The sequence below is a fragment of the Levilactobacillus lindianensis genome, assembly GCF_003946095.1.
In the GTDB taxonomy this organism is placed as follows: Bacteria; Bacillota; Bacilli; order Lactobacillales; family Lactobacillaceae; genus Levilactobacillus; species Levilactobacillus lindianensis.
Genome location: NZ_RHOD01000017.1, coordinates 1 through 57,671 on the forward strand (window position 1 = coordinate 1; position 57,671 = coordinate 57,671).

The 57,671-nt window shown below is 48.4% G+C and carries 52 protein-coding genes and 2 pseudogenes (1 of these 54 running past the window's edge); 19 read left to right on the top strand and 35 right to left on the bottom strand.

Annotated features, from left to right (window positions below; all coding sequences use genetic code 11):
* Positions 1-124: 124 nt before the first annotated feature.
* The 4 genes from EKM70_RS07730 to map all read right to left on the bottom strand — a co-directional run bounded on the left by EKM70_RS07730 (position 125) and on the right by map (position 4,450).
* On the bottom strand, positions 125-1,405 hold the full coding sequence (locus EKM70_RS07730; RefSeq protein WP_125546748.1) for a MucBP domain-containing protein: 1,281 nt from the start codon (positions 1,403-1,405) through the stop codon (positions 125-127).
* 9 nt (positions 1,406-1,414) lie between these two features.
* Positions 1,415-2,311, bottom strand: a complete 897-nt coding sequence (locus tag EKM70_RS07735) for a KxYKxGKxW signal peptide domain-containing protein (protein ID WP_125546750.1) — start codon at positions 2,309-2,311, stop codon at positions 1,415-1,417.
* Positions 2,312-2,763: 452 nt separating this feature from the next.
* Positions 2,764-3,633: a hypothetical protein gene (locus EKM70_RS07740; protein ID WP_125546751.1), complete on the bottom strand. Its 870-nt coding sequence runs from the start codon at positions 3,631-3,633 to the stop codon at positions 2,764-2,766.
* Positions 3,634-3,661: 28 nt separating this feature from the next.
* Positions 3,662-4,450: a type I methionyl aminopeptidase gene (gene map / locus EKM70_RS07745; protein WP_125546753.1), complete on the bottom strand. Its 789-nt coding sequence runs from the start codon at positions 4,448-4,450 to the stop codon at positions 3,662-3,664.
* 449 nt (positions 4,451-4,899) lie between these two features.
* On the opposite strand from map, the gene EKM70_RS07750 reads away from it, so the two are divergent.
* The 4 genes from EKM70_RS07750 (at position 4,900) to asnA (ending at position 10,092) form a co-directional block, all read left to right on the top strand.
* Positions 4,900-5,232 carry a nuclear transport factor 2 family protein gene (locus tag EKM70_RS07750; protein ID WP_125546755.1) on the top strand — a complete coding sequence of 111 codons (333 nt, stop codon included), beginning with the start codon at positions 4,900-4,902 and terminating at the stop codon, positions 5,230-5,232.
* A 374-nt stretch (positions 5,233-5,606) separates the two neighbouring features.
* Entirely contained in the window at positions 5,607-8,240 is a 2,634-nt protein-coding gene (locus EKM70_RS11410) for a KxYKxGKxW signal peptide domain-containing protein (protein ID WP_164506357.1), read from the top strand.
* Between the two features lie 97 nt (positions 8,241-8,337).
* Positions 8,338-8,568 (top strand): hypothetical protein, encoded by a 231-nt coding sequence (locus EKM70_RS07760; RefSeq protein WP_125546758.1) that lies wholly within the window; start codon positions 8,338-8,340, stop codon positions 8,566-8,568.
* A gap of 516 nt (positions 8,569-9,084) precedes the next feature.
* The gene (asnA, locus tag EKM70_RS07765) at positions 9,085-10,092 is read left to right on the top strand and encodes an aspartate--ammonia ligase (RefSeq protein ID WP_125546760.1); all 1,008 of its coding nucleotides are present in this window, start codon (positions 9,085-9,087) and stop codon (positions 10,090-10,092) included.
* A gap of 136 nt (positions 10,093-10,228) precedes the next feature.
* Here asnA and EKM70_RS07770 read toward each other — a convergent pair.
* The 5 genes and pseudogenes from EKM70_RS07770 to EKM70_RS07790 form a co-directional block, all read right to left on the bottom strand.
* Positions 10,229-11,566 (bottom strand): annotated as a pseudogene (locus EKM70_RS07770) (IS4 family transposase).
* A gap of 138 nt (positions 11,567-11,704) precedes the next feature.
* On the bottom strand, positions 11,705-12,841 hold the full coding sequence (locus EKM70_RS07775; protein ID WP_125546762.1) for an NADH-dependent flavin oxidoreductase: 1,137 nt from the start codon (positions 12,839-12,841) through the stop codon (positions 11,705-11,707).
* Between the two features lie 48 nt (positions 12,842-12,889).
* Entirely contained in the window at positions 12,890-13,321 is a 432-nt protein-coding gene (locus EKM70_RS07780; protein WP_125546826.1) for a MerR family transcriptional regulator, read from the bottom strand.
* 156 nt (positions 13,322-13,477) lie between these two features.
* Positions 13,478-13,630 (bottom strand): type II toxin-antitoxin system mRNA interferase toxin, RelE/StbE family, encoded by a 153-nt coding sequence (locus EKM70_RS11650; RefSeq protein ID WP_404819867.1) that lies wholly within the window; start codon positions 13,628-13,630, stop codon positions 13,478-13,480.
* 151 nt (positions 13,631-13,781) lie between these two features.
* Positions 13,782-14,003: pseudogene (locus EKM70_RS07790) on the bottom strand (type II toxin-antitoxin system RelB/DinJ family antitoxin); the annotation flags it as partial.
* A 183-nt stretch (positions 14,004-14,186) separates the two neighbouring features.
* Here EKM70_RS07790 and EKM70_RS07795 point away from each other — a divergent pair.
* From EKM70_RS07795 to EKM70_RS07805, 3 genes are all read left to right on the top strand, one after another.
* Complete coding sequence (locus EKM70_RS07795) at positions 14,187-15,014, top strand: undecaprenyl-diphosphate phosphatase (RefSeq protein WP_125546764.1); 828 nt, start codon at positions 14,187-14,189, stop codon at positions 15,012-15,014.
* A 270-nt stretch (positions 15,015-15,284) separates the two neighbouring features.
* The gene (locus EKM70_RS07800) at positions 15,285-15,686 is read left to right on the top strand and encodes an aggregation-promoting factor C-terminal-like domain-containing protein (protein WP_057877676.1); all 402 of its coding nucleotides are present in this window, start codon (positions 15,285-15,287) and stop codon (positions 15,684-15,686) included.
* Between the two features lie 180 nt (positions 15,687-15,866).
* Entirely contained in the window at positions 15,867-16,391 is a 525-nt protein-coding gene (locus tag EKM70_RS07805) for a hypothetical protein (protein WP_125546766.1), read from the top strand.
* 47 nt (positions 16,392-16,438) lie between these two features.
* Here the strand turns inward: EKM70_RS07805 and EKM70_RS07810 are convergent, their stop codons facing one another.
* A complete protein-coding gene (locus EKM70_RS07810; protein ID WP_125546767.1) occupies positions 16,439-16,846 on the bottom strand; it encodes an SRPBCC family protein in 408 nt (135 codons plus the stop codon).
* Between the two features lie 74 nt (positions 16,847-16,920).
* Positions 16,921-17,736, bottom strand: coding sequence for a helix-turn-helix domain-containing protein (locus EKM70_RS07815; protein WP_125546769.1), 816 nt, complete (start codon positions 17,734-17,736; stop codon positions 16,921-16,923).
* A gap of 218 nt (positions 17,737-17,954) precedes the next feature.
* Between EKM70_RS07815 and EKM70_RS07820 the strand changes: the two genes are divergently transcribed.
* Positions 17,955-18,749 carry a chitosanase gene (locus tag EKM70_RS07820; protein WP_225416406.1) on the top strand — a complete coding sequence of 265 codons (795 nt, stop codon included), beginning with the start codon at positions 17,955-17,957 and terminating at the stop codon, positions 18,747-18,749.
* Between the two features lie 72 nt (positions 18,750-18,821).
* Here the strand turns inward: EKM70_RS07820 and EKM70_RS07825 are convergent, their stop codons facing one another.
* The 4 genes from EKM70_RS07825 to EKM70_RS07840 all read right to left on the bottom strand — a co-directional run bounded on the left by EKM70_RS07825 (position 18,822) and on the right by EKM70_RS07840 (position 22,577).
* Positions 18,822-19,223 (bottom strand): WxL domain-containing protein, encoded by a 402-nt coding sequence (locus tag EKM70_RS07825; protein WP_125546772.1) that lies wholly within the window; start codon positions 19,221-19,223, stop codon positions 18,822-18,824.
* Positions 19,224-19,464: 241 nt separating this feature from the next.
* Entirely contained in the window at positions 19,465-20,640 is a 1,176-nt protein-coding gene (locus tag EKM70_RS07830) for a DUF998 domain-containing protein (RefSeq protein WP_125546774.1), read from the bottom strand.
* Positions 20,641-20,835: 195 nt separating this feature from the next.
* Positions 20,836-21,699, bottom strand: coding sequence for an aldo/keto reductase (locus EKM70_RS07835; RefSeq protein WP_125546776.1), 864 nt, complete (start codon positions 21,697-21,699; stop codon positions 20,836-20,838).
* Positions 21,699-22,577 (bottom strand): aldo/keto reductase, encoded by an 879-nt coding sequence (locus EKM70_RS07840; RefSeq protein ID WP_125546778.1) that lies wholly within the window; start codon positions 22,575-22,577, stop codon positions 21,699-21,701. The genes EKM70_RS07835 and EKM70_RS07840 overlap by 1 nt, the downstream gene beginning before the upstream one ends.
* A 115-nt stretch (positions 22,578-22,692) precedes the next feature.
* Between EKM70_RS07840 and EKM70_RS07845 the strand changes: the two genes are divergently transcribed.
* Both EKM70_RS07845 and EKM70_RS07850 read left to right on the top strand, forming a co-directional pair.
* A complete protein-coding gene (locus EKM70_RS07845; RefSeq protein ID WP_125546780.1) occupies positions 22,693-23,574 on the top strand; it encodes a LysR family transcriptional regulator in 882 nt (293 codons plus the stop codon).
* A gap of 90 nt (positions 23,575-23,664) precedes the next feature.
* The gene (locus tag EKM70_RS07850; RefSeq protein ID WP_125546782.1) at positions 23,665-24,705 is read left to right on the top strand and encodes a zinc-binding dehydrogenase; all 1,041 of its coding nucleotides are present in this window, start codon (positions 23,665-23,667) and stop codon (positions 24,703-24,705) included.
* 107 nt (positions 24,706-24,812) lie between these two features.
* Here EKM70_RS07850 and EKM70_RS07855 read toward each other — a convergent pair whose 3' ends face one another.
* Entirely contained in the window at positions 24,813-26,033 is a 1,221-nt protein-coding gene (locus EKM70_RS07855; protein ID WP_125546784.1) for a hypothetical protein, read from the bottom strand.
* A 248-nt stretch (positions 26,034-26,281) separates the two neighbouring features.
* The gene (locus EKM70_RS07860) at positions 26,282-26,857 is read right to left on the bottom strand and encodes an NADPH-dependent F420 reductase (protein WP_125546786.1); all 576 of its coding nucleotides are present in this window, start codon (positions 26,855-26,857) and stop codon (positions 26,282-26,284) included.
* Between the two features lie 359 nt (positions 26,858-27,216).
* On the opposite strand from EKM70_RS07860, the gene EKM70_RS07865 reads away from it, so the two are divergent.
* From EKM70_RS07865 to EKM70_RS07885, 5 genes are all read left to right on the top strand, one after another.
* Positions 27,217-27,645 carry an Rrf2 family transcriptional regulator gene (locus EKM70_RS07865; protein WP_125546788.1) on the top strand — a complete coding sequence of 143 codons (429 nt, stop codon included), beginning with the start codon at positions 27,217-27,219 and terminating at the stop codon, positions 27,643-27,645.
* Between the two features lie 588 nt (positions 27,646-28,233).
* Complete coding sequence (locus EKM70_RS07870; RefSeq protein WP_125546790.1) at positions 28,234-28,959, top strand: WxL domain-containing protein; 726 nt, start codon at positions 28,234-28,236, stop codon at positions 28,957-28,959.
* A gap of 37 nt (positions 28,960-28,996) precedes the next feature.
* Positions 28,997-30,028, top strand: a complete 1,032-nt coding sequence (locus EKM70_RS07875; RefSeq protein WP_125546791.1) for a DUF916 and DUF3324 domain-containing protein — start codon at positions 28,997-28,999, stop codon at positions 30,026-30,028.
* A 19-nt stretch (positions 30,029-30,047) separates the two neighbouring features.
* Positions 30,048-31,508: an Ig-like domain-containing protein gene (locus tag EKM70_RS07880; RefSeq protein WP_125546793.1), complete on the top strand. Its 1,461-nt coding sequence runs from the start codon at positions 30,048-30,050 to the stop codon at positions 31,506-31,508.
* A gap of 176 nt (positions 31,509-31,684) precedes the next feature.
* Complete coding sequence (locus tag EKM70_RS07885; RefSeq protein WP_125546795.1) at positions 31,685-32,551, top strand: alpha/beta hydrolase; 867 nt, start codon at positions 31,685-31,687, stop codon at positions 32,549-32,551.
* Between the two features lie 61 nt (positions 32,552-32,612).
* Here the strand turns inward: EKM70_RS07885 and EKM70_RS07890 are convergent, their stop codons facing one another.
* From EKM70_RS07890 to EKM70_RS07910, 7 genes are all read right to left on the bottom strand, one after another.
* The gene (locus EKM70_RS07890; RefSeq protein ID WP_125546797.1) at positions 32,613-33,743 is read right to left on the bottom strand and encodes a GGDEF domain-containing protein; all 1,131 of its coding nucleotides are present in this window, start codon (positions 33,741-33,743) and stop codon (positions 32,613-32,615) included.
* 207 nt (positions 33,744-33,950) lie between these two features.
* A complete protein-coding gene (locus EKM70_RS11415) occupies positions 33,951-34,112 on the bottom strand; it encodes a hypothetical protein (RefSeq protein WP_164506358.1) in 162 nt (53 codons plus the stop codon).
* A 153-nt stretch (positions 34,113-34,265) separates the two neighbouring features.
* On the bottom strand, positions 34,266-34,394 hold the full coding sequence (locus tag EKM70_RS11655) for a hypothetical protein (protein WP_404819866.1): 129 nt from the start codon (positions 34,392-34,394) through the stop codon (positions 34,266-34,268).
* Positions 34,395-34,411: 17 nt separating this feature from the next.
* Positions 34,412-35,272, bottom strand: coding sequence for an NADP-dependent oxidoreductase (locus tag EKM70_RS07895; protein WP_318531968.1), 861 nt, complete (start codon positions 35,270-35,272; stop codon positions 34,412-34,414).
* Positions 35,273-35,612: 340 nt separating this feature from the next.
* Positions 35,613-38,072 (bottom strand): phosphoketolase family protein, encoded by a 2,460-nt coding sequence (locus EKM70_RS07900; protein ID WP_125546799.1) that lies wholly within the window; start codon positions 38,070-38,072, stop codon positions 35,613-35,615.
* Between the two features lie 538 nt (positions 38,073-38,610).
* Complete coding sequence (locus EKM70_RS07905) at positions 38,611-38,928, bottom strand: type II toxin-antitoxin system YafQ family toxin (protein WP_125546801.1); 318 nt, start codon at positions 38,926-38,928, stop codon at positions 38,611-38,613.
* Positions 38,928-39,230: a type II toxin-antitoxin system RelB/DinJ family antitoxin gene (locus EKM70_RS07910; RefSeq protein ID WP_164506359.1), complete on the bottom strand. Its 303-nt coding sequence runs from the start codon at positions 39,228-39,230 to the stop codon at positions 38,928-38,930. Before EKM70_RS07910 ends, EKM70_RS07905 begins: the two co-directional genes overlap by 1 nt.
* Positions 39,231-39,546: 316 nt before the next feature.
* On the opposite strand from EKM70_RS07910, the gene EKM70_RS07915 reads away from it, so the two are divergent.
* Positions 39,547-40,191: a glutathione binding-like protein gene (locus EKM70_RS07915; RefSeq protein ID WP_125546805.1), complete on the top strand. Its 645-nt coding sequence runs from the start codon at positions 39,547-39,549 to the stop codon at positions 40,189-40,191.
* 49 nt (positions 40,192-40,240) lie between these two features.
* Here the strand turns inward: EKM70_RS07915 and EKM70_RS07920 are convergent, their stop codons facing one another.
* The 4 genes from EKM70_RS07920 to EKM70_RS07935 all read right to left on the bottom strand — a co-directional run bounded on the left by EKM70_RS07920 (position 40,241) and on the right by EKM70_RS07935 (position 41,993).
* Positions 40,241-40,504: a Txe/YoeB family addiction module toxin gene (locus EKM70_RS07920; protein WP_125546807.1), complete on the bottom strand. Its 264-nt coding sequence runs from the start codon at positions 40,502-40,504 to the stop codon at positions 40,241-40,243.
* Complete coding sequence (locus EKM70_RS07925) at positions 40,501-40,767, bottom strand: type II toxin-antitoxin system Phd/YefM family antitoxin (RefSeq protein WP_125546809.1); 267 nt, start codon at positions 40,765-40,767, stop codon at positions 40,501-40,503. The genes EKM70_RS07920 and EKM70_RS07925 overlap by 4 nt, the downstream gene beginning before the upstream one ends.
* 135 nt (positions 40,768-40,902) lie before the next feature.
* Positions 40,903-41,487, bottom strand: a complete 585-nt coding sequence (locus EKM70_RS07930) for a DJ-1/PfpI family protein (protein WP_225416407.1) — start codon at positions 41,485-41,487, stop codon at positions 40,903-40,905.
* A gap of 41 nt (positions 41,488-41,528) precedes the next feature.
* Positions 41,529-41,993, bottom strand: coding sequence for a VOC family protein (locus EKM70_RS07935; RefSeq protein ID WP_125546810.1), 465 nt, complete (start codon positions 41,991-41,993; stop codon positions 41,529-41,531).
* 222 nt (positions 41,994-42,215) lie between these two features.
* On the opposite strand from EKM70_RS07935, the gene EKM70_RS07940 reads away from it, so the two are divergent.
* Positions 42,216-43,145, top strand: a complete 930-nt coding sequence (locus EKM70_RS07940; protein ID WP_125546812.1) for a tyrosine-protein phosphatase — start codon at positions 42,216-42,218, stop codon at positions 43,143-43,145.
* Positions 43,146-43,249: 104 nt separating this feature from the next.
* Here EKM70_RS07940 and EKM70_RS07945 read toward each other — a convergent pair whose 3' ends face one another.
* On the bottom strand, positions 43,250-50,536 hold the full coding sequence (locus tag EKM70_RS07945; protein WP_125546814.1) for an MBG domain-containing protein: 7,287 nt from the start codon (positions 50,534-50,536) through the stop codon (positions 43,250-43,252).
* A 1,232-nt stretch (positions 50,537-51,768) separates the two neighbouring features.
* Between EKM70_RS07945 and EKM70_RS07950 the strand changes: the two genes are divergently transcribed.
* Positions 51,769-52,125 (top strand): hypothetical protein, encoded by a 357-nt coding sequence (locus tag EKM70_RS07950; RefSeq protein WP_125546816.1) that lies wholly within the window; start codon positions 51,769-51,771, stop codon positions 52,123-52,125.
* Positions 52,126-52,186: 61 nt separating this feature from the next.
* Here EKM70_RS07950 and EKM70_RS07955 read toward each other — a convergent pair whose 3' ends face one another.
* Together EKM70_RS07955 and EKM70_RS07960 are read right to left on the bottom strand one after the other, a co-directional pair.
* A complete protein-coding gene (locus EKM70_RS07955) occupies positions 52,187-52,960 on the bottom strand; it encodes an ABC transporter permease (RefSeq protein ID WP_125546818.1) in 774 nt (257 codons plus the stop codon).
* Between the two features lie 17 nt (positions 52,961-52,977).
* Positions 52,978-53,913, bottom strand: coding sequence for an ATP-binding cassette domain-containing protein (locus EKM70_RS07960; RefSeq protein WP_125546820.1), 936 nt, complete (start codon positions 53,911-53,913; stop codon positions 52,978-52,980).
* Between the two features lie 148 nt (positions 53,914-54,061).
* Here EKM70_RS07960 and EKM70_RS07965 point away from each other — a divergent pair, with 148 nt between their 5' ends.
* Positions 54,062-54,580, top strand: coding sequence for a MarR family winged helix-turn-helix transcriptional regulator (locus tag EKM70_RS07965; RefSeq protein WP_125546822.1), 519 nt, complete (start codon positions 54,062-54,064; stop codon positions 54,578-54,580).
* A 75-nt stretch (positions 54,581-54,655) separates the two neighbouring features.
* Here the strand turns inward: EKM70_RS07965 and EKM70_RS07970 are convergent, their stop codons facing one another.
* The 4 genes from EKM70_RS07970 to EKM70_RS07985 all read right to left on the bottom strand — a co-directional run.
* Positions 54,656-55,219 (bottom strand): hypothetical protein, encoded by a 564-nt coding sequence (locus EKM70_RS07970; RefSeq protein WP_057877442.1) that lies wholly within the window; start codon positions 55,217-55,219, stop codon positions 54,656-54,658.
* Between the two features lie 30 nt (positions 55,220-55,249).
* A complete protein-coding gene (locus EKM70_RS07975) occupies positions 55,250-55,807 on the bottom strand; it encodes a hypothetical protein (protein WP_057877441.1) in 558 nt (185 codons plus the stop codon).
* A gap of 239 nt (positions 55,808-56,046) precedes the next feature.
* On the bottom strand, positions 56,047-57,159 hold the full coding sequence (locus tag EKM70_RS07980) for a PrsW family glutamic-type intramembrane protease (protein WP_125546824.1): 1,113 nt from the start codon (positions 57,157-57,159) through the stop codon (positions 56,047-56,049).
* 12 nt (positions 57,160-57,171) lie between these two features.
* Positions 57,172-57,671, bottom strand: partial view of a serine hydrolase gene (locus EKM70_RS07985; RefSeq protein ID WP_057877439.1) — the 3' portion only. Its footprint extends 859 nt past the window's final position; 500 of the gene's 1,359 nt are visible here — the last part of the coding sequence; its start codon lies beyond the right edge, outside the window; it ends in the stop codon at positions 57,172-57,174.

Sequence of the window (57,671 nt, forward strand, 5' to 3'; positions counted from 1 at the left end):
TACCAAAAAGCTGGTCGGGAGAAATCCGAAGATTCCTCTCAACCAGCTTTCATTTTGGAGACTTATGTCACAGCCTCTTAACGTCTATTTCTTTTCAATTCTGCCTAGCGGTGATTTTTCTCGCCTAATGCCGCCGCTTGCTTCGAAAACCAGCTAGCCCTAAGGTGGCAACCAAGACTGCCATCCCCGCAACCAACCAACTCGTAGAGGAAGCCTCATCAGTTTGCGGCAAAGTCGTCTGGGTAGCTCGTTGGATAGCTGCTGAATTCTCATGACTGGCTAAAGTCATGACACGACCAGTGCTTGTCTTCACTGCTTGTCCCCTCTTGTTGACAACCTTATCGCCTGCTCCCCCGTTAGTTAGCGCGTTCTGCTTCGTTTGGGGTCTTGCGACTGGCTCTCCAATCGCCGCATTATCGCCATCTTGGCCTGATGTTTTGTACGTAAAGGTCACGGTCGAGCCCGCTGTCGTGTAAGTCCCAGTCACTGAACTTGGACTCGTTAACTCGTAACCATCCAATTCGGGTGCGGTAACCGTGTAACTATCCCCGACCGTCCCAGTCTCGACGTGTTGGCTGATGACATGGCCATTCTCGTCAACGTTAACCACCGTCACCGTTCCGGTAGTGATCCCAGGCGTTGGATCCACTGGAGCGACAGGATACACTGGGTCTTCGCCATTAACGATGTCAAACGTCACGTAACCCAGATAAGTGTGCCCCGCACCATACTTAGAACTGTAAACATAAATGCTGTAAGTGCCATCTGGGACATCCCCATTAGCTGTCATCATGAAACCTAAGGGATTGTCCGGGTCGGCACTGACCGTGAACAGTGATGACGCATCTTGCTGGGTCTGTGCCCAAGCATCGAAGGTTGAGCCCTTCACATCAGCCGTTGGCGTTCCGGAAACGACCGTCCAACGATTACCAAAGCGTGATAACCCCAAGGTATTGTCCGGATCAATCTGACCAGTGGCATCCTGAACCCCATTGACAACATCCGTGATGGGGTCAAAACTCCTCTGAGTTGGCGTCAGCGTGTAAGTCTTACCACTAATTGTCTGGTAGTAAGCCGATTGGGTGCTGTAGGTCCCTGTACTGAAGTGGTTATCATCCGCCCAGAAATCCCCGGTGAACCCGGTAAAGTCTGGCAAATCGCCACTCAGTTGATTACCTTGGACATCGTACTGTACCAAATTAGGCCAGTTTGCCGGTGCTGGTAACTTACCCGTTAATTGATTACCATCCACAAGCAATTGGGCCAAATTAGGTAATTGCGTCAGTGGGGAAAGATCTCCGGTCAGTTGATTGTTAGAAAGTCGCAACTGTGTCAGATTCTGGTAAGCCGCCAAGCCGGCCACAGAACCAGTCAATCCGGTATCAGTTAAGTCTAATTGCGTCAACTTGGTGTTTTAACCCAGATACGTGTTGACGAAGGTCTCGGGACTCATTTGCATATTAATCTTCACAGCACCCGTATAATCGGCTCCCAACAGCATGTAAGTCTTGAGGTCTGGAGCAAAACTCATATCGATCAGACCATTCGTGGGAACGTTGTAGGCCCATTCAAAGGCGGTCGTCTTAGTAAAATACTGAAGCCCCGTCAGATCATGGATTTCACCAAAAGTGTTAACGTTGGTCTTTTGATAACTCAAGAACAGTGGTGCACTGATATATTGATAGAGGTTGGAGGCGTCGATTGTTAGAAATTGATTGCGTTCCGCCTGTTTAACCGCGGCGATCACCCAGCCCTGAGTCGCCTTGTCTGGCATCCACTCATCAGCGTTCTGACCAACGATGGATGGCGCCTCTTTAACCAATGTGTTTGGACTCATCATCCGCGAACTTCCTAGCTCATGCGAGGTCGGTTGCTCGTCGTGGGTCACATTGTCTGGTACCTTAACATTCGAAGCGACCTTATCTTTTTCCAAAGATTGATTGGACGCTTGGCCCGGCTGTTTATCCGGGTTCCCGTCCTGCACAGACCCCGGCGTCTCGGCTGGTTGCTGCAACTTGTCTGCATCATCTAGCTTGTCTGCATCGTCTAGCTTGTCTGCATCATCTAGCTTGTCTGCTTGGTCGTCACCCTCTGTGACATCCGCTTCAACCTCATCCTTAACTTCAGGTTGAGCCTTAGCAACCTCCGTCGTGGTCGGTTCGTTAGTCGGTGCGACTTCCGCCTGCGCCGTCGTGATTCCTGTCAGGCCTAACCCCAACGCAATAACGGTAATACTGGCGTAAACCCAGCGCTTGCCGGCCTTGTAACTCTTGTAGTGTTCCTTGGCTTGTCCCATCATTGGTGTCCTCATGATTGCTTCCTCCTCGTGAAGTAAAACCTGCCCTAGTCAGTTTGTTTCTGTATGCGCTTACAATTTAATTTAAACAGTCAAGCGGCATGCATGGTTAAATTTATTTGTTCACCACATATTTCAAAATGTGGATAGTCGTCTCTACACCTGTATTATAACTGAACTGAAAGGTATTTCAAGGATTAATCGTTAATTGAGTTGACTAGTATTTAAGTTAAACGTTTTATCACCAACGAAGTCTGCCAACATGGCCATCACACGATCCTTTCAAACCCGATTCAGGCCATGATTTTAGCTGACTTGACCGATTAGGCTAATTCACCACCAACGTCATAGTTATCTCGATTTACTTTCTAGAGGCTATATATTTGAACCGGGTATGAACGAGATCTTGCTTCTACTCACAAAAAAAGGACGACACCCGCAGACATCGTCCCTAAAACAATTTTCAATTAAGGTCGCTGATCGACAAGCTCACTGCCAGTAACCCGATAAGCCAGCTGGTCGTCGATGGCCTGAACCAGCGGATCAATCATCTCAGCCCACAGCGGATTGGTTGTACCATCCGCTAAGACCCGTTCAGTTCGTCGGAAGTAGACGCGGGCCCCCTTGGCCGGTTGAAGTGCCACTAACTCTGGCAGATCCAGAACGGCCGCCCGGTTACGTTTGTTGATCTGGATATAGTTTATCAGGGCCTTGGCCAGATCCCCCTGGATATCCACAATGTGCTTGTCCGCACCTAGTGGCAGGAAGGAGTTCTCCGGATCACCCACTAGCGTCACGTAGCTCTGCCAGTCATTGTGCACCGGCCAATCGTGCCCGGGATTCTTGCTCAACAGTCGACGTGTCGGCGTATCGATATAGGGCAGGTGATTCTCAATGGCTTGTCCGTCACCCAAATAAGCCGGCGCCTCCTGAAACTGTTGCTGGAGGGCCGCCAACGTTAATGGTGGGTTATCCAACTGCCATTTCACCTGCGCCTGTACCGTCATGACGGTATCAATCTGCACGTGCGTGGCGTTCTTCCATGACGGGCGCCCCTTCTCTGGGGCTGGTAAAGCCAGGAAGATGATCACTGACCCCACCGGAACATCCTCCAGTAGCGACCCTTGGTAGCGATTGCCATGGGCGTGACAGAACGTGTAGAGAAAGTTTGGCGCCCAGACATAAGGATCTTCATTGTCACCACCGACGGCATCCACCCCAATGGTTAGATCGGTCTCGGCCACGTGCACCGGGACCTCTTGACGAACATTGTGAGGAACTAAGAACACCCGAGGGGCATTCGTCAGCAGTTCCGTTAAAGTCTTCTGTTGTTTCATCTTTTCTAACCCAACTTTCTTGACTGACCTATGGTAACAAATATTTAGCGTCGCGTTCGTGGTCGAATGACGTCAAAATCTTGGGGCCGTCTTCGGTCACAACTAAGGTGTGCTCGTACTGACAGCTCAGGCTACCATCGACTGTGTGAATCGTCCAGCCATCGTCATCTGGGCCGGAACATTCGTAGGAGCCCACGTTAATCATGGGTTCAATGGTGATGGTCATTCCCGCCTTGAGGCGTTTGCCGTGACCGGGCTTACCGTAATGGGGCACGTCGGGACTCTCGTGCATCGTCGGCCCAATGCCATGACCAATGTAATCACGAACCACGCCGTAATCCAATTGGTTTTCCGCGTAATCTTGAATGGCAAAGCCAATATCCCCAATCCGGTTACCCACGACTGCCTGGTCAATCCCCAGATAAAGGGCCTTGCGCGTCACGTCCATCAACTTCTGAACCTCAGGAGACGCCTTACCCACCACGATGGCGTGGCACGCGTCGCTCAGGTAACCCTTGTAGTCGATCACCGTGTCGAGCTTGATGAGATCGCCATTCTTAACGATGATGTCCTTGCTGGGACAACCATGACAGATGACGTCGTTGACACTGATACACGTCGAGTACTTGTACCCTTCGAAGTTCAGTTCACCGGGCGTTGCGCCGTGATCCACGATGTATTTGTAGGAAAAGTGGTCGATGTCCCAGGTGCTCATCCCTGGCTGAATGTAGTCTTCTAATTTGTGAAACAAGCCCGCTAAAATGTCGCCAGCGGCCTGCATCCCCGCAATTTCGCGGTCTGATTTTAAAGTAATCATGTGTCCTCCTGTGAAATAAAAATGATTACCTCCCAGTATACGCTTGCGATCGCCTGGCGCCAAAGGAAAAATGGACTGGATAACTACTGAAAAGTTTTGATAAACGTTTTACACTATACCGATACCATTACTAGTTTCAACATAAGCGATGAGGCGTTAGACATCCTATTTAGTCGAAGGGGGCCAGGGATGGAACCAGCCGTGAAGATGTTGTTAGACCGAGCGTTGCTTCTCGGCCTTACAACACGGGTGAATTTGAAGACGCCGACCCTGGCGGCTTCAAATCGAGCGAGAAGCCCACAGGGCTGAAGCGTCCCCACAGCAAATGGAATCCCTGGCAGCCGCAGACGACCAATTTAGGCGGCCCATAGTTAACGCCTCAATCCGTTGACTTTTCAAAGGTGAGATGGTTTGATAGGACTATCTTGAACCACTAAGGAGTCTTACTGATGGATGATTTAACGTTACCCGCTGCGATTACGGCCTTCATCAACACCACGAATGCCAGCGACTCTGCCGGGTTTGTCGCCTTATTTACCCCAGATGCCGTGCTAAATGACTGGGGCACCGAATACCATGGCACAGACGGAATTGCCTCCTGGAACCAGACCGACAACATTGGCAAACAATCGCACTTCGAACTCGCTGACTTTCGTCAGACTGATCCACAGACCTGGATCGTTGATATAGTGGTCACCGGAAATGGCTTCAACGGCACGAGTCCCTTCCAGTTCACCGTTAGCCAAGACCACCTTCAAGAAGTTAAGATTCTACCAGACTAATCCTGAAACTTAGGCGAGCAATCGATGCTCGTCTTTTTATTTGTCGGTAACAACCTTCAAAAATTGTGATATGCAGAAATTACAAACTTTTAGTCAGTAAATAACGCCACATAGGCACGATGTTTTTAACCCGTTGCAACCGTTTCTCCCCGCGGTATGAAGGCCCTAATCGTTTAATCCAATTGTCGCCAAATATTTGACAGTTTGACTATCACCACGCCTGTAAACCACGGGATTATTTTTACGGTTTAATCAATGTGTAAATAAATAGTTTTGTGGTAACATTACCTCTATAAGAAACCATTCGACCGCGGCGTTCTCCTCGGGTTATTTGTCGTTAGCTGCTCGGCCAAAATGAGTGAGGAGAAATGACAATGAATATCCGCAAAATTGAGGACCATTCACAAACTACTAAGCTTCATTTCAAACTTTATAAAGCAGGAAAATTATGGCTAGTGGGCGCAATTGCCTCTGGCGTTCTCGTTGCGGGATTAGGTGTCTCAACCACTGCCAACGCCGCTACGAATGAGGACGATGACAATCTTGCTGAAGTGGCGGATTCCGGGACAGTTCCCCCGAAATCTGTAAAGCTAGCAACATCAACCGCTGATCCAGCTTCGTCTACTGCTGATCTGGTACACTCTGTTGCTAGTCCAGCTTCATCAACCGCTGATCCGGTACACTCTGTTGCTAGTCCAGCTTCATCAACCGCTGATCCGGTACACTCTGTTGCTAGTCCGGCTTCGTCTACTGCTGATCCGGCACATTCTGTTGCTAGTCCAGCTTCATCAACCGCTGATCCAGCACATTCTGGCGCTAATTCGACTCTGTCTGCCGCTGATCCAGCTTCCGATCTTCACACTAATTCATTGCCTAGGATGCTGGCTCCTGTCGCCGAAGATACTCCCGTTGTCAAAACTGGTAAGGATATCAATGGCACACCGGTAACCGGGACCCTTGTCACAAAGCAACCCGCTTTAGCGAATTTTTACGTGAGTCTTGGTGGTAGCAAATATGTTCCCTACAATTCGATGGCCCTAGTTGGATTGGTTCCGTATGACACCGAAAACTTTGCTGATGATGATTTCCCCGAAAGTGTCTACGGCTTTTACGTTATCCTCCCTGTGTCAATCTCAGCGACGTTAAAACATGTTCAAGATGGTGCCGACGCTTACGTCAAAAAGCTTCAGGCCGATGTTAATCCCACAAACGGCGTTCCGTACGTCAATGTCTCAACTCTCACCGTCTCTCAGCTCAGCAACACCAGCGACGACCGTCAGGTGTTCTACTTCAAACCAAACGCCGAAGCCCAATTCACCGGTAAGGACGGCATACGGGGATTTTCTAGCCAAATTCACATGGAGACCCTAGTTTCCACGGCACCTTCAACTAATCCTCAAACATACACTTCTTTAACAGTTAATAACCCCAGTGGAACGCCAATTGAGTTGGCAACTACCGACGTACTTTACATGGGAATTGGTGATCAAACCTATGCCAACACCAATAGCGGCTATATGAGTCTCAATGCAGTCAACCTTTTTGGACCTAATGCGGCTGACTGGCCGGATACTAACTTAGTTGGTATTTGGAAAAATAACGGGGCCGACGTAAACGCCAACTACGGAAAACTCGATTACGTCGCGATTCAAGTAAAGAGTAACTATCAGGTTAGCTTGGTCGCTAACCCCTCAAAAACGATATATAGCGGTACCCTCTATACCGGCGCCCCTGGAACCCAGATTAACCCTGCCGAATTGATGAGTACCACGGTCGATAAAAAATACACAAGTCGTTACTGGCGGCCGCAATACATGGGAACCGATCCCAACAATCCCGTCGCTCAGGCACGCCCGACCACGGCCCTGTTAGAGCCGACCAAAATTGACTTGACATCCGTCAGCGATACGACACCCGTTCCCGGTCAAACTTACTATTTCTACACAAATTATATTCAAACTAAGCTTGATTCTAGTGACAAAACCTTTTATGCCGGAAATAAAAACAGCTGGGATCCTGCCGATACTTTAAAGGGACTTGCCCCTGATGGTAGCCCGTTAACGGTAGATCAGGCTATCGCCGGTAACACACCTGACTTGGGAAAAATCATCATGACGATTAAAGATAGTGCTGGTAAGGTTATCACGCAAGCCGATCTACAAAAAGCTATACAGAAGCCTGGAACCTATACTGTGACCTACGAGTATGACGACGCGCAAGGCAATAACAACCATTATGTTTCAGGATCTCAAATAATTTCGACGATTGCCACATCGACAATCACTGTCAAGCCAGCCGCCAGCACCTTAACCGTAGCGGACCAATCTATCACGGCCGGAACCAAGTGGACGCCAACCGACGCCATCACTGGCCAAACAGCTGTCGACGGGACTCGCATTGCCACACCAACTATAGGCACCGCAGCCGATGGTTCCAAGATTGCGGTTACTATCATGGACAGTGACAATAACACGCTCGACCCAGCAACCTTTGATGCTAGCACGCCCGGGACTTATACCCTGACCTACACGTACACAGATGCCAACGGTAATGTCGTGACCCCCGATCAGGTTACACTGACCGTCAACGCGCCGACAATTCCCGATAGCGGTAGCAATACCTCGACGGGAAACACTAATACAAACAATCCAACGACCGATCCCGGGTCGACGGGTACTGGTACGACAACGCCGGATAAGCCGACGACGCCTTCTAAACCAACGACACCAGCCAAGCCAATATTGAAGACCGTTCACGCCCCTCAGGTTACGCCTGTACCCAAACACCCCGGTGAACACCAACACCCAACGTCTATGGGTACTGCACCCGCAAAGGGCGTTCAAACGACCGGTGGACATGCGATGACGACCTCAGCGAATGCTGAGCAATCGGCCAACAGTGCTACTCTGCCACAAACTAGCGAACAGAACACACCGTGGCTAGCCGAATTGGGACTCGTTTTGTTATCCTTAAGCCAAACTCTCGTGATTCGCCGGAAACAAGATTAACTGAACAGAATTCCTAACGCGTTGCGGTCATCAGGCTGTGACGCGTTTTTCTTGTAAGATTACTGCAATCACCTTACATTGGTGCAAGCGGTGCCCCATGAAGTCCATAAAAAAGCAAATTTTAAATGGCGAAACTATTCTGCCAATTCCTAGAGAAATTGAAGCTAGCGTTGACTACTACGATGTCTATTCGGGTCGAAACGAAGCCATTGTTTATTTACCTAGAATTCCAAATCCCTTTAACAACGCTGAATTTATTAAAAACCATCAACATGCCTTGCTTCAAGACGATCTACTTAACGCCTATTTACGACATGACGGCTTCTAACTGCTATCGAAGAGCGCTCCCCCTACTAGTACTAACGAAATCCGCCGCCAGTTTTTCGCAGGTTTTTCAAAAACTTTTTTCAAACTGTGAAAACTCTTAGAACAACGGGGGTTTGGTCACGATTTCATAAGAAAATTACTCATTTCTTTTTAATTTTCCTGTTTACAAATCAAAAAAAGATGCTAGTATAGGTTTCACAAGATAAAAAACGGAGGAAAGACAAGTACGATTCGTCAACCTGCCAGTGAGTTGGGAGCTAGTGAAAACCCAATCAGCGTTGACCTATCCGAATAACACTTTCTTAGTTGCTGACCGAACCAACCTTGGTTGAAGTAAGTTAAGCCGTGACCGATACGTTACCATCGGTGGAGTATGATTGTACTCCAATTGAGCTGGTCTATTTGAGATAGACAACTTGGGTGGTACCGCGAAAGTAGCCTTTCGTCCCTTGATTTTCTGAGGGGACGGAAGGCTTTTTCTTTTGTCTTAATCCAACACGTAAAGGAGAAATGGACCATGCATTTAATTATTCCAGAATCATACGAACCAAAGCTGTCGGTTAAAGAAACGCAAAAGGCTATCCGGTACATCCGTGAAACCTTCCAAGACGAATTCGGTGACCAATTAAATCTGTCACGGCTGTCCGCACCCATGTTTGTCGACAAGGCCACTGGGCTGAACGATAACTTGAACGGGGTTGAAAAACCAGTCTCCTTTACCATGGCTGACATGGGCGACGCGCAGATTGAAATCGTCCACTCCTTAGCTAAGTGGAAACGGGTCGCCTTGAAGCGTTACGGCTTTGACCTGCACGAAGGTCTCTACACCAACATGAATGCCATTCGTAAGGACGAAGACCTGGACAACTACCACTCCGCTTACGTTGACCAATGGGACTGGGAAAAGGTTATCACCAAGGAAGAACGGACGCTCGACACGTTGAAGCAGACCGTTCGGACCATCTTCAAGGTGATTAAGCACATGGAACACGAAGTTTGGTATAAGTTCCCCCAAGCTGTTCACCACTTACCCGATGAAATTCACTTCATCACAACGCAAGAATTGGAAGACCGTTACCCTAAGTTCACGCCTAAAGAACGGGAGAACGCCATTACCAAAGAACTTGGCTGTGTCTTCTTAATGAAGATCGGTGGCGAATTAAAGAGCGGCAAACGTCATGATGGCCGGGCCCCTGACTACGATGACTGGGAATTAAACGGCGACATTCTCTTCTGGTACGAACCCCTGAACAAGGCAATGGAAATCTCCAGCATGGGGATTCGGGTCGACGCCGACTCACTGCGTAAACAACTCAAGTTGGCTGACGCCGAGGACCGTTTGACCCTGCCTTATCACCAAATGGTCTTAAACGAAGAAGTCCCATTCACCATCGGTGGTGGAATTGGCCAATCCCGTCTATGCATGTTGTTACTGGGTAAAGCCCACGTGGGTGAGGTGCAAGCTTCCCTCTGGCCACAAGAAATGATCGACAAATGCGAAGCTGCTAACATTCATTTACTGTAAACAAATAGCCACGACTCGCCCTTTACTTGGCGGATCGTGGCTTTTATTTAGAAAAGATCTAAGGGTTGAAAGCACTCAAATAGACTACAGCCCTTGGGATACTTGAACTGAAGCTGGTTAAAATAAACTTTATACTTCATTGAGCCTTACCAAGCAACCTGACCAGGTTGCTTGGTAAGGCTTTCATAAATTCGTCGAAAATCATGTTCAATAGCGTTTCACTCATGTCAATTTTTTTAGCTATACCAGTTAGGATCTTCATCAACCAATCCAAGGCATTAGTGAACGAAATTTCTGGTAGGGGTCGGGAATATTCGAAAAATATCCCGCCAAAGGTTCGATCATCTTGATTCTCTCGTTGTGCTAAGGCCAAAATATCATAGCCCATTAGGGTCAGAGCCATGTGGCCACAAAACCCGTCGTAGCTTTGAATCTGGGTTTTATCGAATTGAAGATATTGTTTAGCAACTTTGAAATAACCCTCAATCTGCCAGCGACGAGCATACATTTGAATAATCTCTTGCGGGTGAAGGTCAGTTTTCGTGGTTCCCAAGACCAGATAATCATTAGGATGCCCACATTTTATGACGAAGACTAATTTGACAGGCATTAAATGCCCCTCGACGTCAAAGGTAACGATGGGACTATACAAGTAGTGGGCCTTGGTCGGCCACTTACTACGTTGAAGCTGGTTATATAGCGTTTTTACATCCATTTGGCGGCCCCGGTACCGGAAGTAAACCTTCTTAGATTTTTTCAACATGCCAATGCCATAACGTCCACGCTTCAGTAGCTCAGCGAACATATGTGGAGATGCAAACCAACTATCAAAGAGCACGTAGCGGGCCTTAATACCAGCCCCCACCGCGGCATCCACCAGTTCCAAAGCAACGTCATTCATCTTTCATTGTGCTTGCGCACGACGGCGAGCCGCCAAAGTCCGGCAATCAAATTTTTTAAAGATGCCAATTTGGTTTTTAGGATGACTGGAGGACATTAAAGCGAAGCGGATGGGAAGAAAGGTATTACCATCGCTCCATCCCAAAGTTAGGGTGCGAAATCCCTTGAAGTACACTTGTTTATCGTGGTCGAAGACCCAAGCTAGTAGCTCAGTTTTCTTAGAAAACTCGCGCTTAAATAAGGAATCATCGAGGATGAGTGCTTGGCGGCGTCTTGAATCTGTAAAATGATGGACGTATTGAATAAGCCGGACTGCCAGGAGTGTAACCAGGCGTTGCCAGTTGGTTCGTGGATCATTCAAGCAATTTCGAGCAGTCTTTTTTGAAAAATCCGTTGCGGTCGCCCGAAAGATTGAGTAACGGTGAAAAATTATACCTAAAAGCCATTCAAGTAGGATTGGGACAGGTGTCCCCTTGGTTTTAAGGATGTTAGCACGACGAAGTGCGACGGGTAACTGGACCAATTTAGAAAAATGTTTAAAAGAGTAGTGAAAATCAGAGGTTGAATGATGTATAAGACATGGGCATAGATTCTCCTTGTATATTGGTTTTAGACGACTCAATTATACAAGCATGGAGTAATCCATGTCTATTTTTGTACAGTAAAGCCCCGGCTCGCTGGGGCTTTACTGTACATTATTGACTTTCAACGGTTAGTTAACGATATCAAACCAGTCACCTGAATTTTGTATTATCCCCCAAAGTTTATCTGGTAATTTCATATTATCTAATTGAGAGACATGCAGCTGTTGTTCAATATCTGACGTTTCTCCTGACTTTACCTTTTCAGCCCAATCGGGATTCATTATTAATCCATGTGCAATTGCAGCAAGGTCCAGGCCATCGTCCAATGCTTCTTCAGCCTGATCTGGTGTATCCAAAGAACCAGCTGAAATTAATGGAATACGATGATTAATGTATTTAACTAACGTTTCAAGATAGGTAGCATCCTCATCTGAATTACCAATCGGCTTGGAAGTCAACACACTATTTAATGTTACATGAACATAATCAATATCTTTCTTAATCAATTCATCAATCAAAGCTAACGAATCATGTAGACGCAAGCCGCCATCAAGGTGTTCTTCAAGCGTAATACGATAGCCTAAGACAAAAGGTTTTTTAGCATAAAGTGCAATTGTCGATTTTATTTCGTCAACAACAGCTAGGGCGAAGCGCATTCTATTTTCAAGCGAACCACCCCATTGGTCGTGTCTCTTATTATAGTATGGTGAGAGAAAATTTTGGAAAAGAAAACCAAAAGCCCCATGTAATTCAACACCATCGAATCCGGCAACAATTGCTCTTCTAGTGGTATCGCCAAATGCTTTAATAATCTCCAAAATTTCTTTCTCAGTTAAAGCTCGGGGACTAAAAGCCTCAACAAAGGTACTTTCTTTTGTTAAAACTGGACTAGCACTAACGATGTCTTTTGGATCTACTAAATTTGTGTTAGTTTTATTTCCCGCATGTAATATTTGTAAAATTGCTTTAGCCCCACCACTCTTAGCAGCATCTGCCAAACGTGCAAGGCTCGGAATAAACTTGTCATCATAACCGGCAAACTGATCACTGAAACCAATAGCGTTTGGTGCAACTGAAGTCGATCCAGTAATTACCATCCCCATTCCGTTAACTCGACGACGATAATATACCATCTCTTGATCAGAAACCGTACCATCAGCGTTTCCAGACCACGTAGTCATGGGTGCCATAACCATATGATTCTTAAGGGTAAGCCCATTCTTAAAACTAAAGGGAGCAAGAGTTTTCTTATATTGTGTTGTCATATATATCTTCTTTCATGATTGCGTACTTTTTCGAAATCTTAAATCTATTTATTTTTGTTTATGAACTTGAAATTTATCCATCTTCCACAGCTCATCAACATGATCAGCATCCATTTCACCACTTTTGAATTTGGCAATATGATCCTCAAAGGTATCAATTTTATATTCCAGTAAGTTTCGAGTTCGTTTCATTTCAGCAGACTTTTGATTTAATTTCTCGAGCTGTTCCTGTAGAATAGCCTTTTGAGCTGGCTCGTTTTCTCCACTTTGATTTAACTTCGCAAATTCAATTAAGGCTTCCATAGATAGGCCAGCGTCTTTTAAACATCTCACTAAAAATAACCAATCCAAATCTACGGGGCGATAATCACGGTACCCATTCTTATCACGCTTGATTGGTGGAATCACACCAATTCGTTCATAGTAACGTAAAGTGTCGGATGAAAAGCCAATTAATTTTGAAACATCCTTTCTATTAATGAAACTCACCTGCTTTCTTAATTGATAAAGATATCATAAACCCTGCACCTAACTCCTTAGCAAGAGAAATTTTAAATTTTACTATGGCCTTATCAGGCTACTAGATAAGGCTTCACATTAAAAAAAGACTGTTTTTTCCACCACAACTCAAGTAGCTCATGAGTTGTGGTCTATTTTGGTGCTTTCAACCTTTAGGAAAAGATCTTGATGCTTTCCTGTACGTACCAAACTCAAAATTAACCCCTTGTCATAGATAAAATACATCAAAAGCCAATCTGGTTCGATGTGCAATTCACGATATCCTCTCAGCTACCCTGCCAAGGAATGATCATGATGTTTTGATTGTAAAATTTCACGATCATCAACAAAAATCTCATGAACTGCTGCCACTAATTTCTCTTTTGAATAACGGTTTTTTATCACCATTCGCTTTAGATCACGTTTAAACTTTGCGGTTTGCCTAATCGTTCTTAGTTTTGAGGTCATGGTTAATTTGGTTCTCCGACGCCTCAACCGACTCAAAGGTTTCCTCAACACCCTGTTCTGTTTCAGCCATTGCCTGTCTGGTATCCGGATTCCATGCCGGCCGGAATGGAAGAGCTTGTTCCGCTACACTTTGTTTTAAAAATAAAGTAATAGCTGTCGTCATCTCCAATCCTAAACTCTTAAACAGTTTCACAGCCTCTTCCTTATCTTATGCATCAATTATTGGATATCATATCTCAATTTTTATATTTAAGTGTCCTCAGGTATTTACCAACATTTTACACAACCGCAATCCCTCCTTTACACCAATTCGATACGATGAATCCTAACCGCTGTCACCTTGTGGCAGACTTACTCGTTCTAGAAAGAAGGACCTTGCGTGTTAGAAATCATTAAAGCGGTCATCTTGGGTATCATCGAAGGGATTACGGAGTTCCTGCCGATCAGTTCCACCGGCCACCTTTACTTAGCCGACGCCTTCGTAAAGCTCAATGAACCCACGGCCTTTATCAATATGTTTATGGTGGTTATCCAGTTGGGTGCCATCTTGGCGGTAGTTGTGATCTACTTCAACAAGCTCAATCCTTGGGCGCCACGGAAAAGCCATCTGGAACGTCACGAAACCTGGGTACTCTGGGTCAAGGTCATCATTGCCGTTCTGCCAGCGATCATCGTGGGCCTGCCATTAAACGACTGGATGGATGCGCACCTGACGAGCTGGCAAGTCATCGCAGGAACCTTGATTGTCTACGGCATCCTGTTCATTGTGATTGAAACCTACAATAAAACCAAGCGGCCCCGTTACACCGATCTCAACCAACTCCCAGTAAAGATGGCGGTCCTGATCGGCCTCTGTCAAGTGCTGGCCATGGTCCCCGGGACCTCACGCTCCGGTGCCACCATCTTAGGTGCCATCTTACTGGGAACGTCACGCTACGTGGCTACCGAATTCTCTTTTTTCCTGGCCATTCCCACCATGCTGGGTGCCTCTAGCTTAAAAGTTTTGAAGTACCTCATCCATGGTAACCACTTCACCGGCATGCAGCTGGCGGTGCTGACGACCGGGACTGTGGTATCTTTTCTCGTCGCCTATCTGGCCATTAAGTTCCTTCTCAGCTACATTCGTAACAACGATTTCAAGCTCTTTGGGTGGTACCGCATTGCCCTTGGAACACTGGTAATTGCTTATTTTGGGTTACTCAACTAATTATCTGACCCCAATATTGCCAGTTTGTTACAAGTTATGTGACAGCCGTTTGTAATATTTGAATGGCTGTTTTTTGATTTCTTAAGAACTTCTTAAGCCCGGTATCATAGGATCCTCAAGGAATTGAAGGTCCAACACTAATCAGGGCCAACTCTAACTCCCCAGATGTTGTGAAGTCCTTTTAACTGCCCGGTAACCGGCTGTTAACATGTTTGCAACATTTCTCCGGTATACTGCAATTAGCAATTAAGGGATGAGGAAGTTATCGAAATGTCAAAATTTAAAATTAAAATCGCAACATTATTATTACTATTTGGCTTCTCCTTCGGGACTCTTACCGATGTGACGGCCAACCTCATGCCTGAAACCACGACTACGGCTCAGGCATCGAGCAAGGTCTCCAAGAGCCAGGCAAAGAAAATCGCCGAAATCAATAAGAATCTTTCGAAGAAACAAAAAGCTGCTAAGAAATGGATCGCTAAGCGCGAATCCGGCTACAACTACTCCGCTCGTAATGGTCGTTGTTACGGTCGTTACCAATTACTGAAGTCTTACCTGCACGGTGATTACTCACCTGCTAACCAAGAACGGGTTGCCAACAACTACGTCAGTGGTCGTTACGGCACTTGGACGAAGGCTAAGCGTTTCTGGCAGAGTCATCACTGGTACTAGAATAGCGTCGGCTGTTCGTACCTTATCGCTACATAGCACAAATCATCAGGGTTCTTGTTTGGACATAGAATTGACTGAGTAACTGACCGACTAGCTGGGGCTAGCCGGTTTTTTATTTTGCGCTAATGGTCGATAACGGCTAAACTAGACTTCAAACTTATCTGGAGAAAGGATCAGCCAATGTCTAAGAAAATCTGGGCCACTAGTCTAATAGTCATTCTGGCCAGCCTCACGTTGACGGCCTGTGGGGCCAAAACAACCGCCACACCTCGCAAGACCCAACCAACGACCACCAAACCGAAAGTAAAACCACTGACTGTCTCGGAACTGCAACACGACGAGTGCCTGACTTATGCCGCCATCATCTACTTTGCCGTTCACCATACCAAGTTGCCACGCTGGCAAGAGGTCGCCGACATGAAAGCTGGCTGGCAGATCGAGATCTATCCCCATCAAGGCCGTCGCAAGTATCTGGTCTGGCCCGACCAACACATCACTAGCGCCCAGAAGAACTTGGCTCCCAACTGGTTTACCCTGAAAGACCAACAAGTCATCTACGACAGCTTCATCGTCCATTCCTTTCGCAAGGACCAAACGGCGACGACGACGCTGCCGAAGATCGTCAAGCAACTCAACCGCGACCATGCCGAGAAGGCCGTCCGGCACATGCCCCATAAACTAGCAGTCGTCAATCATGTCAAATAACACCAACAGGCACACCGCGAGATTCTCCGGTGTGCCTGTTTTGGTAACTAGCTGGCGACGATCTGGGCTAAACGTGTCAGGTTCTGTTGAAAAGCCCGCTTCGCAATCGGAGCCATTAATTTTACGGGTAAGCCGGTGCTATCCGGAACGTACAGTGCCTCTTGAATCAACGTTCCTGCTTCCTGTGCCGTGAGGGTAAAGACCAGGCGATAAGCCAAGCGTCCCTGCGTACTCCGGTAAGTCACTTGATCATCCGTTGCCGTCACCGCAAGCCGTTCGTGCTGATTCAGGGCTGCCCCTTGCCGCTTAATCTCGAAGGCATTTGCCCCCGATGTCACCGTCGTAATGTCGGGCACCCACTTCAATAGTGCCCGCGGGTCGGCCAGGACCTTTTGGACAGTTGCGACCGGCGCCTGGGCCAGAACCTCATTGGTAAAAACTGCTATGTTTGTCATGCTAAGAACCTCCTTTAGTTGATGACCCCATTCTAGCGGGTCTCACCAAAGGGTTAAAATCAGTATCCTGATATTTAGAAATGATCGTATATTTTTTCGTGGAAGAGTTTTGTGAGGAGTCTTTCCGATTGGTGAAAGTCCGTATTAGCCAGCCGCTCATTGCGATCCGCGATCACGGCTAACAGATGGTAATCGTTAGCTAATAGATAATGGGAGTTATGGTCAGTCGCAAACTGAATCCCCGCCACCAGCCGTTGCATGGCATCGTGGTCCCGCTGAGCCTCAAAATCCAGGAGAGCTGCTAAGTAAAACAAAATGTTTAGATTTTCTTCGTAAGGACTGGTGGTCAGAGCTGCCAGCGCCGTGGCGACGAGCTTCTGGGCTTCCGTCCGCCGCTGCTGGCGTCCCCGTACTAAGGCCAGCGACACCTGAGCGATTCGAGTCAGTGTTGTTGTCCGCCCACTCACCGCACTCGCCAAGCTCAACCGAAAGTTCCGACCCGCAGCGTCGAGGTTGGGGCCAAGCTGAACATCTGTGACGCCTAGATAATAGTAATAGGCCTGGGTCTGTTCGTCGGAATCAATCGCCGCAACCACGTCGTCTTGTTTCAGAAAAGCATGAAGTTCCGCATAGCGATGTTGATTGCAGAGTTCCTCAATCCGCTGGTTAAACGTCACCTGAGGCCCTACTTGAAAATTTTGGGCCAGACTAATCTCGTTTAGACTGATTGCCAATCGCTCACACAACCGCATCAAGAGGGCGGCATTGGGCATGTACCGGTCATTTTCAATTGCCGACAACATCGACTGCGCACAAATATTCTGAGCCACCTCACGCTGGGTGATCTGTCGTTGCTGGCGAACCTGTTTGAGTGTCGTGCCAAGACTCATGGTCGTAGCCTCCTTTGCTTGTTGCTTTGATTATACTGAACTGAACCCTTTTGCCAATGATTGACCACCGTACAATAAAAATCAATTTGACGTGGGGTTAACGATTAAACATCGATTAAGACCACTAGCTAATCATTTTAGAGTTATGAATATCTTGTTAGACTAGAGTAAAATCCACAGTGCCGAGAAAGAAGTCCATCCCCATGACCCACTACTCATTGAAAATAATCACAACAATCGGTCTACTGGTCCTCACCCTAGCCGGTTGCCAGTCGCCATCCACGACTTCGGGCTATCAACCCGACCACACCATCAAAGTCGGTCAACGCCGCAAGACCACCTTCGCCTTGGTTTCGAGTGCTGAAAATTCCACCACCAATTATCACCGCCAGTACGGTTATATCGAAGATATCGGCGACGGACGTGGCTACACCGCTGGGATTATTGGGTTTACCACGGCCAACGGCGATCTCCGTCAAGTCATCCAACGTTACGTCCATTTGAAACCTAATCATAATGAACTCAAACCTTATTTGCCCGCCCTCAGGGACGCAGTGGGGTCATCTACCCATCATGGACTCGGCCGGCCTTTTATCAAAGCTTGGCATCAGGCTGCCAAGGACCCCCAGCTCACCCAAGCTGAAAATTACATTTTAGATGCCGAGTACCTGAATCCCGTGTTGCGCGCGGCCAAGCAAGATAATCTGAGTCCGCTAGGACAATACATCTATTACGATGCCATGGTGGTTCACGGTCCTGGCAAGGACAAGAGTAGCTTCGGTGGCATTCGCCGTCAGGCCAAGCGACTAGCTAAGACACCTCGTCAAGGCGGTAATGAGACCCACTATCTCCAAGCCTTTCTCAAAGCCCGCACACCCATCATGCGCCAAGAGGCTGCCCATCACGACCTCTCTCGGCTGAACGCCCAGCGCCAGTTTATTCGCGACAAAAATTTTCAACTCCAGCGCCCCTTAAAATGGCAAATGTATGGCGACCATTACCATCTCAACTAAACACAAAGGACCGTTTCCCTCAATCGGAAACGGTCCTTTCATTTCGTTCATATTCAAAATTCCCATGACAACTTACGACACACTGTTGGTCAGCGTCCAGGTAATCGTCCCCGAATAACTATCGGCAACCACACTACCAGAAGCCTTCAAAACCAGGCCGTTACTAGTCGTCCACCCACTTGAGATATCTACGGGTAGATGATCCCCAGTCGTATGGGTCAACACGGGCGACGCCGTCTTCCCAATCGGCGTCGCAATCCCGCTATTCCGGTAGGCCACGGTGGCGGCCAATTGCTTTCCAGTCTTATCTCCCGTGAAACCAGAATCGCCCAGTTGGGCCATCAAGGTCCATTGGGATCCCAAGCTCCGATTGTCTTGAACCGCCAAGCTCTGGTCGGCAGTTGCCGCGTAAGTGGTGGCAATCCCCGTCAAGACGTGGCTCCCGAAATCAACACTACTGGGAAGTGACGACACATTTTGAAGACAACCCTTCTCGACTGATCTTCCGCCCTTTCCAGTGTTATTTTGAACACAGACTTCCTGTTAAATTCCTTATTCAGACCAGGCAGACTACCCCTCGTCAGCCTTCATTTAGCCATTTTTAAAATTGTCCAAAACAAAATAATTGTGGCGGTTATTAGTTAAGACTCTCTTTCTTGCCAAAATTGGATTCAAAAAAAGCCAGCCGCAAATTTTGCGACTGGCCAACTTACATCTAGTTATTTTCCTTTGTCTGAACAATCTTCCCCGCTGTTCCAGTGTTGATCAGGTTCTCGATCCGGTCTAGTAGCATCAACAGCCACCCGAAGGCCAAAACAAACGCCATCATCTCAAAAGCTGTCAATGAGAAGTAGCCGACCCACCGGAAGAGCACTTCCGCGACAAACAGCGCCGCGCCGACTCCATAGGAGAGATACAAGAATTCCTGGGTAACCTGCGGGAGCAGCCAGCGAACGCCCACAATTAGCGCAATGATGAGGTAGACCAGAAAGGTGGCCACCTGATCATGCAGGGCGTGAGACGATACGTTGTTGGGAAAGACCCCAACGAGTCCCAGATCCACCGCCGTCAACGTTAACAAGATACGGAGAATCCATAACTGACGAGACTTGGGGAAAAACTCCTGGAGACTGACAAAGAGGTAGTCGATGAGGGCAATCATCAGTAACGCCGCAAAGATCAGCGTGGCATTGAATTGCCACCCACTCGAAGACGCATTGTTCGTTCCCAAAAAGCTCAGGTTGTGTTGCCACCAATACCGCTGGTTGTTCACCGCCATCGCAATAACCACCCCACTAATAATGACCAGGGTCAAAACGGTCGTCAGAACCCCTGCATCCACCATCAAGGCAAAATACACCATGACGAGGTTCACGACCGCACTGAAGACCATGAAAATCACACTGGCCGTGAAAATATCAAAGATGGCCCCCTTGAAAAGGGTGCCGAGAAGCCACATGCTTCCACTCAACATGAGCACCACAATTAGGGCAAAGGACAGCACAATCACCGGAAAATTTCGCCAATAGATATTCTGGGTGAAATGATTGCGCGGATTGTTACGGTCCCGGATGAAGAACCCCGCAAACAACAGGGTTCCCACGACCGTCCCAATGACAATGATCCCCGTCGCCAGTGAGTTCTCGCCCACCAACTGAACCGCGTGTAATCCCTGACTAATGCAGTAGATAAAATACCCGATCGCCGATAGGAGAGCCAGCACCAACGGCCACACCAACACGCGACCTTGAAAAATCTGAAGCCGCGGTTCGGCGAATTGGACCACGAGGCGGTCCCGCTTCACCACCAGCTTCACCGGTGTGTCCTGATCCAACTTGAGCTGATCACTCACGTCAGTTGGTAATTTCAATTGAAACTCGTCTTTCTTCATGCCGTCCCCCATTAATTTCGTTATACAATGATCCTTATTATAACAAAGACCCTCACCAATGAAGCGAAAGATTTAGGGGCACACCTACGGCTAACCAAAAGGGACCGAGATAGATTCTCGGTCCCCACGTATGTCTCACACGGACGCCCCAAGGCAGCTAATTCCACCTTTGGTCACCTGCCATGACACAAGCGTCTAGTCGTCAGCATGAACGTCAAAAGCTTTCAACAACATGTCCTGAACACCCGGAGCATCAGGATCATGCATCCCCTGGCCCTTATCCAACGCCACCAGGCTAGCCATTTCATCGTCCGTCAACGTAAAGTCAAAGATATCCAGGTTACTCTTAATCCGTGCCGCGTGGACCGACTTAGGAAAGACAATAATTCCTAGTTGATTTTCAAAACGGAGAATAATCTGGCCCACATCCTTGCCGTACTTCTTAGCCAATGCCGTGATCACCGGATCAGTCAACAGGGATTGATTACCTTGGCCCAGGGGTGCCCAGGCTTCTACCTTGACGTCTGCGGGGTCTAACAACCCGCATAAGGCCTTCTGCTGGGTATATGGGTTCCATTCTACCTGATTGACGGCTGGCATCGTGGTGAAGCTAGGAACGAACTTCTGCCAGATCTTGGGTGTCATGTTGGAAACTCCGATCGACCGAATCTTTCCAGCTTTTTGGGCCTCTTCCATGGCCCGCCAAGCACCCGGCACGTCGCCATAGGGTTGGTGAATCAGGTAAAGATCCAGGTAATCCATCCCCAACTTCTTCAAAGAAACATCGATGGCTTTCTTAGCGGGTTCGTAGCCAAAGTCTTGGAGCCAGAGTTTGCTGGTTACCCAGATATCTTCACGCGCCACGTCACTGTTGGCAATGGCTTGGCCAACTTCATTTTCATTAAAGTAAGCCACGGCCGTATCGATGTGCCGGTAACCGGCCTTTAAGGCCTCCGTAACAGCCTTGTAAGTCGACCCATCGGCGGGAATTTGGAAAGTCCCAAAGCCAATTGCCGGAATCTCATGGCCATCATTTAATTTAATCGTCGGTGTTGTCATTAGTCGTTGCTTCCTTTCTTCAATTGGGCCAGGCTGGCGCCAAAGATCTGTTCGATCGTGACTGGATCACGGTGATCGAAGAACTGGCTCTCGTTGCGGTCCAAGCTCGTCATCAGTTTCATTTCAGCCGGGGTGAGTTCAAAATCAAACACATCCATATTCTCAATCATTCGTTCACGATGGACGGACTTGGGAATAACGGTAATGCCGCGTTGGAGCAGCCACCGCAAGATGACCTGCCCCGTGGTCTTACCGTGAGCCTGGGCAATCTGCGCGATGGTGTCATTGGTAAAGACGCCATGCTTCCCCTCGGCAAACGGCGCCCAAGCTTCAACACGAACGTCCTCACCTTGGTTAAAGGTCACTTCAGTCGACTGTTGATACCAAGGGTTAACCTCGATCTGGTTAATCACAGGTTGCACATCCATGGTTAATTCCAAATTCTTCAGTTGGTCGGCATAGAAGTTCGACACGCCGATCGCCCGAATCTTACCGGCATGGTAGGCTTCTTCTAGGGCCCGCCAAGCCCCCATGGTGTCGCCATAAGGTTGGTGCAACAGGTAAAGATCCAAGTAATCCAGACCCAAGCGTTCCAAGGAGGCATCGATACCAGCCTTAGCTCGTTCATAGGTGAATTCGGACACCCACAATTTAGAGGTAATGAATAACTCTTTCCGGTCAATGCCACTCTTCTTAATGGCCCGACCCACGGCTTCTTCATTTTGGTAGGCAGTTGCGGTGTCAATCAGGCGATAGCCCACCTCTAAGGCATTGGTGACGGCGTCCTCACAGTCTGTCAAGTCCGGCACTTGGAACACCCCAAAGCCAAGTTGTGGCATCTTCACGTCATTCTTCAAAGTAATCATTGGTACAGTCATATGAACAAGTTCCTTCCGTTTATCTGATGTCACCACTATAGTCTCAAACCAATCGGTTGAAAATTACCAGATAAGCATGCTAGTATACGAGTAGCGTATACTAGGAGCTGAGCAGATGTTAGATAACTACTTATTAGAAGAATTGGCGACCTTCGCCACCACTGGTACCCTAGCGGAAACCGCGGCAAAACTGAACGTCACGCAACCCACGGTGACCCGCGGCATGCAAAAACTGGAAGACGATCTGGGCGTCCAACTCTTCATTCGCCAACCCAATCGGATCACACTGACGGCCACGGGTGAGCTGGCCGCTAAGGAGGCCCACCGACTGATTACCGCTAACCATGAGGCTGTCGAACGCATTCGCCATTTTGAACAGAGTCAGCGATCCCTACGACTAGCCGCGACGGTGCCGGGACCACTGATCTTGTTAGACACGCTCGCCGAAGAATTGCCAACCACGGTGTCGCTTGAACATCGACTTCTGCCAACCGTTTCGGCCCAACTCTTGTTACACAACAACTATGACCTCCTCTTTACCACGAGGCCCCTTAAGGATTCGGTAATCGCCACGCAACGCATTGGCGTCGAAAGACTGGCGGTCGCCCTCAATCGTTTCATGATTCAGGCCAACCAATCCACGGTCACTTTCGCCGATCTGGCTGGCCTCAGCTTCGTGGTCGCCAGCGATATTGGGACGTGGCGCAATATTATTCAAAGTGAGATTCCGCATGCCAAGTTCTTCTATCAGGAACAACGATCGGCATTGGCCGAAATCACCAAGTATTCGGACTTCCCTTACTTCACCACTAACCTCGGCGGCACGGATGTCAAGCTACCAGCTCCCGATAACGACAGTGATGACGATAACCGCGTTCGCCGTCCCATCTCCGATGACAGCGCCCAACAGCCTATCTATGCCGCCTATCTCCGGGGTAACGAATCCCGAGTGCGTCCCGTCCTGACGACCTTGAAGACCCACTGGCCAGCCGACTAGTCCCTATAGTGTGGGGTGAACATCCTTTACTTAGTTCGCGAAAAACTTTAGTATTTACAATGTAAACATTTTTAAGGAGGAAAACTATCTATGAAATCTACTGTCTTTATGGAACCGGGCAAAGTTGCCATTGAAAATGTCGACAAGCCTGCGCTTCAAGCCGACGACGATGTCATCATTCACGTTGTTCGGACCTGCGTCTGTGGCTCTGACCTGTGGGCCTACCGTGGACTAGAAGATAAGGCTAAGCACTCCGAAAATACGGGGCACGAAGCCATCGGGATTGTCGAAGAAGTCGGTTCTGCCATCACCACGGTCGTACCTGGTGACTTCGTCATTGCGCCATTTACACATGGCTGTGGTCACTGTGCTGCTTGTCGTGCCGGCTTCGACGGCGGGTGCCAGAACCACACTGACAACTTTAGTGCCGGTGTCCAGGCCGAATACATTCGTTACCAACACGGTGAGTGGGCCCTCATCAAGATTCCTGGCCAACCAGCCGACTATTCCGAGGACATGCTGGACTCTCTGTTAACCTTGGCTGATGTCATGGCCACCGGCTATCATGCCGCTCGCGTGGCCAACGTCAAGACAGGTGACACGGTAGTCGTTGTCGGTGATGGTGCCGTTGGTCTGTGTGGCGTGATTGCCGCTCAGATGCGTGGTGCCAAGCGAATCATTGCCATGAGTCGGCACGGAGATCGGCAAAAATTGGCTACTGAATTTGGGGCAACGGATATCGTGGCTGACCGTGGTGACGAGGCCGTTGCCAAAGTCATGGCTCTGACCAACAATGCTGGTGCCGATGCCGTTCTCGAATGTGTCGGTACTGAATTGTCCAACGACACGGCCATGAAGGTTGCCCGTCCCGGCGCCATCGTCGGCCGGGTAGGTCTGCCTCATGAACCTAAGATGGACATGACCAACTCCTTCTACAGCAACACGATCATTGCCGGCGGCCCCGCTTCGGTTACCACCTATGACAAGCAAGTTCTGTTGAAGGCCGTTCTGGATGGCGACATTCACCCTGGTAAGGTCTTCACCCAATCCTTTAGTCTCGATGATATCGACGCTGGTTACCAAGCCATGACTGACCGTAAGGCAATTAAAGCTTTGATCAAGGTCGACTAACACTTTAAAATTTTAAGTTGAACACACAAAGACACCGAATCAGTCTCCGAAACGAGATTGATTCGGTGTCTTTTGATCAAGCTCTAGCAGTTAAAAACCAAGTGAATTCAGTGCTTTTGCATCCGCAATCCAATCACACCTGCGAGTAAACTACCAGCCAATAAGGCCAGCCCCACTAATCGAAATTCGACAGGCGTGTGGCGTTCACTCGTTTGTGGTAAGGTAGCGGACTTCGTCATGAGACCCGGACGCGTCACATTGGTATTTCCAGAATGACTCGTGCTGTGGCTAGCAGTTGTGATCGCGGATTGACCACCGTGGTGAACCGATGTCGTCACCGTCGGATGACTCGGCGTGGTGACACTTGGCTGCTGCGGAATCTCTGGAATTTCGGCTCCTGGTTCTTCGACACCAGGGACTTCAGGGTGTCCTGGTTCCTCAACACCAGGTTCTTCGGGATAAGGTTCTTCCCCAGGATATTCTGGATGTGGATATTCTGGGTATGGTTCCTCAACGCCGGGAACTTCAGGATAAGGTTCACCGCCTGGCTCTTCAACCCCAGGTTCTTCAGGGTAAGGCTCCTCAACACCGGGTTCTTCAGGGTTGGGTTCCTCAATACCAGGTTCTTCGACACCGGGTTCCTCAGGGTAAGGTTCCTCAATACCAGGTTCGTCGACGCCAGGTTCCTCAGGGTAAGGTTCCTCGACGCCGGGTTCTTCAGGGTATGGTTCCTCGACACCCGGTGCTTCTACCCCAGGTTCTTCAGGATAGGGTTCCTCAACGCCAGGTTCCTCGGGATAAGGTTCCTCAGTGCCGGGTTCTTCCGGCCCTGGTGCCGTAACGGGTGGCTGTATCTCTTCTTGTTCATCATGAGCGCCATAAGCTTCAACGTTGATAAACCCTCTCTTGCTAATACCTTGCGAAGAGAAGTAATTGTTGAAAATAACCTGTCCAACCAGTGAGCCCTTGGTGACAAAAATTTCGCCGACTGTACCAATCCCAATATTTGACCCCATTGGGAATGAACGTGTGCGCGTTATCCGAACGTTAGCTGGAAAATAGAAATACATATAATCGCCACTGTTAATGCGAATATCATTGCTAACTGCCCATTTATACTCGACACGATAACCTTCGTCTAGCGGTAATTCCGCCGTATGTGAGTACACCGTCTTGTCCGGATAATGGACAATTCGCGCATCCTCGGCCGAAACACCACTCGCTCTAATCTCCTTAGCCTTGGCTTGGGCGGTTGTTCCCCCGAAGAAAACGAACATGGCTAGTCCGGAGGTAATCAACAACCCCAATTTCTTTAAATTACCTCTCATTTTAAAACCTCCTCTTTCGACTCCTCATTGACCCTGCCGAACACCCCAAACTTAGCACCTTTATACTCGAGGTGTTATTCATAAGGCCAATTAGTAAGTCTTACTAGCATACATTTTTAGGATGGGTAACTACCATTAATCACCTGGTCTAACTCCAACAAAGAAAAAAGCGTGAGGCCATATCCGCCTCACGCTTTCGTTTATTTCTATTTAAATTCTCAGTCGTATTGCCCTAGTCACGGTCACGGCTATTTCAAGACTGCGAAACCACCGGTCCAGCCGATCTGTTCACTGGCAGCCAACGTCATCTGTAAGAAACCAACACTTTCGAGTTCACGAGCCCGCTTCAATGACCCAGCATTCACGAAGGCCACCCCACTGTCAGTCAAGGCATCTGCCAACTGTTGCTTAGCAGCATCATCATCCCCAGCAGCCATCACCGTCGTCTGTTCCTTGTCGCTCACCTTGCGACTCATTAAAGTAGCGGCGAAGGTCGTGTTGAAGGCCTTGATCACCTTAGAATCTGGTAACAAGCCAGCCAATTGGGCGGCAGCCGAACTGTCTGCGGGAACTTCTAAGCTATCCCAAGTGTCAAAGTTCAGTGGGTTAGAAATATCGACAACGACCTTGCCAGCCAAGGCATCCTTGTTGGCCTTAGCAATGCTCAAGGCGGCGTTGTAAGGAACGGCCAGGACTACGATGTCACCTAAGTTCTCAACGGGATCCTTGGAGTCGATGAAAGCGACCTGATTGCCACCCTGTTTGAAAACGTCACCGATTGCGGAACCCATGTTACCTTTACCAAAAATCGTAATTGCTGCCATAATGCATACCCCCTGATCGGTTTTTATATTTTGTATTATTTTTAAGTACACTTTAGAGAATAGAACACTTGCGATTGAAAGTCAATTCTTTTGTATTCGGTTTGCCGATCTTTTTTGAGGAATGTTGCCAGTCGTGGTTAAGCTGACCAGGTCACTTCTAGTGGCAAACTGTCACATCCATTGCGGAAAACAGCGGTCAGTGAAAGGTGAAGTTGAAGAAATAAAAATAAATCATCATTTTACCTGACTTTTAGCCAGAACTGTTATAGAATATAATACAGAAATGAATAACTAACTCGCATCCAACGTGTCGGCTAGTTGTTTGACACGATCCAACTTACTAAAAAAGGAGGTCGCTCATGGCTAACACCCAGTTCAGCGATACCATTCACGTCCTGGTCTACATTGCTTACTTCGAGGGGAAGAAGATGACTAGCCAAGAAATTGCCAGCAGTCTTGAAACCTCCCCGAGTCTCATTCGGAAAATCATGGCCAACCTGAAGCACCACGGCCTGTTAGCCCCCACTCATGGACCCACACAGTTAGCCCTGGCCCGTGACCCGGCGACGATTACCCTCCGTGATATTTACGCGACGCTTCCCAACCAAGCGCCACTCCTAAATGTCGACTCGCACACCTCGAAAAATTGCCCCGTGGGGAAGACCGTTCCACCGGTTCTCACCCACTACTACCAAGAAATCCAAGCGGCCGCTGAAGCCAAGATGGCCAAGATTTCTCTTCAAGACGTCCTCAACGACGTCACTTTGATGCAACGCCTAGCAGAATAGAACGTCCCACCCGAAGCGCCGACAATTGTCGGCGCTTCTTTTTTTGCAATATGAGCCACTACGCAGGAGAAAATGAACGACCCATTCTATCCTAGGCAGCAGATCAGATGATTCCATGCCAAAACGCAAGTCGTAAAAACTCAGTAGAAACAATCCACAACTAACGTGTTGGCAATCAGCAATCTTAGCCGGAGGAGGCCAGGGATGGAGCCGGCCGTGGAGGTAGCGTTAGACTGAGTGATTTTCTCGGCCTTACGCTACGGGCGACTTTGAAGACCCGCGTTCCCGGTGGGGATTCAAATCGAGCGAGAAGCCTGGTCCTCAGGCTGAAGCGTCCCCACAGCAGGCGGAATCCCTGGCAGCCGCAGGCGGCCAACTTGAACTAAAGTTACCACCCACCTCAATTGTCCCACTGAACAATCCAACTTTTACCAGTTAGTATACGTAATTTCTTAAGCACACCCTTTTGATACTTGCTCGGACCATCCCCTGCTAGGATAAAGTTGCCGCCAAGAGAATGGGTCCGAATCCAGGCCTAAAGAAGTTGTCACTGCAGTTATTTTTTCGTATAGATTGGAGGTAAATACCATGCGTGTCATGAAATTAGTGAGTGGTATTGGAGGCAGCGTTGCCATTACAATGCTGGCTCTGGCCCTCACCCCTTTAGTAGCGCTCGCTTCGGGTCCTGGGACTTCTACCAGTAACTTGACGAACGTTTCTAGCGGCTACGTGGCAGACAGCACGGGAGGTGCCGAGGCCATGTCCAACGCCGAATTTACCGTTACGCCTGGGCCCCTGAGTCTGAATCAGGTGCCTAACATCGTCTTCGGTAGCGTTAGCGTCAAAGACGTTGCGTCGGCCGATACCAGCGCACCACTCTCGACAGGTACCCCAACCGGGGGCACCGGCTATGATGGCAATAACAATGGCACATTGAATGTTACCGACTACCGTGGTGACCATGACGGCTGGTCTCTAACCGTCGGCATGAGTCCCTTTACATCGGGGGCCAACAGCATTACCAATGCTCAGCTGACACTCGATGAAACGGCAGGAACCCTGGATAACACAGCTACCGCTGCCCCAATGAGTCTGACCCTGTCACAATCCGCCGTAACTAACGACTGGATTAGCAGTCCAAAGACGCTATGGACCGCAGCTGCTAACTCCGGTGAAGGTAGCAACAGTGCCACCACTGCAGCTTCTAGTAAATTAACGATTACAAAGCAACCAGACGTCTCCGCTGGGACTTACAACGCGACACTGTACTGGGCATTGCAGAATGCTCCTGCAGCCACTACGCCAGCTCAATAAGAGATACGCCTAGCTGTCGACGAAGGTGGGGCTGACTATGAAATTAAGATGGTTTAACTGGTGCCTCCTGGTCTTAGCTGTGGCCGGCGGATTGTTCGCCGGGTTTCCTGCGTTGGGTAAAGCCGCGCAGACGCCACCCACGAACTTCTTTGCCACACCACTCCTACCCAAGAACCAACTCACCACAAAAGCGGGATATTTTGATTTAAAGGTGATGCCTGGAACGACTCAAAATTTGAAATTGGCCGTCACCAACCCTGGGAATAAGCAAAAGACGTTGCAGGTCATCCCCGTCAACGCCACGACTGCCGACTCGGGCAACGCCGTATACGTGCCGTCCAATCGGACCGACCCTTCGGCACAAACGACCTTTACCAAGATGACTTCAGGCGCCGTGACTGTCACGCTTGCCCCTCATCAGGGGAAGACCGTGACCTTTAAAACCACCATTCCCACCAACGGATTCCAAGGTGAGGTCTTAGGTGGGCTCTTTGTGACGGACCCGCAAGCGAGTGCCGCCGCAATCAAGAACGGGGGCTCCTCGAGCTTCCGCCTGCATAATCGCTATGCCGTGGTCACCGCAGTTGCCCTGTGGTGCCACCCGAACCAACGCCTAACCACGATGCTTAAGCTGGGCAAAGTCACCATCGCCAATCCCGACACAAACCCTATGGTCCAAGCTCAGATTCGTAACCTCACCCCTGCACTCTTCGGGGACTTGCAGGGAACCGCACGAATTACGAGTGCGAAGACAGGCAAGCAAGTTGCCCGTCAGGATCTAAAGAATGGGTCGATGGCGCCCAATAGCTGGTTTAATTATGGTGTGCCACTGGGGAACAAGCCCCTGGCTGCCGGTCAGTACACACTCAATCTTCACCTGACCAGTGGCAAGCGGGTCTGGGACTTCAGTCATTCCTTCTCGTTAACTAAGAAGGAAGCGCGCGAGCACAACACCATGGTGCGACCAGAACATGGCGTGGACTGGTGGTTCTGGCTTCTCCTGGCACTCCTACTGGCCTTGTTAATCTTCGGTGCTTACTGGTTAGGCAAACGGCGCTCACGTTCGTAACTTCGGGAGGTGTTAGACGATGCGTAATTGGAAACGATTACTAAAAATGGGGCTATTGGGACTGATCATGGTGATTGGTTCTCTGAGTCTCTGGGTTCCCGCCCAAGCGGCATCTTCCGCCCCACAAACACCGACGTCATCTCCCGTGTCAATTATGGGGATCAACTTAGCTGGAGGTTTTACCCAACAGCCTTTGGACTCTAACCAGATTTCTGGTCACAGTGTGACACTGGCTGCTCAAGGTACCCGGAACATTTTGGAAGCTGCCACCAACCCCTTTGGAAGTCGGAAGTACGTTTGGTGGGAATCGACTGATGACGGTGACACGTATACAACGGTTGGGTCAAATAGCACAACCTACACCTTCACCGCCCCTAACGTCACCCAACCAACCGAACTGCTCTTCCAAGTCGAGTATGACTTTACCGGAATTGGGCTCTTCTACAACGAATGGTCACGGATTGCAGCCGTCGAAGTCGAACCCAGTCGGGTACCTGCAACGGCCATCAAGGTCACAGCCGATAAGACTTATCTGAATAACGGCGATACGACCTTGGTTCACGCGGCTCTGACGCCCAGCAACTCCACCGACCAGGTCACCTGGACCAGTAGTGATCCGAGTCTCGCCACGGTTGATGACTACGGCGACGTCACGGCAACCAGCGTCTCCAGTAAGACCGATGGCACCGCGGATGACCACGGAACCGTCACAATTACTGGTAAGGTTAATGGCTACAGTGACAACGTCAAGATTGCCATCGGGGCCCTCCAAAACGTCAATACAGTTGAGGGCAAGGCGGCGACATTTACGCTCAAGGACATTCCGGACGGGGTTACCGTCAATAATTGGTATCGTGTGGAGGACGGCCAGAGTACCGCGCTGAATTCCACCGATACCAGCTATACGATTAATAATCCCACCCAAGCTGGCGATGACGGCACGTCCTACTACGCCGTGTTAAATTACACGGTCAATGGCAGTACGAAGACCATCACCACGAACTCCGCGAGGTTGAGTGTCGAAAAGAGTGGCTTGATCTCTTTGACTGCCGTGCCCGACTTCAACTTTGGCGATATTGATCTGCTTGATCTGAGTCAGGGAACCACCCTTGATAACCTCGATGCGCTGGCCGATGGGGCGGCCTACGATGGTAACAGTAACGGGGGGCTCTCCGTTATGGACAGTCGTGACACTGGGGGCGCCTGGACGTTAACTGCAACCTTGCAGCCATTCGGTTTTGTGGGGAGCGATGGCGGGCAACTGGGATCCACTAGCCTGGACCTCTACGACCCCAACAATCGCTTGGACAAAACGATTCCGGCCAACGGTCAAGCGACAGCGATCTACACGTCTAGCGACTACGACGGGCAGGTCTGGGACGTCAGCAACAGCCAACTCGATATGGGACCTAGTCCCCTAGCGAGTGACGGTAGCTACGAAAGTTCCGTTACCTGGACGTTAACGGTCGCACCAAGCTGAGTTGTGACCTTAAAAAGCCAGGATTGCGCCTGTAATGGGCGGGACCCTGGCTTTTTGTTTGGCCAATTCTATCAAATTAGTCCCTTTTTCCTAATCAGCAGTGCTATTCTAATCTCTGTAAATGTGATTCTAGAAAACTGAGGGGCGATTATTTGCCCACCAAAGAAGGTTATTCAATGAACGAAGCTGAACAAGAACGGACCGATCATGCCAAGAAAACCCGAGTGATCAGTTCCGAACACTGGCAATCTGAACAAATCCGCAAAGAAGTCTTTACGGATAGCCATCAGAATCAATCGACCGTCATCATTCATGAACCCAACTACGTCCCCGCCCAGGGACTTATTATTGACTTTCACGGGAGTGGCTTCGTCCATCGCCACAACGACAACGATACTTATTTCTGCAAACGGATCGGCAATGCCACCGATTACACCGTGCTCGATTTTGACTACCCGTTAGCCCCAGAACATCCCTTTCCAGCGGCTCTCGATGCCTGCGATCAGTTCGTACAACACGTCCAGGCCCACTACCAGGACTACTGTGCCGCTCCCCAACAACGCCTGGTTCTAATCGGACACAGTGCTGGAGGGAACCTGGTGATTGGCACCCAGATGCGCGCTTTGTCGCGGCAACAACCCGTTGCCACGCTGGCCATTCTCGACTACCCGGCACTGGATCTCGATACCAATCCCGATGACAAGTCCTACCCTGAGGGAGCGGTCATTCCACCCGAAGTCGCCAAACGTTTCAACCGTTTCTATCGGGCGAACGTCCCACTGGGTAATCCGTATGTCTCACCCGTTCTGGCCAAACGTGACGCCTTAATTGGCTTCCCACCGACCATCATCCACACCGCCGATCACGACACCCTAGCCGCTGAGGCCGAAAACTTTGGCCAGCACCTCATCGCGGCGAATGTCACGGTCACGATGCATCGCTACCTGAACTCTCTGCATGGCTTTACGGTGGGCGAAACCGGAGAAGGCCAAGCCTCGTTTCTAGCAATGGTCCGTCACATCCGCCAGCTTAATTTAAGTTGATTAAAAGGCGTCAATTCCGTTCATTGGAATTGACGCCTTCTGTCTGTCATAACTTATTGGGCTAGGCCACGGTAATCTGCATCCGCCCGTGTCGTTTGGAGTGATACAGGTTACGGTCCACGCGATTGTAGAAGTCCATCGGTGATTGGTCATCTCTAACCACCGCTGAGACGCCAACTGAAATCGTGACATTAAACTTGTGCGTTCCGGACTGAATCTCGAGGTGCGTAACGGCCTCAAAAATTTCATCGACCACCGGTTTGACATCCGCAACTTCAGTTCCAGGGAAGAGAATGTTGAACTCCTCGCCCCCGGTACGATAGAAGGTCGCCGGCAACGCGCTAGCATCTAAGACTTTTTGCACGGTCGCCGCTACCTCGCGCAGGACTAGGTCACCCACCGAATGGCCATAGGTGTCGTTGAATAGTTTGAAATGGTCGATGTCAAACATCATCATTGACAACGGCTGGTTGTCTGAGCGGCTACGGTGGAAATACTCATCCATGGCATCGGTATACGCCGCGAAGTTTTCGGTCTGGGTCAAGGCATCGTGACTGGCAAAGCGGGCTAACCGAACTTTGAGCTCACTATCGTGTGCCAGCATGGTGACGTAGAGATACAGGAGCACCTCAAAGATAAACAAGTAGAGCCACTCTTGTCCAAAGACCGTCCAGGAAAAGTTGAACTTCAACTTCATCCAGAACCACAGTAAGCCTCCAAAGGGTACGGTAACCAGCAAGTACAATAGAATTGAATCGCGCTTCGTGTGGCACTTGATTCGCGTCTCATTGAGCACCCAGAAGAACGTCATCAAGGTGAGCGCGTGGCCCCAGGACTGCCAGTACCCTAACGACCCGTTAAAGATCATGTAAATTAAGATAATCGGAATAAAAAAGTAATACGATACGTGAATATTGAGGAAGTAAGCACAGAAGACCACCGCAATTAGCTGAAAATTCATGAATTGCCATGAGGTGCTAGTGCCGGCCACGAGCGACTGAATACTGAAAACGAAGACCAGCATATAAACCACACCATACCAGGTGTTCACGACATCGTCTGTGACCTTGAATCGTCGCTGATGGACCCAGGAGACTAGCCAGTTATACGTGACCCAGTAAAGCGTCAACACGCCAAGAATAAAAAATACGCCCGTGACGAAAGGTGGAACCTGCCAGTGGGACCATGTCATTGCTAAAACCCTTCTTCTTTTAGAATAATTCGATTGTCTCAACCGAACTGTCCGCCAATAAGGCGCACTTATATAGTAATATAGGCGCTTTACAAGAAGAAAACTATAACCAGAATAGGGTAAGTGTTGTTAGCTGTGAATATTCTGATAGGAATATTGGATTAGTAGGTTAACCACCTTGAATTAGTGGTCGTTTACCCGAAATGGCTACTTGGGCTGGATACCGCCAATGTTTTGGCTGAAGACCACCAAGCAAAAACCAGTTAATGCCGTCAATGAAGCCGTCGTATCGGATAGGAAGAATCCCCCCACCATCGTCACGATGCCAACCCCAATAAATATTGCGCCCACTAGCTTGTGTCGCCGCATGCTCCTCGTCCTCCCACAATCTGTCTTCAAATCATTGGCTTAACTTTAACAGACAAGACTGATAGAAGATACCAAAGCGGCTTACAAATGCTGTTATATCAACGTTTACACAACATTTACACAATTCATATTAAATCGCGACATTCTGCTAGACTAATCCGCAAATCGAATCAGAACTTTCCCTTTCGCATGCCCATGCAGGACCAGATCCAACGCCTGGTTGATCTCTGATAACTTAAAGACCGTCGGGTCAATCGCTGGCGCGAGGTGTTGGGCGGTCACAAGCCGGGAGACCTCAGCTAACTGAGCCCCAGAACTCTGAACGAAAATAAAGCGGTAAGACGCACCAACTCGCTTGGTTTGGCGTCTAATCGTAATCCGGCAAACGTAAATAATAAGCGTTTGAAGGCCGATAACTGCTGGGCGACCGCGAACTGCCGGTTAGGCCCCATGACCAGTGAGAGCAACTGGCCCCCGGACTTGAGAACGGCCAACTCATGGTCCAATTCCCTAGGTCCAATCGTATCAATCACATAATCTACCTTACCCAAGGTTTCCCAATAGTTCTCCTGCCGGTAGTCAAAGTACTGGTCCGCACCCAATTCAAGGGCGGCTGCCCTGCCACGCGCATTCCCGCTGACGGCGACGGTTAACCCCATCGCCTTGGCCACTGGAATCGCCATCTGGCCAAAGGAACCCGATCCCCCAGGAATCATGACCGATTCCCCGGCATGAGCGTCTAAGACGTCGTGAAGGGCCTGATAAGCAGTGAGCCCCGTCAAAGGAACCGCGGCCCCATGTGCGAAGTCTAAGCTGGCTGGCATGCTGGCCAAAGCGGCCTGGTCGATAGCGACGTACTCGGCAAAGGCCCCAATCTTGGTCAGTGGCAACCGTGCATAGACTCGTTGTCCAACCGCAAAAGCCGTCACAGCTGACCCGACGGCAGACACAACCCCAGAGAACTCATTGCCCATCGTCACTGGCTTGGCGTAATCCTGAATCAATTTGACACTACCGGTCCCGATCAGACCATCTACCGGATTAACCGCCGCGACTTTAACCTTGACGAGCACGTCGTTCGCCCCAACCGTTGGTACTGGAACATCGCGTACCTCGAGTTTAAAATTTTTACTGTAGGCGCGTAATTGGGCTGCTTGCATGGGACACCATCCTTTTTGAGTTTAATCCTCAGATTTTGAGTTTAGTCTATCGTTTAGAGTTACAAAAGTCAATAAAAGTAACTTGGCAGAGTGCACTGGGCTTAAAATCCAGTCTCGGAAGGAGATCCCCGCTACGCTCGGCTCGAGACGATTCTGGTAACCTTCGCCGTGTTAACACTGACCGCCGTCACAGACTCTTGGAAACATCCGGCTATCGACAGCGCTTTGAACTAGCTCGGCACTTCATTGAAAATGGTCTCCAAGCCACCTCTGATCGCAAAAAAGGCCCCACTCATTTCTGAGTAGGACCTCCTTGTGATTACATTTTAATTAAAGAGAATTACTTCTTTAATGGCGTCCATTGCCACTTCGTAAATTCTTCAATATCGCGACCTTCGTCACGGGTAACCTTGAAATGCTTAGCTAAGATGTCATCCATCTTCTTGTCGAAGGCCTTACCGGCAGCTTCGTCAATAACACCCTTGGCGATCAAGGTGTTAACAGCATCCTTGGCTTGGTGGAAACGGTCTAATTCGGAGTATACACGCATGTCGTAGGCAGTCGTGATATCCCCATCTTCACGGTAACCGTGAACATGTAAGCCTAAGTGTTGACGTTCGTAGAATACGGATTCGATTAAGTCTTCGTACCCATGGAACCCAAAGACAACTGGGGTGCCGGATTCGCCGAACAGTGAAGTGAACTTGTCATCAGACAAGGCACGTTCTGCGTTCAGAGGGCCGTTCTTCTTTTGCAGACGTTGTAATTCAACAACGTTGACGTAACGCATCTTAACAGCTGGGAAGGCTTCGTTGATCAAGTCAACAGTAGCCAAGGTTTCGATGGTTGGTTCAACACCAGCGGAAGCAAAGACGATATCTGCATCTTCACCTTCAGCGACAGTGGAAGCCCAGTCGATTGCCTTGATACCTTCAGTAGCTAATTCTTCTGCTTCGTCTACTGAGAACCATTGTTGACGAGGTTGCTTAGAAGCCACGATGTGGTTAAGCTTTTGACGGTCAGTAAATGCCCGGTCAAAGACAGCCAATAACGTGTTCCCATCGGCTGGCAGGTACTGACGGATAAAGTCAGACTTCTTTTCAGCCAAGTGGGTCAACATACCTGGGTCTTGGTGGGTGTAACCGTTGTGGTCTTGTTGGAACACAGTCGAAGTAGAGATTAAGTTCAATGATGGGTAGTCATTCCGCCATGGTTCTGCAGCGGCTTGACGAATCCACTTGAAGTGTTGCGTAGTCATTGAATCAACAACTCGTAAGAAGGATTCGTATGACGTGAACACACCGGTACGACCAGTTAAGGTGTAACCTTCAAGCCAACCTTCAGCTTGGTGTTCTGATAATTGGGCATCCAAGATACGGCCTTCTGGGGCTTCGTATTGGTCATTTGGTTCTTCGACCTTACTCATCCATTGACGGTTCGTAATCTTGAACATTTCCCAAAGACGGTTAGACATAGTTTCATCAGGTCCGAAGATCCGGAATGATGAAGGGTTCTTCGTGGCAACGCCAGCAAAGAAGGTTGACAGAACGTTCATATCCATGTTCCGGTTGCCATCTGGCAAGTTCGTTCCACGGTTAGAATCGTTGATGTCGTTAGCGTAGTCTTTCCAGTTAGGTAAGTCTAACGTTTCTGGCTTTTCGCCACGAGCGCGACCACCGTTAGCAACTGGGTTAGCAGCCATCCGCTTGTCACCCTTAGGTGCAAAGTCAGCGACTTCTGCCTTCAAAGTACCGTCAGCGTTAAATAATTCGGCTGGCTTGTATGAGTTCATCCATTCTTCGAACTCTGGCAGTTCATCGAAATTGTTTTGGCTCAAGCCAAGTGGAACTTGATGGGCACGGAAAGAGTTTTCGATTGGTTCGCCGGCTGGGTTGTGCTTCGGACCACCCCAACCCTTTGGTAAGCGAGCGATAACAACTGGCCAAGCTGGGATAGTCCCATCTTCGTACTTGCCGTTTTCGCGGGCGTCTTTTTGGATTTGTTGGATATCAGCAATTGCCTTATCGAATAAAGCAGCAGCTTTTTCATGGTAAGTCATGTAGTCATGGATGTCGTCGTTTTCGAGGAAACGAGGTGACCAGCCCAAGCCTTCGAAGAACTTGGAAATCTTGTCATCGCTCATCCGTGAGAAGATGGTTGGGTTAGAAATCTTGAACCCGTTAACGTCCAAGATTGGTAATACGGCACCATCGTTCTTAGGGTTCAAGAACTTGATTGAGTTCCATGCAGTCATTGCAGGACCAGTTTCAACTTCCCCATCACCAACAACAGTGAAGGCAATTTCGTCTGGGTTGTCTAAGACAGCACCAGTTGCGTGGGAAAGTGAGTAACCGAGTTCTCCACCTTCGTGAAGGGAACCTGGCGTTTGGGCCGTCATGTGGGAACCAATTCCACCAGGGAATGAGAACCGCTTGTAAAGACGAGCCATACCTTCGAGGTCCTGAGTAATTTCAGGGTAAGCATCCGTGTAGGTGCCATCCAAGTATGAGTTCGTAACCATAACTTGGCCACCATGACCGGGACCACCGATATAGAACATGTTCAAGCCGTACTTGTTGATTAAACGGTTGGCGTGGGCATACAGGAAGGTTTGTCCTGAAATGGTACCCCAGTGCCCGATAGGCTTAACCTTAACGTCTTCTTTTTTGATAGGTGTATTGGTTACTGAGAACAGTGGGTTGTCCTTCAGAAAAATCATTCCACCGGAGAGGTACGTGGTAGCACGCCACCAGGCGTCAACTTTTTCCAAGTATGACTTGGAATCGTAATCTACTGTCATGAATTTTACACTCCTTCGTCTTGGTCACAAACTTCTACTAGAATTAACCCGAGTTATTAGAGGTCAATTTATGTTCTTAATGATACCAATATTTTTCAAAAAGTCAACCTTTTTGAAAATTGATACGATCCAATTATGAAATAGTTGGATTTCAGCCGGTTTTAACCGCCGTCTGGCGCGTCTTTCATCCCCACTAAAATTGATGTAATCAAAATGGAAAAGACCCGTAGGACTTGAATTGCCCTCAGCCTGACTCGGAAGCTAACCCTTCAATTGGCCGTTAGATTCCCGGCTTGACAGTCCTGAATGTCGTCTCCGACACCCAATACCACCAACCGATTATTAACAACCAACTTGTGCACAGTATACCAGAAGCGAGCCAGTTCTCGCAGTAGTTTGGCTTGTCACGGCCAACCTTTCATAGATTGCGGTCAGGAGCGGAAGCGTGGCCTTCGGGTGATGCTCTAGGCTATTGTTGCTTGTGTTAGCTCGCAAAAGCCACGGCGTCCATCTTGGAATGCCGTGGCTTCATTTTATTTCAAACTTGTTTACCAGAAGATAGTTCTTCGTGAGTTGTTATCATAACCATACGGAGACGCTTTTTGACCTCAATCTTGTAATAGATTACCAACATATCATCCATAACATGAAACTCACGATACCCCGTCCAAGGATCCTGACTTAACTCATGATCAGAATAGACATCTGGCAACTCCTCACCATTAGCCAGCAATTCAATAGTATCTATAATTGTGTCGCGTATTTCTGTGGCTTCCTCATTAGATATTTGAAATAGATTTGACAAACTGTCCATTCTCTTCACAAATGTTTTCTCAAGTCTAACTTCGTCTAGCATTAGTGAGGCCACCGAAGTCGTAGACTCTCAATGTCTGTCACCTTTTCACTATTGTCTTCTATCAATCCTAATTCCTCGGCACGAGCAATTAATAAGGCCTTCTCCACTTCAACCGGTAATTGTGAAACAGTACTCTCTGCCTTCTTTGTCGTCACAGGATAACTAAAACCTTTGTCATAGTTGAATTTTGCAATAAACATCTTGATAGCTGCTGAGGCTGTTAAACCAATCTTCTTGGCATTTTGTTCAAACTCATCCTTTTCTTTTTCATCTAAGCGAACCCCGATCTGTGCACTTGCCATCATAACCACCTCTTATTTTCGTTTAGTTTATCATGCAAATGCTAGCCTTCGCCAGCGATTAGCTTTCAATTGATGGTAAAACCCACCCCCAGTTCGAAACTTTTTTGCACGTTTGACATCGAAATACCTCTATCGACGATATGGTATACCGTAAATCCAGTCCTTTAATTAAAATCGTAATCAGCTAGTGGCACAATTCCAACGGACTTAGCCACTTCTATTTGGCGTGTCATCATCCTAACCAAGATAACTTGCTTAGGAAATCCGAAGACCCCCGCTATACTTAACACACGACAGTAAAGGAGTGTGTTCACCCATGAAATTAACGTTATTTTATGCCCCGGGTGCGAGTCCCCTGGCACCTCATATCTTGTTAGAGGAACTCGGGTTGCCCTACCATCTGGAAAAGGTGGATTTAGACGAAAAGACCTGGTCACAAGGCAACTATAATCAGTTGAATCCCAAGTCCTACGTCCCTGCCCTACAGATTGATGACCGGCCCCTGCTGACGGAGTGTGCCGTTATCCTGGAAGTAATCGGAACATTGGCAAAACCGACACCACTCCCACCATACAACACCGCCGAATACTGGGAACAACGAGTCTGGCTAAACTACATCGCTACCGAACTCCACAAGAACTTCATCTCGCCAGCACGCTATGGCAACTGGCTTCCCAATACACCGGAAACCAAGGCTGAAGTTTGGACACGAGTAAAACCGCGTCTAGCCTACGTTGAAAAAGCCTTGGCGGATCGTGGTCCCTACTTACTTGGCTGGGAATTCTCCATTGCCGATCCCTACCTGTTCGTGATGACCAATTGGATGCAACGTCTGAACTATTCCTTCGATGATTTTCCTTGGTTGAAGGCTTTTGACGCCACCATGCGCGAACGGCCAGCCGTCCAGCGGGTCCTGCAACAGGAAGGCCGACCACATTCGCTGGAAGCTAAAAAGGACTAACCGCAGTGCTTGTGATCAGTCCTTAAAATATAACAATGGTTAGACGGGGCTACTCATAGTGACTCCATGCCGAATATATTTTAACAATCTTATTTATTTCATCTGCCTGATAAACAACTCGATGCTGACTGTTGATCCTTCGTGAATATCGACTAGCCGAATAGGGCTGTAGTTTTTCAAATGACTGCGTTCGAACATAGGGATCATCCTTTAACGTCAAAACAACTTCTTCAAAGGCATCTTTCAAATGTGACTGTTTAAGCTTGCGCAAGTCTTCTTTTACAGCATGTTGTATAACAACTTTGTAACTCATAGCGAATCCCAATCAATGTGGTCAACGTCTTCAAACCCATCTTCTTCATTGGCTTCTCGCTCACGAACTTTATCCATCACGCCAACATTTTCTAGATATATTGTCTCTTGAATAGAGTCCCAATCCCTTTTGCTAATAAGCACAGCAGCTTCCTTCTCATTTCCGTTGGCTGGTTCAATAACAATTGGCTTTTTTTGGCGATTAACATCTTTAATTAAACCGTAAAAGTTCTTACGTGCGTTTGTAGGTGTGTACGTATCCATTGAGACCAGTCCTTTCTACTAACACATCTTAGCGTACGTCATGAGCGTACGTCAACCATTATGACTTCAACGATAAAGTCCTGACTAAAAAATGGTCAGAACTTTTAAACATTATTTATTTTGGTAAATGAAATGTCAACTCTTCCGCCGTATAAGGGCGGTCTGTCCGAGCGGGTCCAAATGCACCATCTGGCACCCTGATACCACAAGCTCGTGCCGCCACAATCGCAAACTCCCGGAAAATTGAAAACTGGAGGTAATGATCCCGTTGTCAGAAACCACCGGTTTGCGAACCAAATTTTCCTTAGGAATAAACGGATTCAGATCATAGGTCTCTTCAAACAAGCCACCAGTGAACTTCGTGTGATCCAGCAAGCCTGCCTTAGCCAAGAGAACTGGCGAAGACGACATGGATGCAATGATCGGCCGTTTCGCCGACACATTCAGCTGGGCTAGAAAGGCCACGTTGCGCGGATCTTCCAGAGGAATGTGGTAATTGTCGATACCTGGCAGGATCAGCAGGTCGTAATCCAACGGGTTCACCTCGGTGAAATCCTTTTGGGCCATGACCTGCAGGTGATCCTCCCCTTCATAGAGCCGACGATCGGCGCCAACCGTCGTCAGTGACCAGTCGCCCTCTTGAAAGGCCAGAATCTCAGTTAACACCGAGATTTCAAAGTTACAGAATCCCGGGTACAACATGACTAAGGAACGTTTCATTGTCACGGCCTCCAATTTTATCTGGCACGCCTATTCACAACTTACTTAGCAGCCACTAACGCTGCAATATCAATCTTCTTCATCTGCATCAGTGCCTGAACCTGTGCAGGTGTCTGCGTCAATTCAGCCATGTTAGCTGGCACAATCTGCCAGGAGATTCCAAACTGATCCTTTACCCAACCACACTGTTCGGCCTCAGAAACGTGTGAGAGTTTCTCCCAGTAATAGTCGATCTCGGACTGATCGGCACATTCAATCGTGAAGGAAATGGCCTCATTAATCCGGAAGGCCGGCCCGCCATCGAGCGCTAGAAACTTCTGCCCATTCAGATGGAATGACGCATTGAGAATCTTACCCTTCATCCCCTCAAAGTGCTTATCTAGCTTGGCATCAGGATAGTAAGTGACCTCGTCGATCGTCGAATTAGGAAAGACCTTCAAATAGTAATGAATAGCCTCGTTACAGTTATTATCAGCAAACCATAGACTAGGAACAATTTTTTTCATAATAGCCTCCTCGATAGACTTATTAGGCTCAAGCTTACCCGACAGTGAAAGCGAATTCAAGAACCAGTTAACCTGATGGTCAAACCAACACGCAAGACTGTTTTATGAACATCGTAATAGTTAAATTGTGAGAGGCCTTCACCTTTACACAATCAACATCTAGTCTTTACATCCGCCGCGTATTCTGGAAGCTGTACCAAAGAAAGAGGAGGAGTTAGCAAGATGAAAAAACGAATGAGTACCTTAGTGACTGCCCTGTTGTTGACCACCACGTTGGGTTGGCAACAACCCCTAATGTCGATCACGGCCGCCGCTAAAACCAAGACGACCCAAACGACGAAACGGACCAAGGCCAAGACGGTGAATTCCAAGTCAACCCATATCAAGCTCCAAGGCGCCTCAAATGCCCGCGACTTAGGGGGCTACATCAACAGCAAGGGACAGAAGATCAAGGTTCACCGCTTAATTCGTTCCAACAGTCTCTCGACTTTATCCAAATCCGACCAAAAGAAACTGGTCAAGACTTACCACGTCGCTACTGACGTTGACTTACGGACCATTATCGAACAAGAGAAGAGCCCTGATGTGAAGATGAAGGGCGTTAAGCTGGTTAAGGCTAACGTCTTCAAATCCTTCGGTGCCTTCCCCGACTTCTCTAAGAAGAATGCCGGCGACAAGATGATGAAGAAATCTTACCACGATGCCATCACCACGGCACAAGGACGTAAGGCTTACAAGTCACTCTTCCACCAACTTTTGAAGAACCCGAAGAACAAGGCCGTTCTGTGGCACTGTTCAGCTGGTAAGGACCGTGCCGGCATGGGAACTGTGTTGGTGCTCTCCGCCCTCAACTTCAACAAGAAGGCCATCGCGAAGGATTACTTAAAGTCCAACACCTACCTGGTCAACACCAACAAAGAAAACCTGAAGCGTCAAGAAGCTGGCTGGAAGGCCCAAGGCAAGGAATTAACCCCAACGGTCATCGCCAACTTCAAGGCCCAAAACGGCGTCAAGATGGCCTACCTGAACACCATGTACAAGGCTATCAACACGAAGTACGGTAACATGGATAACTTCCTACACAAGGGCCTTGGCTTATCCAACACTCAACTGAAACACTTACGTTCCAGCTACTTAGCACCTGCTAAGTAGTCACCTGATTCATCTTCCATAATCATCCTACACAAAAGGCTCCTAGTTTCGAGGTAAGAAACTAGGAGTCTTTTGATCAATCCTTGTTCTACTACTTGTTACGTTTAGTCCCGCTTACGACGGAATGGAACTAACAAGGTTGATGATAACAGTAAACCTAATGCTACCAGGAAGCCTTCATTCTTTTCATCCGTTTGTGGTAACTCGGTTTGCTGTTGAGACTGCACACGTCCAGTGACAACAGTATCACCTGCAAGTGCTTCGTTAACGCCGTGAAGGTTCGTTTCGCTTTGAGCCAGTGGCTTCACAGCGGCCGATTGCTTACTCAAGTTCTTACCCTTGTTTGCATCGGATTTCTTCGACGCTTTCTTCCGTGACGTGACCTTGCGAAGATTTACTTTGTCAGCAAGCTGACGTGTAAACGTTGGTACCGCTCCGGTCTCATCAAACTTGATGGTGGTTGAACCGCCATTACCGTCAGGAAGAGTTGCAGATAAGGCACCAGGTTTGATCGTGCGTTGTTCAACGAGCTTGCCATCTTTCAGCTCACGAATGATCCGCTGACCACTTACTGGATCAAACGTATAAACCACCTGAAGGCCATCAGGCCACTTCTTGGTAATCTTCACAGCCTTATCGGTGTCCTTCGTTGGCACAGTGACGACTGCTGGCGTATGCGTAAACGTCGGCACTGGATCAGAATCACTGAATTTGACAGTTGCTGTACCACCAGCACCATCTGACACTGTCACTTCCGAAGCATCGGGATCAATTGTCTTCTGGTCAACAGTCTTCTCGTTTCTTAGCTCCGTCACCATCCGCTGCTTAGTCGTCGGATCGTAGGTAAAGGCTGTCTCACTACCGTCTCGCCACTTCTTAGCAACTTTGACGATAACACCATCAGCGTCGGTCGTCGTGGCAGTAACGTCGCCAGAAGACTTATCAGTCTCGGTTGTCGTCGTTTCATGCTTAAACGTTGGCTCTGCACCTGATTGCCCGGTATCTACAATTGTTTCGATACCATCCCCAGTTGCCAATTTTGCCTCTGAAGAATCAGGGTCAATTGTCTTGCTGTCGACCAACTTACCGTCTTTTAGTTCCTTTAGCGTCCGATTCCCAGTACTTGGATTGTAGGCGTAGTCCGTTTCACTACCATCGTTCCAGGTCTTGACAACTTTGACAACGTTACCTTCCGCGTCTTTGGTCGTGGCAGTAACGTTATTAGACTTATCAGTCGCCGTCTGCGTCACCTCATGATCAAAGGTTGGCTCGTTGGTTTTTGGATCAATACCGACGGTCGTGCTCGTATTGTCATCATCAGCAAATGTTGCCTTATTATCAGGGGTCAGCTGCTGTTTGTCGCCAACTGGTTGGCCATCCTTTTGTTCACTTACAAAACGTTCTTTTGTAGCTGGATCATAGGTGTAAGTCGTTTGGGTGCTATCTGGCCACTTCTTAACCAGCTTGACCACATTGCCTTTCGCGTCTTTCGTCGTAGCAGTGACGTTGCCAAAGTCATCGGTTGCTGTCTGCGTCGTCTGATGATCAAACGTTGGTTGCTTGGTTGTGGGGTCATAGCTAACGATAGTACTTGTATCATTGTCATCAGCTATCGTTACCTTACCGGAATCAGAAGTCAGGTTCTGTGTCTCGCCAACCTGCTGCCCGCTCTTCTGATCACTCACAGTCCGTTTGTTAGTAGCCGGATCATAGGCGTAAGTCGTTTGACTGTCATCAGGCCACTTCTTGACGACCTTGGTAACATTCCCGTTGGCATCGATCGTCGTGGTCGTGTCACCAGCCGTCGTCGTTGTCTCATGGTCAAACGTTGGTTGCGACCCTGCTGGTTGTCCAGTATTAACAGTCGTTTCAACACCAGCACCGTTGGATACCTTTGCCGTCGTATCACCGGAATTGAGTGTCTTTCGTTCAATCGTCTTCCCGTCTTTTTGATCCGTTACCGACCAGTCTCCAGTGGCTGGATCATAGGTGTAAGTCGTTTGACTGTCATCAGGCCACTTCTTGACAACCTTAGTAACGTTCTTGTTGGCATCGGTCGTCGTAGTCGTGTCACCATCCGTCGTCGTTGTTTCATGGTCAAACGTTGGTTGCGACCCTGGTTTCCCAGTATTAACGGTCGTTTCAACACCGTTTCCGTTGGATACTGTTGCCGTCGTATCACCGGGGTTGAGTGTCTTTTGTTCAATCGTCTTCCCGTCTTTTTGATCCGTTATCGTTGCGGTCTTAGTCGTTGGATCATAGGTGTACGTCGTTTGGGTGTCATCAGGCCACTTCTTGACGACCTGAATAACGTTCCCGTCGGCATCGGTCGTCGTGGTCGTGTCACCATCGGTCTTCGTCACCTCATGATCAAACGTTGGCTGATTGGTTTTCGGATCAAGAGAAACAATAGTGTTGGAATTCTGATCATCAACTAGCTTTACCTTTCCAGAATCAGAGGTCAGAGGCTGTGCGTCGCCAACTGGTTGGCCATCCTTTTGTTCACTCACAGTCCGTTTTTCAGTAGCCGGATCATAAGTGTAAGTCGTTTGCGTGCCATTGGTCCACGTCTTAACGACCTTGATAACGTTGCCCTTGTCATCTGTCGTCGTGGCAGTAATCACGTTATTGGACTTATCAGTTACCGTCACCGTCGTGTCATGTTCAAACGTTGGCTGTGACCCTGGCTGTCCAGTGTTAACGATGGTATCAACACCATCACCAAGGGTTACTTTTGCCTGCGTATCATCTTTTCCGAATTTCTTTTCAACAGGCGTCTGCCCATCTTTTTCTTCGGTGACTGTCCAGTCACCGTTACCGGGATCATATGTGTACGTCGTTTTACTATCATCGGGCCACGTCTTAACGACTTGGGTAACGTTCCCTTCGGCGTCTTTCGTCGTGGTCGTATCGCCATTCGTCTGCGTCGTTTCATGGTCAAACGTTGGCTGATTGGTTGTGGGGTCAATGGCAACGGTAGTGCTCGTATTGTCATCATCAGTCAGCGTCAATTTATCAGAATCAGAGGTAAACGTCTGTGGTTCGCCAACCTGGTTCCCATCTTTTTTCTCCGTTACCGTCCGCGTACCATTGTCATCCGTGTAAATCGTTTCGCTACCATCAGCCCACTGCTTATCAATCCGAACCACGTTACCATCTGAATCTCTTTCGGTGATCGTCACATTCTTCTTAGAATCAACGTCATGCCCCAAAATTTTCAGCGTTCCGTCTTCAAGCGTGACAGCGTAGTTTGTTGCTGGATTAATTGTTCCTGAAATTGCATACGTCCCAACAGCAGTCGCATCAATTGCATTCAGCGTAATACCAAGTGAATCATTGGTGTCGCCATCGACTAACTTATCATCCGATGAAATGCTAAAACCATTTGCCTCGGGTGCCTTACCAGTGTAATCGGTAGTGACATCATTAATTTTCACCGTAATTGGCCGCTTTGTGACCGTCAATTTACCCGCAACAAAGTTAAGTGTGTAATTAGGGTTTGCCTTATTCAAAGTAGCTTGAGCGTCGGCGTTCAATTGCAGACTGTACTTGCCGTCTGCTTGTAACTGGTTAGCACTGACAACTTTTTTCGTAGCATCATCTACAATTTCAAAATCGGCGGATTTAAGGTCGCTAGTGCTTCCATTGACCGTAACACTAATGGTTGCTGGCAAACTGTCACCATAAACCACACTAGTATCCTTCATTGTCACATCACTATTTGCGGCGGCAATCTTAAAGGTTCCTGGAGTAAAGTTGATTGCGTAATTCTGGTTCAGAGTCGCAGTTGGATCCATCGTAATATCATATGACCCAACATCTTCGCCAGACTTCCGAGTAAGCTTTACGCCCAAATCATCACCAGCAACGAGGCCGGTACTTGCACCAGTACCCGAATTAGTTGACTCTAAGACGGGATCTGTACCACCATAGGTTTTCCCAGTATCCGTTGCCGTTACTGAAACTGGCCGTTTGGTTACAGTCAATGAATTCGTTCCAAAAGTAATGACATAGTTAGGATTTTCCGTCTTCAATCGATCCTTAGCGGCTTGTTTCAATTGTAGCGTGTACTTGCCATTAGCTTGTGCTTGGGATGCTGTAACTGTTTTACCAGTAGTATCCACAATTTCAAAATCATCTTGGGTAATCGCACTAGTAGTCCCTGGCACGTTGTTTGTGGACGTGAATGTAGGGAATTCATCGCCATAAACCATGGTAGCGGCACCTAAATCCACGGAGCTAGCTGCTTTCGCAATCGTCAATGTGCCCGGAACAACGGTAACAGCATAGTTATCTGAAGTTGCAGTCCCTGTAACAGCCTTCGGATATGTTCCAGCATTGACTTGGGAAATTGGGTCTAACTTAACTCCCAAATCAGTAAGCGTATCGCCTTCGACCAAAGCACCATCGGTTACGTTGAATCCATTGGTCTTGGGTGCAGAACCATTGTAAGTAGCCGTAACATCCTTAGCTGTCACTGTGACTGGCTTCTTGTTGATAGTTAAGCTTCCTGGAGTAACGGTAATGTTGTAATTCGTATTCAGATTTGATGTAGGGTCAGCACTGATTGTATATGGCTGAGTCTGTACATCTTCACCAGTATCCCGTTTAAGCGTCACGCCCAAATCAGACAGTTCGTCATTATTGACTAGCTCACCCTTTGAGACACCGGTAAGTTTAAATTTAGGGTCCTTATCACCATAAGTCTTTGTAACCGTTGGTGCGGTCACAGTGATGTCTCGTTTTGTCACGGTCAACTTGGCCGTTCCAAAGTCACCGAAAGTATAATTCGTATCTTCCTTCAAAGTGTTCTGTGCATCAGTAGTGTAGTGAATCGTGTAGTCACCACCAGCTTGTAGTTGATCACTCAAAACAACTTTTCCAGTGGCATTATCAATAATTTCAAAATCATTCTGAGTAAGTGGATGGTCTGTATTTGCTAAGTCTGATCCTAAGCTACCCGTGATCGTTGGCTCTGCACCGTACACCACACTAGTATCTTGAATAGTTGGCGTTGCAGTGGCCGGTGTAATCGTAAGTGTGGCAGAAACGTAGAGTCCAGCATTGGGGTTGTCTGGCGTTAAGCTCTTAAGGTAAGTCCGCCCGTCGTCAGTTAATTTAAAGTAATAAGTCCCAACGTTCTTAGGTGTGACATGCGCGCCTGAATTCGTAGCATCGACGTAATAGAAGTAACCACTCTTATTGAAGCCGTCCTTCTGGGCGTCAGTAACTGTCGCGCCGAATCCATCACCAAAGGTCACATCAGGGAAGCCTAGTGGTTCCCCGTAGACTTTCGTCCAAGGGAAAAAGCTGGCCAAACTAGCTTGAGTAGCCGCGTTTGTCGTCGCCATATCATCAATGTTCTTTTCAAATGCACTGAGTGAATCATCCATGTTGGCCATGGCGTTATAGCCCTTTTGACTTTCATCAACAATAGTTGCCGGATCGGTTGCGGCTTCAGCGGCTTCTAAGGCCGTCTTAGCATCCCCATTACTAGTCGAAAGATCACTATACATTTTGCTAACAGAATCTAGCAGTGCTTTAGCAGCGGTCTTTTGTTCGTCAGTGATGCCAGCTCCCGCGATAAATTTATCATAAATACCTTGCGCCTTAGCTTGGTCAGCATCAGCCTTGGCTTGGTTATCGGTCGCTTTTTGTAGCCAAGTATCTAATGTCGTCTTGGTTGGAACCAAGATACTCTTACTATCCTGAGGAGTTGATGAATCTGTGGAATCTGTGTCACCGGCATTAGGAACCTCAGACCAAGTGTAGGCTGGCGTTGTCCCAGCTGCTGCAGGTTGACCATCCGCCCCGATTAGTGTTGCATTAAGCGCAGCCGTAACAGATTGATTCGTCCCTACAGTTACATTGGCCGTAACTGGGGTCCCATCAATCGTTTCCCCGGTAGCCGTGTAATAGTGTTCGATTGGATTAGCAACATCCGTTGCTGTCGACGGCGTCGTACTTGTGTTAATTTTTACATTATACTTAGCAATCGTCTCACCGTCAGTCGGAGCATTCAGAGCAACAGTTACAGGCGTGTAGCCTGGGAACTGAACCACAACTGATTTACCAGCAACCGTCGTTACTTGGATAGGCGTTATACCAGGAATCGCAACATTAGTCGCTGAATCAACTGGCGTGACTTCGGCAGTAAAGGCTTGGGCAACGGGAACGCTAAATGCTTGGCTAGCATCCCCGGTCACTGTGTAGCTGTAATATGCCGAATCAGCAAGGCTTGAGTCGCCAGCGGCATAGTTAACTGTCCCATTGCTGGCAGTGGCTTGGTCGCCATCAACAACATATACATTGCTTGTCGTGCTTGCCGGAATTACCGTAACTAGACTAGGATCTAGCGTTGGATCTGCGGCGACTGCCCGTTCCGCTACTGCCTTCGTAGAGAACACAGAAATAGTATCCCCGATACTGGCAGTGACTGGTGTCTTTGTGCTGACGGAAGTATCTCCGGGCGTATCGTCAGCCACATTGACAGACACTGTAGCTGTCTTTGGTGTGTAAGTAAAGCTGTCGATCCTGGCGGAGTAATCATTGAAACTATCACCGGTAGAAGCGGCAATTGAGATTGAGTATCCAGTTGTGATATCAGAAATTTTTCGCGTAAATGTTTGACCACCGATTGTCACAGATAACTCTTGGCTACTTGCTACATAGGTCATTGTAAAATCATTAAGTGGGTGAGTTTCTCGAGGATTCAAGGTTAACGCACTAGCGGCTTTCCAGGAATCGGCACTTTCAACACCCTGTAAGATCCCATTAGCATCCGTTGTTCGCCAACCGAAGTATGAACCATTACCAGGATCTTTTAAATCTGAATTGAAGTAATCATCGTACACAAAACCAAAAGCATTAGGCAAGTTACCTAAACCTAACTGACCACCAAGTTCCCCTTCAGTTGCCTTGGCAGGATCTCCAGGGGCAAAGATAATGCCGACGCTGTCAGCACCACCAGATGTCACTGTCCCAATTCCCAAGGCACCTGTCATTTTAAAGTCATGATTAAAGTCAATTTCATGTTCAAAAGAAACATGAGCGACCTGATGACCTTTTGTTGGCATTTTTAATCCAGAAGCATACACAGTATGTTCCACTTTGTCTGTCAATTTTACCGACCCATCATCACTAATCGGTACTACTACTTTATTTAGGCTTTCATCGGGCTGGAGATTGGCCTTGCTACGACTTTCAACCGTATCGACAAAGTGATCCTTGATTTGGCTACCAGATAGCGTTACGCCGGACCCATCCGTCTTGCCGACTGTCATTGATTGGTCTGGCGTTAAAGTTTGATATTGCTTATCACTTGTCGTATTAGTTGCTGTATCCGCATCAACTTCATTAGAAACATCCGTACTTTCGGTAACCGGAGCCACTTTAGACGTTGGTGTCGTGGTCTTTGTGGTACCAAGCGTCGCCGTATTCCCCTGTTCAGCATCCGGCTTAGATTCTGTATCAGCCGCCGGTGTATCTGGCGTTGGCGTTGCCGCGTGGACATCTGCCGTCCCAATAGTCTCAGCAATGGCTACTGCGGATAAACTAACGAGTAAGGTCCCAAAAATACGGGTCTTAATCTTCCAGCCCGTGTGCCCCTTGTATAAAATTCTTCTTTGTGGTTTGATTTGCCGCTTTTTGTCTCAAGCTTAACCTCTCCTATTCCCTGGTGTCGGACACCTGACTGTCCATTGCCCAGCTACTCCTAAGTTCCAGTTGGCACTTGTCATAAAAGGATCGCCAGTACACAACTGACGACCGCTGGTTAGTAAACCTGATTTTCATCGATCTAGTTGCATATGTTTATCAATAAAAACTGGTGATACTGTTCATGATAATTTTGGCCATTTCTGGTCAAAAACGCAGGTAAAAGCCCGTAACCAATTAATTTAGCCCAGTTACTCACACCTGATCGTCTGTCCATTCAAACTCATTTCCATTAAAAATCCACTAGCCTACCAGGTCTGTACAAAGGCGTCTAAACAGCTATTTATAGCCACTTGGCTGATTTTCAATCATGCTCTTTGAACCGTTTCGCCCACAAACCGTTTGGTGACTACTTTAATCATACTCACATTATAGTAGTGTGGACATTTACATTCAAGATGTCCGTATTCCTTAATACCTACTCACCACAGAATTTCAACTGTGTAGCACTCTTTTATACATAGCGATGTATAATTGCTTTAACTCGTCATCGTAGCTGTCCAAAGTTACGAAACCGTGATAACTCCCCCACTATCATGTCGGTTAATACTAGGCGCGCTTATTAATCAAGTCCCTTTATTCATTTTCCAAGTTTAATTACAAAAAAATTGCGGTGGACAAAACGGTCATTGAATTTGATCTAAAAAAGCGCCACTCATTGCGAGTCGCGCCGCCGAGAACCTCAGCCATGTGGATCAAATTCACCTCTTTTTTTGCGAGATCCAAGCTGTCGCTAAGACGTCTGAGCCCCCAGTGACAACCCAAACAGCATTCTCATCTATCCACCCGACTTTATTAAGCAATTGATATGATCCCTAAAAAAAGTCCTACGCCTGAAAGAGCCGCCCATTAACTGTGCTACAATCAAAACGTTCCTAAAGGAATAAAATATGGGGAGGTTTTATCAATGAAAAAAGCAGCATTGCTTTTAGGTGTCGCCGGTTTGATCGGGACCATGGGGATGGGCACGGTCAGCCAAGCCAGTACATTAGTTGGCACCGTTCAATACCACAAGTTTCACGGGACGGCCACGATTAAGAAGAGCTACAAGCACTTTAAGTTAACGAGCCACCAACCGAACAGTGACTACAAGGTCATCAAGACCTTTAGCTGGAAGTCGGCTAAGCTCAAGGCTGGCAGCAAGGTCAAGATTGACCGCCGGGCGAGTCAGGCCACACAATATGACTGGTACCGAATCAAGGCAACGAGCAAACACCACACCCGTCGTTACTGGGTTTACGGCCAGGCACTGAACCTTAAATAGGCTTACGACAAGCAAACGGCTAGACCTTCGTTGGTCTAGCCGTTTTAGTTTAGTCTCAAATTTAATTCCGATCGTAGGCCCAAACCGTCAGTGGCGCGAAGATGGCCACAATCACAACCCCAAATATCAGAACGACCCAAGCTTCATGGGTCCAGCTGCCCGTTGCCAGGATTTGCCGGATGGCCGTAATGACATAGGTCACTGGGTTCAAGTGCGCGATGAACCGAAGCGGCTTCGTCAAAGCGTGCATCGGAACGAAGGCGTTTGACATAAAGGACAGCACCAACATTGTCATCAAAGACACACTCTGAACCGCGGCGGCACTCTTAGCCAACAAGCCTAACAGGGCGAAGACCCAGGATAACACCCAGCCCATGAAGATGGCTAGCAAGCCAATGGCGACCACCCAGCCCAAGCCAACACCGGGACGCCAGCCCATGAGATAGCCAGTGGTCAGCGAGGTGATGGCGGCAATCAACAACCGTAAACTATCGGCGAACAGTTGCCCCGCCAATGGGGCGATCCGGGCCATGGGCAACGACTTGAATCGGTCGAAGACACCGGAGTCGAGGTCCTCTCTGATTTGCGCCCCCGAGCCAGACGCTGCTGACAACATCGTTTGAATTAAGATCCCGGGAACAATCGTTGGCAGGTAAGCCTTAACCCCGCCGGCAATCGCGCCCCCGAAGAGGTAGCCAAACATCAACATAAATAACACGGGTTGAATGACGACATCCATCAATTGGTCTGGATTGTGAATCGTCTTTAATAAGTTGCGATAAGCCATGGTTGCGGTATTTTGAATCACATTGCCGCGGTGAATTCGGATATCCATTTTTACGTCCCTCTTTCTTAGTTCTTGCCGACGGTCAGGTTCATGAAGACGTCATCCAGTGACGGCTCCTGCACGGCCAGGTGGCTAATCCCAATCTTAGCGTCATTTAAGGTCGCTAGGAGGGGCGCTAGCTGGGCCACCTGCCCCAGACTCACACTGAGGTCGGGTCCCGCTTCTCGAACGTCTCCGGCCACCTGGGTGGCCAATAACTGCTCAGCGGCGGCGACCTGACGCGTTTGACTCAGGGTGAAGGTGACCCGTGGCCCACCGAGTTGTTCCTTAAGTTCGGCAGGCGTGCCCATCTTGACTACATGACCGTGGTCGATGATGGCTAGATTATCGGCTAATTGGTCCGCCTCGTCCAAATATTGCGTGGTTAAAATAATTGTTGATCCCTGATCAACCAACTTGCGAATCGTGTCCCACATTTGGGAACGGGTCCGCGGGTCTAGCCCCGTCGTCGGTTCATCCAAGAAGATCAGAGCTGGCCGCGTAATCAAGCTTACCGCCAGATCCAACCGCCGACGCATTCCCCCGGAAAAGGCCTTCAGCGGCTTGTCCGCTGAATTTTCGAGTGAGAACTCAGTGAGGAGTTCCGCCGTGCGGTCCTTGGCTTCCTGCCGTGACAGCCCATTCAATCGGGAAAAAATCATCAGGTTCTGTCGTGCCGAAAGGTCCTCATCGACGGAAGCATATTGGCCAGTCAGCCCAAACATGGATCGCGCCAGGCGACCCTCCTTGGCGGTATCGTGACCGAAAATCTTGACCTGACCACTGTCCGCCTTGAGCAGCGTGGTAATCATCCGCAAAGTCGTGGTTTTCCCCGCACCGTTAGGACCCAAGAGTCCGAAGACCTCGCCTTGACGGACCTTAAACGAGATATCATTAACGGCGACCTTTTCTCCAAACTTCTTGGTAAGGTGGTTGACTTCAATTGCATTGATTGCTGACATTTTAATTCCCTCTTTACCTTGTTTTTTAATCAGGTCCCCCTGACTAAAATTATAATAAGGCCCCCTGATCAATATGTCAAGACTTTACTCGTCTTTGCTGTCTTTTTTTAGGGATTGTCGGGTATAATAGCTACAGGGAGGCGATCTCATGCCTGATTTAACCAAACAAAAAAACGCAGCGGGTAAGTTAATTGAGTTCGATATGGTTCACCATACCGCGGACGAAGTCGCCCACCGCAACCATGCCGATAAAGACAAACATCCGTTACGGTTCCAAGGCCAAGGAAAGATCCTCCTGGCCCTCTCACAAGCCGATGGCCTCTCGCAAAAGGAATTAGCGACCCGCCTCAATCTCTCGGTCCAATCGACCGCAGAATTTGTGAATAAGCTGGTCAAGAAGGATCTGGTATCCAAGGAAAAGTCTACGACCGACCGCCGCAAAACCATCATTCGCCTAACGAATCTGGGGCAACAGACGGCCTCGGCCGAAACGGCCAAGGTCCCGGAATTTCTGAGCGGCCTGAGCGATACCGAGCTGGACCAACTCACGGCAATTTTGACGAAGATTAACAACAACCTCTACGCTGAAATCGACGCCGCTAGTCCCACCGAAACCAATAAGTTTGAAGCAGTGGTCAAGGACCGTTTGCGCGACTGGTTTCTCTAAACTGATGCACGAAAAAACACGATCAATCCACATTTCGGATTGATCGTGTTTTTGTAATCTTCATTCAATTATTCTTTAGTCAGTAAAGTCTTCGGTCCCACCGGTTGGGTTGAACGCCTTGGCTTGACCCTTGGTCTTGTAATAGTGTTGCAGGTGCGCTTCACCATTACCGGCATTCCACATCGCATAGATGTACAACGACTTAATGGGTTGCCCCTTGTATTGTCGGGTGACAATCTTATAACTTTCGGTACCGACCGTACCGAAGCCTGCGTCACTGTAATGATACTGCCAGGATTGGTCTACTAACCAGCCTTTACTCATAAATATCAGGGTATTATTCTTTCCCTTTTTAATGTTATTCATGTCTTTCTTCAGGTTAGTGACCTTGACAGGACTGTGACCCGTTTGCCACTTTTTGCCATAAAAGTTACGATATGAGGTCTTCTTGGCTTCAATGTTGAACCGATTATAGTGGCCATTCTGGTAGTAATACCAAGTCCCCTGGAACTTCGTCGGGAAACTAGCGAGACTCATCTTCGAACTAGCCTGCGCATCCGTTGTAGGCGTGGCAACAACTAAGGCCGCACCCAGACTAACTGACGCTAAGATGGCGCCCATCATGTGTGTTAATTTCATTGTGTAATTCCTCCTTGTCTCGTTTGTCGTTTACTTGTGCAAGGCGCCAACTGGATTGAAGTACTTGGCCTGCGCCTTGGTTTGATAATAGTGGTCGGCTAACTTCTTTGAGCCAGAACTGTTCGCAATGTGCTTGTTGTAGAGCACCTTAACGGACTTGCCTTTGTAGGTTTTGTGAACGACCTTGTAGGTTCCGGAGCCATTCGTCGCAAACATCCCGTAGGAAACGATCTTGGTATAGCCACCCTTGACGGCCTTGGCGCTGGTCCAGTGGCTCTTCTTACCGCCGTACTGCCAAACGTCATTCTGATTCTTGGTGGTATGTAAGGTTCCGGTCCACTTCTTTTGCTTTTTCGCAAAGATATCCATGTAATTTTTGACCGTCAGTTTCTTGGAACTGATCGCCATCGACTTGTAGTAATAGCCGTTGTTTTCCTCGTAGTGATACCACGTTCCCCGGATACTCTTCGGGAAAGTCTTCAACGTGGTCTTTGCCTTGGCGTGAGCCGTGGTCGGAACGGTGACGAGTGCCGTCGTGCCAAGCGTCGTCGCTACCAATAGGGCACTGAAAATATGAGTCATTCGCATACTTTTTTCCTCCTCAATTTTGAACCTATTTCTAGTTATCTATCCAATTATATTGAGCTGTAACTGTTAATTGAAATAACTATGTCCTTAATATAGCAAGACATAGTGACACAATGTGTCAGACAAAGACTGGCTTCAACAAAAATATCAATGATTCCCGTTTTTTTGAACAACTCGTGCCATTCAAAAAACGGCCAGCCCTGGTAAAGGACTAACCGTCTCTTTCTGTTGCGTTTAACTTAAGATTGCGCCTGCTGTTTCAAATGAGAAATTTCCTTCAACCCGGCACTCATCAAGACAAACACGATGATCCAAGCCACAACGATCAACAAGATTAGCTTCGCATAGGAACTGCCAAGAATCGTGACGTCCCAGTCCCAAGTCGCGTGCATCAAGACCGCTAAGGCAAAGAATACCAGGAAGCGTACGTCCAACATCTGACTGAATTTAAACGGCTTGGCGCGCTTCACCACCATCAAAGCCCCACCTGAAATGGCTGCCCAAACCAGGTGTCCGCCGATAGCTGACCAGCCCCGGAGAATGGCAACCGCGACCAGTTGGTCACCGGCACTATAGATATAGCCGGCGGTTTCAAAGGCCGCAAACCCGGCCCCAACGGCCGCCCCAATCAGGATCCCATCGAGGATATGCTTAACGTTCAGCTGACTGATAAAGTAGCTAATGATCAGGACCTTACCTAGTTCTTCGACCAAACCAATGGATAACGAATCCTTTAACGTCATCACCCCAAAGATCTGGCTGGTGGTACTGAACGTCACAAATTGATATAAAAATAGCGTGACGACTAGCGAAAAAATCCCGCCAATAAAGAAGACCTTGACGACTTCAAAGAGACTGACGTCTTTAAAGGCATCGGCTTCAAAGAAGAAGACCAGACCGGAAAATGGCACGGCAAAGGCCCCCACTAGAATTAATCCCGGAATAGCATTCTGATTATGAAAGGCATCGGCCATGTACAGTAACACGGCAAAGGCAAGTAAGAAGCCGAGCAAAATCCGTGAAAACAGCCACGGCTTCGCCCACTCATCTGACACGTCGGCTAAGGCTGGTGTAGTGGTCTCTGTGCCGGCAATAAAGATGGCATTGGCTTCGCCCTTCGAATGGTGCTTGAAGACCTCAGAGAACAAATCAGACAGGTTAACCTTGACGGCCCCTTCCTCGCCAGTGTAATGGTTCAACTTAGCCGTGGCGGTGTCGTAAAGATCCTTGATTTGATTCGATTCATTGGCGACTGGTGCCGTCTCCTGTGTTGCTGGCAATGCTTTCCCGCAGCTCGGACAGAACTTGGCAGTCGCCTTAACTTGATTTCCACAATACGGACAATATCTCATACTAAACCCTCACTACTCTAAAATATTCTGATACAGTTTTAACCCTAACTGATTCATCGCCGACACTTGATCGGCTTCTTTGCCATCTTGCGCGAGGACCACCGCAACGAAGGCCCCCCGCTTATTGGCCACGATTTCAGCATCATTTTGGACGCCGTAATCTGCGTACTCCCCGGTCTTGTTATAGACCTTGGCTTCACTCGGCAATAACTTCGGCAACTTGGCCCGATTCCGATTATTTGCCAGAATTTCCAGCATGTCATCGTCAGCAGTCTTTGACACCAGCTGATGATTATAAATTTTCTTGAGGGTCATCCCCAAGTCCCGCGCCGAGGTGGTATTATCACGGCCATCCTCAATGGCGTCCGTGTCCATCATCTTCCGCTGGAGCTTGGTATCCGTGGCTCCCATACTCTTAATCTTGTTGTTAATGAGGCTGAAACCACCCATTTTGGCAATCATAATATTGGCCCCAGTATTGTCACTGTCGTCAATCATATGTTGCAAAACCT

What these genes read in the sequence shown, in the direction of transcription:
- EKM70_RS07960 (WP_125546820.1), bottom strand. Translation starts at nt 53,913, where the DNA reads ATGTCAGCAATCAATGCAATTGAAGTCAACCACCTTACCAAGAAGTTT.
- EKM70_RS07975 (WP_057877441.1), bottom strand. Translation starts at nt 55,807, where the DNA reads ATGCGAATGACTCATATTTTCAGTGCCCTATTGGTAGCGACGACGCTT.
- EKM70_RS07860 (WP_125546786.1), bottom strand. Translation starts at nt 26,857, where the DNA reads ATGGCAGCAATTACGATTTTTGGTAAAGGTAACATGGGTTCCGCAATC.
- EKM70_RS07735 (WP_125546750.1), bottom strand. Translation starts at nt 2,311, where the DNA reads ATGAGGACACCAATGATGGGACAAGCCAAGGAACACTACAAGAGTTAC.
- EKM70_RS07900 (WP_125546799.1), bottom strand. Translation starts at nt 38,072, where the DNA reads ATGACAGTAGATTACGATTCCAAGTCATACTTGGAAAAAGTTGACGCC.
- EKM70_RS11415 (WP_164506358.1), bottom strand. Translation starts at nt 34,112, where the DNA reads ATGCGGCGACACAAGCTAGTGGGCGCAATATTTATTGGGGTTGGCATC.
- EKM70_RS07955 (WP_125546818.1), bottom strand. Translation starts at nt 52,960, where the DNA reads ATGGATATCCGAATTCACCGCGGCAATGTGATTCAAAATACCGCAACC.
- EKM70_RS07775 (WP_125546762.1), bottom strand. Translation starts at nt 12,841, where the DNA reads ATGACAACACAATATAAGAAAACTCTTGCTCCCTTTAGTTTTAAGAAT.
- EKM70_RS07890 (WP_125546797.1), bottom strand. Translation starts at nt 33,743, where the DNA reads ATGACATGGTCCCACTGGCAGGTTCCACCTTTCGTCACGGGCGTATTT.
- EKM70_RS07805 (WP_125546766.1), top strand. Translation starts at nt 15,867, where the DNA reads ATGTCTAAGAAAATCTGGGCCACTAGTCTAATAGTCATTCTGGCCAGC.
- EKM70_RS07865 (WP_125546788.1), top strand. Translation starts at nt 27,217, where the DNA reads ATGGCTAACACCCAGTTCAGCGATACCATTCACGTCCTGGTCTACATT.
- EKM70_RS07815 (WP_125546769.1), bottom strand. Translation starts at nt 17,736, where the DNA reads ATGAGTCTTGGCACGACACTCAAACAGGTTCGCCAGCAACGACAGATC.
- EKM70_RS07910 (WP_164506359.1), bottom strand. Translation starts at nt 39,230, where the DNA reads ATGGCAAGTGCACAGATCGGGGTTCGCTTAGATGAAAAAGAAAAGGAT.
- EKM70_RS07850 (WP_125546782.1), top strand. Translation starts at nt 23,665, where the DNA reads ATGAAATCTACTGTCTTTATGGAACCGGGCAAAGTTGCCATTGAAAAT.
- EKM70_RS07905 (WP_125546801.1), bottom strand. Translation starts at nt 38,928, where the DNA reads ATGCTAGACGAAGTTAGACTTGAGAAAACATTTGTGAAGAGAATGGAC.
- EKM70_RS07965 (WP_125546822.1), top strand. Translation starts at nt 54,062, where the DNA reads ATGCCTGATTTAACCAAACAAAAAAACGCAGCGGGTAAGTTAATTGAG.
- EKM70_RS07930 (WP_225416407.1), bottom strand. Translation starts at nt 41,487, where the DNA reads ATGAAACGTTCCTTAGTCATGTTGTACCCGGGATTCTGTAACTTTGAA.
- EKM70_RS07830 (WP_125546774.1), bottom strand. Translation starts at nt 20,640, where the DNA reads ATGAAGAAAGACGAGTTTCAATTGAAATTACCAACTGACGTGAGTGAT.
- EKM70_RS07915 (WP_125546805.1), top strand. Translation starts at nt 39,547, where the DNA reads ATGAAATTAACGTTATTTTATGCCCCGGGTGCGAGTCCCCTGGCACCT.
- EKM70_RS07980 (WP_125546824.1), bottom strand. Translation starts at nt 57,159, where the DNA reads ATGAGATATTGTCCGTATTGTGGAAATCAAGTTAAGGCGACTGCCAAG.
- EKM70_RS07740 (WP_125546751.1), bottom strand. Translation starts at nt 3,633, where the DNA reads ATGAAACAACAGAAGACTTTAACGGAACTGCTGACGAATGCCCCTCGG.
- EKM70_RS07800 (WP_057877676.1), top strand. Translation starts at nt 15,285, where the DNA reads ATGTCAAAATTTAAAATTAAAATCGCAACATTATTATTACTATTTGGC.
- EKM70_RS07925 (WP_125546809.1), bottom strand. Translation starts at nt 40,767, where the DNA reads ATGGATACGTACACACCTACAAACGCACGTAAGAACTTTTACGGTTTA.
- EKM70_RS07950 (WP_125546816.1), top strand. Translation starts at nt 51,769, where the DNA reads ATGAAAAAAGCAGCATTGCTTTTAGGTGTCGCCGGTTTGATCGGGACC.
- EKM70_RS07870 (WP_125546790.1), top strand. Translation starts at nt 28,234, where the DNA reads ATGCGTGTCATGAAATTAGTGAGTGGTATTGGAGGCAGCGTTGCCATT.
- EKM70_RS07920 (WP_125546807.1), bottom strand. Translation starts at nt 40,504, where the DNA reads ATGAGTTACAAAGTTGTTATACAACATGCTGTAAAAGAAGACTTGCGC.
- EKM70_RS11410 (WP_164506357.1), top strand. Translation starts at nt 5,607, where the DNA reads ATGAATATCCGCAAAATTGAGGACCATTCACAAACTACTAAGCTTCAT.
- EKM70_RS07760 (WP_125546758.1), top strand. Translation starts at nt 8,338, where the DNA reads ATGAAGTCCATAAAAAAGCAAATTTTAAATGGCGAAACTATTCTGCCA.
- EKM70_RS07935 (WP_125546810.1), bottom strand. Translation starts at nt 41,993, where the DNA reads ATGAAAAAAATTGTTCCTAGTCTATGGTTTGCTGATAATAACTGTAAC.
- map (WP_125546753.1), bottom strand. Translation starts at nt 4,450, where the DNA reads ATGATTACTTTAAAATCAGACCGCGAAATTGCGGGGATGCAGGCCGCT.
- EKM70_RS07835 (WP_125546776.1), bottom strand. Translation starts at nt 21,699, where the DNA reads ATGACAACACCGACGATTAAATTAAATGATGGCCATGAGATTCCGGCA.
- EKM70_RS07875 (WP_125546791.1), top strand. Translation starts at nt 28,997, where the DNA reads ATGAAATTAAGATGGTTTAACTGGTGCCTCCTGGTCTTAGCTGTGGCC.
- EKM70_RS07940 (WP_125546812.1), top strand. Translation starts at nt 42,216, where the DNA reads ATGAAAAAACGAATGAGTACCTTAGTGACTGCCCTGTTGTTGACCACC.
- EKM70_RS07810 (WP_125546767.1), bottom strand. Translation starts at nt 16,846, where the DNA reads ATGACAAACATAGCAGTTTTTACCAATGAGGTTCTGGCCCAGGCGCCG.
- EKM70_RS07895 (WP_318531968.1), bottom strand. Translation starts at nt 35,272, where the DNA reads ATGCAAGCAGCCCAATTACGCGCCTACAGTAAAAATTTTAAACTCGAG.
- EKM70_RS07750 (WP_125546755.1), top strand. Translation starts at nt 4,900, where the DNA reads ATGGATGATTTAACGTTACCCGCTGCGATTACGGCCTTCATCAACACC.
- EKM70_RS07840 (WP_125546778.1), bottom strand. Translation starts at nt 22,577, where the DNA reads ATGACTGTACCAATGATTACTTTGAAGAATGACGTGAAGATGCCACAA.
- EKM70_RS07970 (WP_057877442.1), bottom strand. Translation starts at nt 55,219, where the DNA reads ATGAAATTAACACACATGATGGGCGCCATCTTAGCGTCAGTTAGTCTG.
- EKM70_RS07885 (WP_125546795.1), top strand. Translation starts at nt 31,685, where the DNA reads ATGAACGAAGCTGAACAAGAACGGACCGATCATGCCAAGAAAACCCGA.
- EKM70_RS07845 (WP_125546780.1), top strand. Translation starts at nt 22,693, where the DNA reads ATGTTAGATAACTACTTATTAGAAGAATTGGCGACCTTCGCCACCACT.
- EKM70_RS07855 (WP_125546784.1), bottom strand. Translation starts at nt 26,033, where the DNA reads ATGAGAGGTAATTTAAAGAAATTGGGGTTGTTGATTACCTCCGGACTA.
- EKM70_RS07880 (WP_125546793.1), top strand. Translation starts at nt 30,048, where the DNA reads ATGCGTAATTGGAAACGATTACTAAAAATGGGGCTATTGGGACTGATC.
- asnA (WP_125546760.1), top strand. Translation starts at nt 9,085, where the DNA reads ATGCATTTAATTATTCCAGAATCATACGAACCAAAGCTGTCGGTTAAA.